Here is a 57,671-nt window from a genome sequence, read left to right on the forward strand (position 1 = left end):
ATACACGAAAATCAATGGGTCCTGACCCTAAATCGAAATCCACGCGGTGACATGCTGCCCCCGCTGTCCGACGACATCTCACGCGCGCGGCGAGATCGCCCCGCTATGGCCCACCACTTCGGCGGCGCAGGCATGTGCGGCGGTGAGCCGCTCGGGCTCGGGCGCGCCGCGCAGGAAGGCTGCGAGATAGGCCCCGTTGAAGCTGTCACCCGCGGCGGTCGTGTCCACGACATGGGTTGCAGGCGCGAAGCTCACGCCCGGGTCAACCGGCGCGCCAAGCGGGCAGGGACCCCCGCTGCCGCGTTTGAGCGCGCCTGCATGCCACTCCCGCGCGCCAAAGCGGGCCAGCACACTCGCCTCGTCCGGGTCGCCGAAAATCGCCATTTCGTCATCGACGCTCGGCAAGGCGATATCTGCGATCTCCCATGCGGCGGCAATTGCTGTGCGTGCGGCCTCGTGGCTTTCCCAGAGTAGCGGGCGGAAATTGGAATCAAACGCGATGTGGCAGCCGGTCTCTGCGCGGCGCGCGGCCAGCACTTTGAGCAACTGATCGCGCCCCTGCGGGCTCAGGATCGCAAGCGTGATCGCCGAGAACAGGTAGATCCGCGCGGCGGGCAGCGTTTCGGAATCGAGCATCAATCCGCGCGCGGCGGATTGATCGCGCCAATAGTGAAAACTGCGCTCGCCCTGCGGATCGGTGCTGACGGAATAAAGCCCGATATTGCGATCCGCGATGCGCGCGACATGGGCGGTGTCCACACCCTGCGCCTGCGCGAAATCCGCGAAATCCGCCGAAAGCGGATCGCGCCCGATGCGCGAGTGAAAGGCGACCCGCCCCGGCGGCAGGTTCCGCGCGGCGTAGACGGCGGAGTTGAACATGTCGCCCGCAAAGCCGATCTGCCAATCGGGCGATTTGCGCGTGTCGCGGCGCAGTTCGGCCATCACCTCGCCAATCGTAACGAGATCAAACATCACTCTGCCTCCTTGCGGATCGCGGCCTCGACCCCGTCTTGCAAGAGTGTCGTGAGCTTTTGCTCGACCGCACCGCGCCATTTCGGGCTGTCGCTCAGGGAGTTCGGGACGAGGCCGGGCAGCGCATGCAGCGCGCGGCTGATCGCGGCGGCCTCGGTCTTGTCCTTGAGCGCGGCTGTGATTTCCTCGCCGCGCGGATCGTTGAGCGTATAGCTCGTGCCGTCCTCATGACGCCCCAAAGCGTAGCGCATCCAGACCGCAGTGGCGAAGGCAAAGGCCGACAGATCGCCCCCGGCGCGCAGCGTATCGACCGCGGGCGCGAAAATCCGCTGCGGCAGTTTCTGCGTTCCGTCCATCGCGATCTGGGCCGTGCGATGCGCGATGGCCCGATTGGCAAACCGCGCCAGAAGCTGGTCGCGGTACGCCTGCAAATCAATCGCGTCAAGCGGTGGCAAGGTGGCGGCGGCAGCATCCATCTGGCGCGCAATCAGACGCGCCAGATCGGGCCGCGCCATCACATCGCGGACATAGTCGCAGCCCGCCAGAAATCCGGCATAGGCCAGCATCGAATGCGCGCCGTTGAGCAGACGCAGCTTCATCAGCTCATAGGGCCGGACATCTTCGACAAAGAGCGCGCCGCCCGCCTCCCACGCCGGGCGGCCCGTCGGGAAATGATCCTCAATGACCCATTGCGAGAACGGCTCTGTCTCAATCGCGGCGTGATCTTCGCAGCCGGTCAGCGCCAGCGCATCGGCCAGCGTCTCGTCGGTCGCAGCCGGGGTGATCCGGTCAACCATCGTGGACGGGAAGGCGACCGTGTCTGCGATCCACTGGGCCAGCTCGGGATCGTGGTGTTCGGTGAAAGAGATCACCCCGCCGCGCAGCATCGCGCCATTATCGGGCAGGTTGTCACAGCACAAAACGGTAAAGGGATCATGGCCCGCCGCGCGCCGCGCACGCAGCGCCGCACTGAGCAGCCCCAGCACGCCCGAGGGCGTCTCGGGATGGGCGAGATCGGCTGCGACCGCCGGGTGGCTCGGATCGGCCTGATAGGCGTCGCGACTAATTCCATAGGCCTTTTCAGTCACACTGAGCGAGACGATCCGGGTGCTCGGATCGCTGAGCGCGCGCAGGATCTCCGCGCCACCCCCGGCGCCCGAGAGCGCCTTTGAGATCGCGCCGATGACCCGTCCGGTGCTTGCGGCATCGTCGCGCTCAATCACGGTATAGAGCCCGTTCTGCGCGCTGAGCGCCTCGACGATCTCGACGCTGCGCAAGCTGACGCCGATGATCCGCCAGTCGCCCCCCTCTGCGGCCAAAGCCGCATCGGTATAGACGGCCTGATGGGCGCGGTGAAACGCCCCAAGCCCGAGATGGACGATCCCCGTCCCATGCGCGGAAGGGTCATAGCCGGGAAGATCGGCCGGGCCGTTGATATCCGCGAGGTGCTTGAGACGGGTCATGCGGTGGCTCCGTGTTTGGGGTGGGAGAGGGCGGTGATCACACCGCGCAACTCGGCCAGACCCTTGAGCCTGCCGATCAGTGGATAGCCCGGTTGGGCCTGCCGCGTGAGGTCATCGAGAATGTCCTGCCCATGATCTGGACGCATCGGGATCGAGACATCGGAGCGGCCCTCCGCGCGGCGACGGGCCTCTTCGCGTAGCACGGCGGCGATCACCGCCACAAGATCCACATCGCCGTCCAGATGGCGGGATTCATAGAACGAGCCCGGCGCGTTTGGGCTTTCGCGCGTGACATTGCGCAGATGCAGGAAATGGACCTTCGGCCCAAGCCGCTCCATCATACCGGCAAGATCATTGTCGCCGCGCGCGCCAAGCGATCCGGTGCACAGGGTGATGCCATTGGCGGGGCTGTCCACGGCACCGGTCAGCTGGCGAAAATCGGCTTCGGTCGACATGACGCGCGGCAGACCCAGCAGATCGAAGGGCGGATCGTCGGGGTGGCAGCACAGCCGCAGGCCAAGGCGCTCTGCGGTGGGTATGACCTCGGTCAGGAAATCCACGAAATTCGTGCGAAGCCGGTCGGGGGTAACAGTGCGATACGCATCAAGATTGGCCTGCACATCCCTCAGCGAGAAGCTCTCTGCAGCGCCGGGCAGACCGAACACCACATTGCGCGCAATCGCCTTCTTGGCGGCGTCATCCATTTTGGCAAAGCGGGCGCGGGCTTGCTCGATAATCTCGGGGGGGAAGGACTCTTTCGCGCCCGGGCGTTCCAGAATGAACAGATCGAAGGCAGCGAAATCCACGAAGTCGAAACGCATGCAGGTGGCGCCGTCCGGGCGGGGCCAGTGCAGATCCGTGCGCGTCCAGTCGAGCACGGGCATGAAATTGTAGCAGATGACCTCAAGCCCTGCGCGGGCGAGGTTCTCAAGGCTGGTCTTATAGGCGTCGATATGCGCGCGCCATTCCCCGCTTTGTCGCTTGATATCTTCCGAGACGGGCAGGCTTTCGACAACCTCCCACGCCAGACCGGAGGGCGTGCCATCGGGCAGGCGCGCAATCTCGGACTGGCGCTGCGTGATGGCATCGGGCTGCCAGACCTGACCTGTGGGGATGTGATGCAGCGCGCTGACGACGCCTTCCACCCCCGCTTGCAGCATTTCCGATGTTGAAACCGTATCCGACGGCCCAAACCAGCGCCAAGTCTGCCTCATTCTTATCCTCCCGAGCGGTTCTATCCGTGCCTGCGCATGGAACTTGGGCACCCTAGCACGGCGCAGTTCGGTTGACTAGTATGGTGGTATGGTTTAGTGTCTCGGCTCAGGAGGATTTCACGATGAGCGCTCAGCATCCGAGAGAAATGCTAAATCTTAGCGCCGCGGTCTCGCCGCAGGTGTTTCGCTTGCTGCGTAACCGGATCATTCGCGGCGATCTGGAACCGGGCACGCGCCTGTCGGAGGCCGAGATCGGCGCCGAATATGAGGTGAGTCGTCAGCCGGTGCGCGAGGCGTTCATCAAGCTCGCCGATGAGGGGCTCTTGGAGATCCGGCCGCAGCGCGGAACCTTCGTGCGCAAGATCGCCGTCTCGGCGGTGATGGATGCGCGTTTCGTGCGCGAGGCGATTGAGGCCGATGTCGTCAAACTGTTGGCCATGACGGGCAACCCGGCGCTGCATCGCGAGCTGCGCACTCAGATCGCAGCACAGCGTGAGCGCGTTGAGGCAGGCGACAATCTTGGCTTCATGGAGCTGGATGAGCGCTTTCACCGTACCCTCGCAGAGGCCGCCGACAAGCACCACGCCTGGTCGATGGTCGAGACCATCAAGTCGCAGATGGACCGGGTGCGCTATCTCAGCACGAAGCGCTTTCCCATGGAAAACCTTGTGCATCAGCACGCTGAGGTGGTCGCAGCGCTTGAGCGGGAAAACCCCGCCGAGGCCGAGGCTGCGATGCGTCAGCACCTGCAGGCGATCCTGAGTGATCTGCCCGACATCGTGGAAGACAAACCAACATATTTCGACGCATCCGAGAGGATCTGAACGGCACCTAGGAGCGTCGCTTACGGCAATGAAACTCTAGGGAGGAGAAGAAGATGACACGGAAAACCATGAGCCGCCGCGCCGCCTTGCAAGGCATCGTCGGCACGGTCGCAGCCACCGGGGTGTTCTCGATCGGGCGGCGCGCCTCTGCCGCAGGGCAGGCGCTTTCGATCAACACGGCGCTCGCCACGACAGACCCGCTCTATAAGGGTCTTGAGGCGATGCAGGCGAATGTGGCGAAAGCCTCGGATGGCCGCCTTGAGATCAAACTGTTCCCGCAATCCCAGCTCGGGCCTGATGAAGACGTGCTCGAGCAGGCCCGCGCCGGCGCTCCGGTCGCGGTGGTCGTGGATGGCGGACGCCTTGCGGTCTATCAAGAAGAGTTCGGCGTGCTCGGCGCGCCCTATCTCGCGCCCGGTTATGACGGGATGCGCAAGGTCGTGACCTCGCCGATGTTCGAAGAGTGGGTCGGCAAGCTCAATACCGGCTCGCAGCTTCAGGTGCTCTCGTTCAACTGGTGGCAGGGTCTGCGCCACGTGCTGACCCAGAAGGAAGTGAACACCCCCGACGATCTGCACGGCGTTCGGATGCGCACGCCCGGCGCGCCGGTCTGGATCAAGACGATTGCCGCAATGGGAGCCACACCCACGCCGATGCCTTGGGGCGATGTCTATTCGGCCCTGTCGAGCAATGTGCTCGACGGCGCCGAAGCGCAGCTCCCCGCGGTGGTTGGGGCCAAGCTCGACGAGGTGATTACCCATATCACCAAGACCGGCCATATCAACCTGATCACCGGGGTCGTCACCTCGGGGCCGTGGTTCGACGGGCTCGACGATGATCTCAAGAAGATCCTGCGCGACGAGTCGGTCAAGGCAGGCGATATCGCCTCGAACGGCACGAGCGACTCGCTGGCTTCGATCGAACAGAGCCTGAAGGACAAGGGACTTTCGGTGCGCGACATCGACACCTCGCCCTTCGTCAAGGCGACGGCGCCGGTCTATGACGAGCTGGGCTATGGTGCGCTGCGCGACAAATTGCAGGGCATCGCAAACGCCTGACACTGACAGCCGGAGCGCAGCAATCGCGCTCCGGCCTTTCGCGATCTACGCGCCTGTCGCATGATGCCCTTGCCGGGCGCATAGCATAGCCGGGTGCGTCAAACGGGGGCCTCCATGACGCGCATCTTGAACACGGTCGAACTTGCCGTGGGTATCATCCTTCTTGCGACAATCACCTTTCTTGTCTTCATCGCCGCAGTCATGCGGTTTTTCGGCCATCCGCTGATCTGGTCGGTCGATCTCGCGCAGCTTTTGTTCATCTGGCTGTGCTTCGTCGGGGCCACGCGTGCGATGCGACAGCGGGTTCATCTGGGCGTCGATTTCCTCGTGCGGCTGCTGCCGCATCGTGCGCGGTTGTGGCTTGAGAGCGCGCTCTATCTGGTCTTTTGCGCCTTTTTGCTGGCGCTGACGGTCGAGGGCTACAAGCTCACGATGATGAATATGCAGCGCAAGTTTGGGGATTCCGGGCTGCCCTATGCCTGGGTCACCATCGCGGTGCCCGTCGGATCGGTTCTACTGATCATTGCGATGACCCAGAATCTCATTTCTGCGTGGCGCGGGCGCGACCGCGAAGGGACACTCGTCTTCACCTCGCATAGCTCGGAAGGGGAGATCTGAGATGCTCCTGATCGCCATCGTTTTCTTTGCCCTGCTGATCCTCGGGGCGCCGGTCGCCTTTGCCATTGGCATCTCGGGCTTCACCTTCTTTCTGACCTCTGACGTGATGCCCGTGGCAATCGGGGTGCAGAAAATCGCCACCGTGTCGCAAAGCTTCCCGCTTCTGGCGGTGCCGTTCTTCGTGCTGGCCGGACATCTGATGAATGAGAGCGGCATCACAGAGCGGCTGTTCAAGTTCTCGCATGTGGCCGTGGCCTGGATGGCAGGCGGGCTGGCGCAGGTGTCGATCATCCTGTCGACGCTGATGGGCGGCGTGTCGGGCTCGGCCGTGGCCGATGCCGCGATGGAGGCCCGGATTCTCGGGCCGCAAATGATTGGCGCGGGCTATTCCAAGGGCTATGCCTCCTCGGTCATCGCGCTCTCTTCGCTCATCACCTCGACCATCCCGCCCTCGATCGGGCTGATCCTTTATGGCTATGTAGGGCAGGTCTCGATCGGGCGGCTGTTCATGGCCGGGATCATCCCGGGCGTCCTGATGATGATCTTCCTGATGGTCGCGGCGTGGCTGGTGGCCAAGCGGCGCAACTATGTCGTGGCCGACAGCGTCAAGCCCACCTGGGGCGAGCTGGGCCGCGCGGCATGGCAGGCAAAATTCGCGCTGCTCTTCCCGGTGCTCCTGATCTTCTCGATCCGCGGCGGGATCTTCACCCCTTCCGAGGTCGGTGCCTTCGCCGTGGTTTACGCAATCATCGTGGGCTTCTTTCTTCATGGCGATCTGACTGTCGCGCGAATGAAAACCGCCTTCACCGATGCGATCACCGATATCGGCCTGATCATGTTGATCATCCTGATGAGCGGCATGATCGGCTTTGCGATCATCTTCCTGCAGGCGCCGCAAAGCATCGCAAGCGCGCTGCTATCAACCCTCTCGGATCCGCGCGCTATCGTGGCGGTGATCCTGATCAGCCTGTTCATCGCGGGGCTGTTCTTCGAGAGCACGATCCTTGTCCTGCTGCTCACGCCGATCTTTGTGCCGGTGATCGAAAAGGCGGGCGTCGACCCGGTGCATTTCGGTATCCTGATGATGACGATCGTGACGCTTGGCTCGATGACGCCGCCTGTTGGGGTTGCGATGTATACCGTCTGCGGCATTCTCAAGACACCGCTTGAGGACTACATCCGCGAGTCGCTGCCCTTCTTCCTCGCCATCTTCGTGCTGTTGCTGTTGCTCTTGTTCGTTCCGCAGCTCACGCTCTTTCTGCCCAATCTGATGTTTGGATAACCCATGGCTCAATTTCTCGATCCCGACCGTTTGTTTCCGGCCGATCCGGCTCAGCGGAACATTGCGCGTGACCTCTACGAGTCGGTGCAAGGCCTGCCCATCGTGTCCCCGCACGGCCATACCGATCCGGGCTGGTTTGCACATAACCCCGCCTTCAGCGATGCGACGAGCCTGTTTCTGACGCCCGATCACTACGTCTTGCGAATGCTCAAATCGCAGGGGCTGAGCTATGACGATCTGGGCGTGCCCCGGCGCGACGGCGCGCAGGTGGCCGAGCCGCGTGCGGCGTGGCGTCACTTCGCGGCGCATTACCATCTCTTTGCGGGCACGCCCTCGCAGCTTTGGATCGATCACGCGATGTCTTGGGGCTTTGGCATCTCCGAGCGTCTGAGCGCGGGGAATGCCGATGCGATCTTTGACACGATTGGCCAGCAATTGCCGCGCGATGAGATGCGGCCGCTGGCCATTTTGGACCGCGCCAATGTCGAGGTGATCGCGACGACGGAATTCGCGCTCGATCCGCTGGAGGCGCAGGGGGAGCTGGCCGCAAAAGGGCTCACGAAACGGGTGCGCACCACCTATCGCCCCGATGACGTGACCGATCCCGACCATCCCGATTTCGCGGCCAATCTGGCGCGTCTTGGCGCGCTGACCGATTGCGACACCGCCCGCTGGGAGGGGTTGATCGAGGCCCATCGCAGGCGGCGCGCAACCTTCCGCAGCTTTGGCGCCTGTGCCACCGATCATGGCGTGCCCACCGCGCGCACCGCCGATCTGGCCGAGGGCGAGAAACAACCGCTCTTGGACCGCGTGCTCAGCGGCGATTTCGATCCGCAGGAGGCCGAGCTGTTTCGCGCCCAGATGCTGAGCGAAATGGCGGCGCTGTCGGTCGAGGATGGCATGGTGATGCAGATCCATGCCGGGGTGATGCGCAACACTGATCCCGAGTTGATGCGCACGCGCGGCCCCAATCTGGGCGCCGATATTCCGCAGCCCGTCTCGCCCGCGCAAGATCTCGGCCCGCTCTTGCGCCGGTTTGGCAACGCGCCCGGCTTCCGCTTGATCTTCTTCTGCCTCGACGAAAGCGTGCTGAGCCGGGAGCTGGCGCCGATGGCGGGCTACTGGCCCGCGCTGCGGCTGGGGCCGCCATGGTGGTTCCATGACAGCCCGCGCGGCATCGCCCGCTATCTCGACGGGGTGGTGGAATCCGCGGGCTTCCTCAATCTCGCGGGCTTCAACGACGATACCCGCGCCCTGCTGTCGATACCCGCACGTCACGATGTCTGGCGCAGATGCTGCGCGACGTTCCTCGCCGATATGGTGGCGCGTCATCTGATCGATCCATCCCATGCGCGCGAGCTGGCGGGATGGCTCTCGTATGATGCGGCCCGCGAGGCTTACCGCCTCGACTGAGGCACCGCCCTTAGCGGGGCGTCGCAATGTAGCGCGACGCCCCGCTAAGGGCTGAGCTATTCGATCCCGCCGGGGCAGATATTCTTGATTTACAGAAAATCCTAAATTCCGAGTTTCAAGCCCACAACGTCCACGGGCCGCTTGAGCATTTTGATCCGCTTGGACTCTCGCGAGAACCATTCAATGAAGGACGCACCGTAGAGGATCGTACAGCGCGCCTCAGCCCAGGGTTTTCCCGTCTCGGCGATCATGGTTCCGGTGGCCGGATCATGCACCGCAAACCGCGCAGCCCGGTCTTCCCAGATGCCATTCACATAGGCGCGCGTTTCCAGCAGCGAGGGGTCGTTCAGGTTGAGCGGCGTCGTCTCAAAGCCCCTTCGCCGCAAGGATCGACGCCTCTAGAATATCGAGCGCCTCGGCGAAGATTTCTTGCGGGATGGTGAGCGGGGCGAGGAAGCGGATGACATTACCATAGACGCCGCAGGTCAAAAGAACGAGGCCGCGCTCCAGCGCTTCGGCCCGGATCTTATGGGTGAATTCGGGGTTCGGTGCGCGCCCGTCGGCGGTGTTGAATTCCGCCGCGATCATGAAGCCCGGACCGCGCACATCCACCATTTCCGGCACCCGGCTACGGATTTCCTCGAGCCGTTGTTTCAGCCGCGATCCCAGCATGTTGGCCCGCGCGCAGAGCTGTTCTTCCTCGATCACGTCGAGCACCGCATGGGCCGCTGCGATCCCCAGCGGATTGCCGCCATAGGTGCCGCCCAAGCCGCCGGGTTGCACAGCCTCCATGATCTCGGCCCGCCCGGTCACAGCCGCAAGCGGCAGCCCGCCTGCCAAGCCCTTTGCCATCGTGGTGAGATCGGCGGTGACGTCATAGCCCTCCATCGCCAGCAGATGCCCGGTGCGTGCAAATCCCGTCTGGATCTCATCGGCAATCAGCAAGATCCCATGGGTGTCGCAAAGCGCGCGCAGTGCCTTCATGAACTCGCGCGGGGCGGGATAGAAGCCGCCCTCACCCTGGACCGGCTCAATGATGATCGCTGCGACCCGGTTGGGATCGAGATCGGATTTGAAGAGCGCCTGCAGCCCGCGCATCGCGTCGTCCGAGGTCGTGCCATGCAGCGCGACCGGGAAAGGCGCGTGATAGATATCGGGCATCATCGCGCCGAAATTCTGCTTATAGGGCGCGACCTTGCCGGTCAGCGACATGCCCATGAACGTGCGTCCGTGAAAGGCGCCGCCAAAGGCGATAACGGCGGAACGCCCGGTTGCGGCGCGCGCGATCTTGATAGCGTTTTCGACGGCTTCCGCCCCGGTCGTGACAAAAACCGTCTTCTTCTCGAAGTCGCCCGGCACTTTCTGATTGAGCCGTTCGGCGAGGCGCACATAATTCTCGTAGGGCAGCACCTGATGGCAGGTATGGGTGAAGGCCGCTGTCTGGGCCTGCACAGCCGCCATCACGCGCGGATGGCAATGGCCGGTGTTCACCACCGCGATCCCGGCTGCGAAATCGATATAGCGCCGCCCTTCGACATCCCAGACCTCCGAACCTGAGGCGCGCTCGACATAGATCTGGGTCTGCATCCCGACGCCTTTAGGGATCGCAGCCTCACGGCGCGCGGAAATCTCTGCGTTCTTCATGTCTTGGTCCCTTTCAAGGCGGCGCATGCGCCGAATATCTCTAGATTCCGCGAGCATAAGGCGTTATTTTTTCCAAAATAGTCTGTTTCTGTGTGGCCCTAACACATTGAAATAAAACGGTCTGACGAAAGATGTTTGCGGATAATGAACGACACTAACAGCGCGCATGAAGATATGGAGCTGGGGCGGCGCCTGCGCTACGTCCGCGAGCGCGCGGGCCTGTCGCAACGGCTGCTCGCGAAAAAGTCGGGCGTGCCCAATTCGACGATCTCGCTGATCGAATCCGGCAAGACAAACCCGTCGGTGAGCGCGCTGCGGCGCGTGCTCGATGGCATCCCGATCAGCATGTCCGAGTTTTTCGCGTTTCAGCCCGAACCCGAGAAGACGAGCTTCTACGCGGCCTCCGAGCTGACCGAGATCGGCAAGGGGAAGCTCTCGCTCAAACAGGTTGGCGCGAACCTTTTCGGGCGCTCACTGATGATCCTCTATGAGACCTACGAGATCGGCGCCGATACCGGTCGGGTGATGTATGGCCATGAGGGCGAAGAGGGTGGGATCGTGCTGTCAGGGCGCGTCGAGATCACCGTGGGCTCGCACCGCAAGATCCTTGGCGCGGGCGATGCGTATTACTTCGACAGCCGCGCCCCGCACCGGTTTCGGCAGGTGGGCGCGGAGACATGCGTGATCGTGAGCGCCTGCACACCCCCGACGTTTTGACCCGTCAAACCGGGCGGCGCCCAGCCACCGCTTAGGGTGCGAGCAAAGTCTTGCCCACCCCGTCAGGCGCTGTGGCTGCGGTGCGCGGCGGCGCGGTCCGATAGGGCCCCGTGGCTTCGAACGCCGCCGCATAGGCGAGCAGTTGCGCATCCGACCAGCCCCGTCCGGCGAAGGTAAGGCCTGCAGGCATGCCGATATCCTCGGCCATGCCCATCGGCGCCGTGACCGTGGGCACCCCCATGTGACGGATCGCAAGGTTGCCATTGGCGACCCATGTCCCGTTCTGCCACGCCAGATCCGCAGAGCGCGGGTTCACATCGGCATCCGCAGGGCCGATATCGGCCATCGCGGGAAAGATCACCGCATCGACACCCAGCCCATCCATCCAGTCTTCAAGATCCGCGCGCCGCGTGGCCTCCAGCCCTTGCACGCCTTCTGCAATTTCGGGAATCTCGCGAAAATCGCCGACCGGGTTTCTGCGCGCGAAGGCCGGGTATTGTGCAATATCGTCGTCGAACCCGGTATAGCGGTCGGGTAGGGCGCCTTCAGGTTTGGGAAAGATCATCGCCCCGTCGACATCGGCCACGCGGTTGAGCTTGGGATCGTCGTTCAGGCGCAAGAAAGTATCCCAAGACCAGACCGACAAATCCCAGATCTCGCGGGTCAGAAAGTCCGGAGACACCAGACCCCGCGTATGAATGCTGGGCGCGCCGGGTCGGTCGCTTTCGTAATTGGTGACCAGCGGGAAATCGGTGACGATGACCTGCGCGCCCGCGGCCTCGATCGCTTCTCGCGCGCGCGCCATCAGCGCCACGAATGAGGGCCGCGTCTTGATCGGCTGGCCGGTCGAGCCGCCGATGCCGCCATCCGGATTGGTCCCGGCTTCGGGATCGGCGTTGATATACATCGCGGGCAGCGCAAAGCGTTTGCCGCGCAGCGAGGCACTGTCCGCCAAGGCACGATACGAGGCAGGCCGGGTCTCGGAGGGTTTCGGGATCGCGACCCAAGGTTGGCTGCGCCAGAAATCGCCCTCCGTCTCAGGATCATCCGCGACGATCACATCGAGCAGCGCCAGCATATCACCCATGCTGCGGGTATGGGGCACCACGACATCCATCGTCGGCACAAGCGGCCAGTTGCCGCGCACCGAGATCACGCCCCGGCTGGGCGTATAGGCACAGAGCGCGTTATTGGCCGCAGGGGCACGCCCGCTCGACCATGTCTCCTCGCCCAGACCGAAGGCCGCAAAGCTGGCAGCCGTCGCGGTCCCCGACCCGTTGGAGGAGCCAGAGGCAAAAGCCGAGGTCAGATAGGCCGCATTATAGGGCGATTCCGCGCGGCCATAGACCCCGCGCTGCATGCCGCCATTGGCCATCGGTGGCATATTGGTCAGCCCCAGCAAGATCGCGCCCGCCGCCCGCAGCCGCGAAATCACGAACGCATCGTCCGATGCGATGAGATCCTTGAACGCGGGCGAGCCGCTGGCCACCGTAAGCCCGCGCACCTTGTCGCTGTCTTTGGCGGTGTAGGGGATGCCGTCGAGCGGCGAGAGCGGCGCGCCCTGAGCGCGCCTTGCATCCGAGGCCCGCGCCTCGGCCAGTGCCTCCGGGTTGAGCACCGGCACGGAATTGAGCGCGATCCCGGCGTGATCGTAATGCGCGATCCGGTCGAGATAGGCCATCACCAGCGCCTCTGCCGTCGTCTCGCCCTGCGCCAGCGCCGCTTGCAGATCGGCAATCGAGCTCTCGATGACGTTCATCTCACGCTCCGGCTTTCGGCTGTTGCTGGGTGATGCAGTGAATGCCGCCGCCCCGCGCGAACAATTCCCGCGCATCGAGCGTGACGATCTCGCGGTCACCGTAAACCCCGGCCAAAGATTGCGCGGCCCGGGCATCGGCGCGGTGCTCGCCAAATCCGCAGGCGATGACGGCATCGTTGATCACGAGGTGATTGACGTAGGAATAATCCACGAACCCATGCGCGTCGCGCAGGACCTCTGGCGCGGGCAGCTCGATGATCTCAAAAGGCTTGCCATTCGCATCCACCGCCTCGGACAGCTCCCGGCGCAGGGTTGCGCTCACCTCGAAATCGGGATGCTCGGGATTGGTCTGCGCATGCATCAGCAGCTTGCCCGGCGCGGGGCTCGTGGCCACGATATCGACATGGCCCGAGGTGCCAAACTCATCGTAATCGCGCGACAGCCCGCGCGACAGCCAGACCGCGTTGTGCGTGCCAAGCACGCGTGCCATTTCCGCCTCGACCCGCTGCCGGTCGGCATGCGGATTGCGGTTCGGATCAAGCTGGACCGTCTCGGTCAGTAACACCGTGCCCGCACCGTCGACATGAATCCCGCCGCCCTCATTGACCAGAAGCGAGGGGATGACCGGCGCGCCCACGAGATCCGCGATGAAACGCGCCGTGTCGCGGTCGGGCCCGGCATTGGCCCACGCATGGCCGCCCCAGCCGTTGAAGATCCAGTCCACTGCCGCCAGTTGGCCCTGCGCGTCATGCACGAAAGTCGGCCCGCTGTCGCGCATCCAGAACTCTCCGACGGAGCGCTCCACCAGCTCAATCTGCGAGTCGAGCCGCCGACGGGCCTGTGCCATCGCGGACGGATCGACGATCATCGTCACCGGCTGGAATCGCGCAATCGTATTGGCGACCTCGGCCCAGACCGCATAGCCCGCCTCGCGCTGTTCTGAGGTCTCGCCAAGCGTCTCTCCCTCGCAGGGAAACGCCATCCAGATCCGCTCTTGCGGCGCAGTCTCGGGGGGCATGGTCCAGGTCATGGGCGTCTCTTTCACAATCTGAAGTCGGGGGGAGGGGCCTTGCGTTAAATTTGCGCGCGCCCTGCTCACAAGATCAAGCGCTCAACGCAGACCGGGTCTCGAAAAACGCCCGGCTGTCTGCGATAGGCCGCCATCACCCGTGCCATCTGATCCTTCGAGGGGCCTCCCAAACCTTGTGTTGCAACGTCTTTCTGTCAGGCGCGGCGCGCGCTCACAGACCCAGCCGGTCGCGCAGCGCATACCACCACGCGCCCATCACGGTGTAGGGCACGCGGAAGGTGCGACCGCCCGGAAAGGGGATCCATGGAACCTTGGCAAACGTGTCAAAGCGCGACAGATCGGCGTCCACCGCCTCAGACAGGATCCGGCCAAACAGATGCGACCCGGTCACGCCATGGCCCGAATAGCCATGGGCGAAATAGGTGTTGCTCCCGATCCGGCCCATCTGCGGCACCCGGCTGAACGAGAGCGCGAAATTGCCCGACCAGCGAAAATCGATCTTCACATCCGAGAGCTGCGGGAACACCTTTTTGAGGTTCGGCACGATCTTGGCCTCGATATCGGCCGGATCGGTGCCGCCATAAACCAGACCGCCGCCAAAGATCAGGCGCTTATCGGCAGAGAGCCGGAAGTAATCGAGGATGTAGCGGATATCTTCGACGCATTCATCGCCCGGCAGGATTTCATGGGCGAGCGCATCGCCCAGAGGGGCGGTGGCGATCATCTGCGTCGAGACCGGCATCACCCGCCGCTCCAAAGTCGGCACGACATGGCCAAGATAGGCGTTGCCGCACAAGATCAGCGTCTTGCAGGTGATCGCGCCCTTGGCAGTGCGCACGACCGGGCGCGCGGCTTCGGTATCGGCGGAGAGCACGGGCGAGTGCTCGTAGATGACACCGCCGTTTTTCTCAAAGGCCTCGGCCTCGCCCAGCACCAGATTGAGCGGATGCAGATGGGCGCCGCTGTGATCGATCATACCGCCCGAAAACACATCCGAGCCGACCTTTTCGCGCAGCTGCGCGCGCGAGAGCATCTCTTGATTGTGGTGGCCGTAGCTCTCCCACAGCGCCTTGCGCGCTTCGAGCTCGCGCAGATGGGCGTCGGTATAGCCCGCAAAGATATTGCCGTTCTTGAGGTCGCATTTGATGTCATAGGTCGCGATCTTCTCGCGGATGATCTCCTGGCCTTCCTGCACGACGCTGGCCACGAAATTCGCAGTGTCCCGGCTGTAGCGCTTCTCGATGGTTTGCAGCGAAGCGTTGAGCCCGTTCACCACCTGCCCGCCATTGCGCCCGGACGCCCCCCAGCCGACCTGAGCGCCCTCGACGATCGCGACCTTATGGCCCTTTTCGGCCAGATGCAGCCCGGCGGAGGCGCCGCTATAGCCCGCGCCCACGATGCAGATATCGATCTCCTGATCGCCGATCAGTTCGGGGCGGACGGGCGCGGGATTGGCCGAGGCCGCATAATAGCTTGCGGTATGTTGGCCGTCTCCGGCGTAGGAGGTCGCGGCTTTGCTCATCAGACGGTCTCCAGATAGGTGTGAAACTCAAAATCGGTCACATGGCGTTTGAACACGCTGAGTTCCTGCTTCTTGCAGTCGATCAGCATGCGCTGGAGTTGCGGGTCGTAGATCTTTCGCACGTTTGGGCCAAGCCGATAGGCCTCGATCGCCGAGGCCCAGTCGAGCGGCAGGCGCGGCAGATCCTGATTATAGGCGTTGCCCTTGACCGGGGCGACCGGCTCCCACTGGTTTTCAATGCCCAAAAGCGCGCCGCCCAGAATGCTGGTCAGCACCAGATAGGGGTTGGCGTCAGCGCCCGCGACCCGGTGCTCGATCCGCCGCGCGCTGGGATTTCCGCCGGGCACGCGCACCGCCACCGTGCGGTTCTCATAGCCCCAGGCGATGGCCGAGGGCGCATGCGCACCGGGGGCGAGCCGCCGGTAGGAATTCTCATGCGGGGCAAAGGTCAGCGTGTTCTCGGCCATCGTCTGCAACAGCCCGGCCACCGCGTGACGCAGCACATCCGTGCCCGCATCCGTGCCATCGTCGAACACGTTGCGCCCCTCGGAATCGATCAGCGAGAAATGCACATGGAAGCCATTGCCCGAGAGGTTGCCATAGGGCTTGGCCATGAAGGTGGCCGCCATCCCGTGCTTGCGTGCAATCCCGCGCACGGTCCGCTTGAACAAAACCGCGTCATCCGCGGCGCGCAGCGGATCGGCGACATGCATCATATTGATCTCGAACTGGCCCGCGCCGTTCTCCGAGATTACGGAATCGGCGGGAATGCCCTGCTCGCGGCAGGCATCGAACACATCGCTCAGGAAATCGTCGAAATGCTGCAACTCGTCGATGGAATAGACGTCATCGGAATCGAGTTGTTTGCCCGAGACCGGCGATTTCGGCGGCTCGGGGCGGTCGGTATCGGGATCGACAAGGTAGAATTCCAGCTCGGTCGCGACCACGGGCGTCAGCCCGAGCGCCTTGTAGCGGTTGGTCACCAGCTCAAGCGCGCGGCGCGGGTCGCCAAGGAACGGCGCGCCGCCCTCCCATGACAGCCACATCGGGACCATGACCGTCGGGTGATTGGCCCAGGACATCGGCAAGATCCCCCGCCCCGTATAGTCACACAGCCCATCCGCATCGCCGGTGTGGAACACCAGATCGCTGCCCTCGATATCCTCGCCCCAGACATCGACACCGATGGCCGAAAGCGGCATCCGCACGCCACCGCCCAGAACCTTGTCGATCTGATCGATGGGAATGCGCTTGCCGCGCATCATACCGTTGAGATCGCAGATCGCGGTGATGGCCGTTTTGACCTCGGGATTGTTGCGGAGCCATGTCTCGGGGTCGTGTTCCTGCATGTTCTTTCTCCTAATGCGATATCAAAGAAAAAAATGTGATATCATTTTTGCGACTTGTATCTTGATTTGAGATTCTGTCAACTGTGCTGCGCGATTGAGACGGCGCCACATGCAGCAAAAGGCAGCGCATTTTATGACGAAGAAGGATGCATTCAACATCCCCGAGTTGCCAACGGGCGACACGGAAACCGTCCAGGAATATGCCTATCTTCGTCTGCGCAACGCGATCATGCTGGGCTCGATCGAGCCGGGCACCAATCTGACCATTCGCGGGCTTGCGAGCTATCTCAACCTCAGCCCGACGCCCGTGCGCGAGGCGATCCGCAGGCTCAGCTCGGAGCACGCGCTGGAAGTTCTCGGCAATCGCAGGCTGCGGATTCCGGTGATGGAGGCGGGCCGGTTCGAAGAGCTGATCCAGCTGCGAATCGCTCTGGAGACCCACTCGGCTGAGCGCGCGATGCCCTATATTTCAGACGTCATCGTGCAGGAATTGACCGAGATCGATGATGCGATGGATCTCGCCATCGCCGAATATCGGATGGAAGATCTGACCCAGCTCAACCATAAATTCCACCGCAGGCTTTACGGGGCCAACCCCTATCCACAGTCCATTCCGCTGATTGAAAGCATCTGGCTTCAGCTTGGCCCGTTCCAGCGTCAGGTCGTGCGCGAAGTCAAAGCCTATTACCATATCGACCGCCACAAGGAGGTCCTAGCGGCCCTGCGCGAGCGCAATGCCACAGCGCTGATCGTGGCGATCGAAAATGACATCCGTGACGGGATCGTGCGCACCGGGCGCGAGAAGCTCAAGCAAGAGGCGCGCGCGGCGCAGACCGGCCAGAGCTAGGCGCCCACCCCCTTTTTTGCGATGGGCCCGCCATGCGATCTGGCCGCGATCTGGGAATGCGCGCGCCATTTCGGGCAGCATATCTCAGCGCAAAGACATAAAATGCGATTGCATTTATTTATTTGTGATACCTTTATGGGGAAAAGTCGACTCGTCCGGTCCCTGCCATGTCAGGACGCACCACCAACGGGTCGCTTCATCTTCAGGATAGGAGACTTCCATGGCGCACCTTCAGTCCGACAAATTCTATATCGGCGGCAAATGGGTTGTCCCGAGCACCGACCGCACAGCCGATGTCATCGACCCGGCGACCGAAACCCCATTTGCGAGTGTCGCCATGGGGGCGCAGGCGGATGTCGATGCCGCGGTGGCCGCCGCCCATGCAGCCTTCCCGAGCTTTGCGCAGACGACAAAGGCCGAGCGCCTCGATCTGCTGGCTGCGATCCGGGAGGTCTATGAAAAGCGCTTTGGCGAGATGGCCGCGACAATCACGCAGGAAATGGGCGCGCCGATCACTCTGTCCGAACGCGCGCAGGCCGCCGTCGGTATCGGGCATCTCGATGGTGTTGTCGCAGCCCTCAAGGCATTCGATTTTGAGCATAAGAATGCCAGCGGCGATCTGATCGTACATGAGCCCATCGGCGTGTGCGGTCTGATCACGCCGTGGAACTGGCCGATCAACCAGATCGCGCTCAAGGTCATCCCGGCGCTGGCGGCTGGCTGCTCCATGGTGCTCAAACCCTCGGAACTCACGCCGATGAACGCGCTGCTCTATGCCGAGATCCTGCATGAGGCGGGGGTGCCTGCGGGCGTGTTCAATCTGGTGAATGGCGACGGCCCCACGGTGGGTGCGCCGCTCGTCGCGCATCCCGATGTGGCGATGGTGTCCTTCACGGGCTCCACCCGCGCGGGCGTCGAGATCTCGAAAGCCGCCGCACCGTCGGTCAAGCGCGTGACGCTCGAGCTGGGCGGGAAAAGCCCCAATATCTTGCTGGACGATTGCGATCTGGAGGCTGCCGTGACGCGCGGTGTCCAGCATTGCTTCCAAAACACCGGGCAGTCGTGCAACGCGCCGACCCGCATGCTCGTCCCCGCCAGCCAGTATCAAGAGTCTGTTCGGATCGCGCGCTCTGTGGCCGAGGGAACGCAGGTCGATCTGCCCGCCAAACCGGGCAAACATATCGGGCCGCTGGCCTCCTCGGTGCAGTTCGACAAGGTTCAAAAGCTGATCCAGACCGGGATCGACGAGGGGGCGACACTGGTCGCGGGCGGTCCCGGTCGCCCCGACGGGTTCGAGCGCGGCTATTTCGTGCGCCCGACGGTGTTTGGCGATGTGACAACCGAGATGACGATTGCGCAGGAAGAGATCTTCGGGCCGGTCCTCGTGCTGATCGCCTATGACGATGTCGATGACGCGGTGCGCATCGCCAATGACACGCCCTATGGTCTGGCCGGGTTCGTGCAATCGGGCACGACCGAAAGCGGACTTGCCGTGGCACGCCGCATCCGGGCCGGGATGATCCATGTGAACGGATCGGACATCGCCTTCGGTTCGCCCTTTGGCGGCTACAAGCTCTCGGGCAATGGGCGCGAGGGCGGGGCGCACGGCATCGCCGATTTCTGCGAGATCAAAGCGATCTCGATCTAGAGGGGTCGCGCCTGTTGCTCTTCGGGTGACCCGCTGGGGCCACCCGAAGACATTCAACCGATCTGAAGCAGCGGCTTGAAGGCAGCTCCCGTGAAGCTGTCAGGATGCGAGGCCGATATGCCGGTCCCGCGCCGCGGGCGCGCCCTGTCTCCGTGCGATCAGGGCACCGGCTCGGCGACAGGGGCGGGCACCTGTCCGATCCGCGCCCCGGTGGCCGTGTCAAACAGATGCAGAGCCTGCGGGCGGACAGTCAGGTAGATCTGCTCGGGAATGGCGATCTCGGGCGATTGCACGAAGGCCAGATATTGCCCGCCCGCCGCGACATGCAAGATCCGGCTCGCGCCCAACTCTTCGACATAATCGAGCTTGACCGGCAAGCCGCGCGGCGCGCTTTGCAGCTCTTCGGCGCGGATGCCGAGCGTGACCGGCCCATCGGGCGCCTGCGCAGGCCCCATATCGTGCCCCTCCAGAATGACCCGCCCGCCCACAACATGTGCATCGAGCAAGTTCATCGCCGGCGAGCCGATGAAGGCTGCGACAAAGGTCGTGGCGGGCCGGTGATAGACTTCGAGCGGCGTTCCGACCTGCTCGACCCGTCCGCCATTGAGCACGACCAGCCGGTCGGCCAGCGTCATCGCCTCAAGCTGATCATGGGTCACGTAAAGCGCCGTGGTGCCAAGGCGCCGTTGCAATTTGCGGATCTCGCCGCGCATGCTGACGCGCAGCTTGGCGTCAAGGTTCGAGAGCGGCTCATCGAAGAGAAACGCCTCCGGCTGGCGCACGATGGCGCGCCCCATGGCGACGCGCTGACGCTGGCCGCCCGAAAGCGCGCGCGGTTTGCGATCCAGATAGGCGTTCAGCTCCAGCATCCGCGCGGCCTCGGCCACCCGGGCCTCGATCTCGCCCTTCGGCGTTTTGCGGTTTTTCAGCCCATAGGCCATGTTCTCGCGCACCGTCATATGCGGATAGAGCGCGTAATTCTGGAACACCATCGCGATATCGCGCTCGGAGGGCTCGATCTTGTTGACGACACGCGCCCCGATCGCGACCTCGCCGGTCGAAATCTCTTCCAGCCCCGCAACCATGCGCAACAGCGTGGATTTGCCACAGCCCGACGGCCCGACCAGCACGATAAATTCGCCATCGCGGATCTCGAGATTGACCTCACTGACCGCAGTGACCCCACCGGCATAGGTTTTGCCGACGTTTTTCAATGTTATTTCAGCCATTTACTTGTCGCTTTCCGTAAGACCCTTGATGAACATGCGCTGGAAGACGACCACCACGAAAACCGGCGGGATCATCGCCAGAACCGCAAGGGCAAAGGCTTCGTTGTAATCGGGGATCTGGCTGCCGACCCAGACCTGCAGGATCGACTTGATGCCGCGCATCAGGGTGTAGAAGTGCTCATCCGTGGTCATCAGGATCGGCCAGAGATACTGGTTCCAACCATAGACGAACATGATGATGAAGATCGCGGCCATCATCGTGCGCGAGAGCGGCACCAGAATGTCGAAGAAGAACTTCACCGGGCCCGCCCCGTCGATCCGCGCGGCTTCGAGCAACTCATCTGGCACCGATTTGAAGAACTGCCGGAAATAGAACGTGCCCGTGGCCGAGGCCAGAAGCGGTACGATCAGCCCGGTATAGGTGTTGAGCAGATGCAGCTCGCTCATCACCTGATAGGACGGCATGATCCGCACTTCGAGCGGCAGCAGGAGCGTCGTGAAGATCATCCAGAAGAACAGCGTGGCCAGCCGGAAGCGGAAATAGACCAGCGCATAGGCGGCCATCATCGACAGCACGATCTTGCCCACGGCAAAGCCGATGCCCATGATCATCGAGTTCAAGATCATGCGCGCGCCGGTGACGTCTCCGGTGAACCCGCCGCGCGCGGTCAGCACCTTTTTATAGGTCGCATAGGCGTCGGTTCCGGGCAGAAGGGCGATCCCATTGGTGTGAATCCAGACCGCCGAATGGGTCGAGGACATCACCGCCAGCACCACCGGCGCGATCAGAAACAGCGCGCCGAGGATCAGGATCAGGTGGTCGAGAGGTTTGATCTTTTGCATCATGTCACCCGTAATGCACGCGGCGTTCGAGGAAGCGGAACTGCACCACGGTGAGCGCGGCCACGATAACCATCAAGATCACCGATTGCGCCGAAGAGCCGCCGATATCGTTGCCTTTGAACCCGTCGAGATAGATCTTGTAGACCAAGGTCATCGGGTTGTTGGCGGGCTTGTCTTTGACGATCACATCGATGATCGCGAATGTGTCGAACAGCGCATAGGTGATGTTGATGATCAGCAGAAAGAATGCGGTCGGGGCCAGCAGCGGCAAGATCACATCCTTGAACCGCGCCCATCCCGTGCGCGCATCGATCAAGGCCGCCTCGCGCACGCTGACGGGCACCGATTGCAACCCCGACAGGAAGAAGATGAAGTTATAGGGGATCTGCTTCCAGACCGCGATCAGCGTCATCGCAAAAGCCGTATCCCAGTAATTCACGCCGACCTTCAGATCGTAGCCAAAAAGCCCCGCAAGCTGGGTGAACGGCCCGATATGCATGTCAAACAGCATCATGCCGATCAGCGCTGCGACCGGCGGCGCGATGGCATAGACCGAGATCAGCACCGTCTTGTAGATCGAGGCGCCGCGGATCACCTTATCCGCCTTCACTGCCAGCAGCAGCCCGAGCCCCAGCGACAGCGCCGTGACGACCAGCGCAAACCCGGCGGTGAATGTTGCGGTCGAGAGATATTCACCGCTGCTCAGCGCATCGGTGTAGTTATCGAGCCCGACGAAAGTGGCGCTGAAGCCGAACGGGTCTTCGAGATAGAACGACGATGTCACCGCCTGCACGGATGGCCAGTAGAAAAAGATCACGACCACGGCCAGTTGCGGGAGCAAGAACACCCACGGCGTCAGCGGGCGGTCGAATTGCACCCGCTTGGCGGGCGCGGTGGCCTCACCGCGCCACCATTTCGCAAGGCGTGCACGCGCCGAGAGCGGAGGGGGAACCGGCAAGGGGCGTGAGATCGAAGACGGGGAATGTGTCACGGGCGAACCTGTCTGTCTGGCGCAGCGTATGCAGCGGGAAACGGGACCGGCCCCGAGCGCGACGCCCGGAGCCGGCAGAGGCGCGGACGCGGCCTCAGCTGGAAGTCTTGGCGAACCGTGCCAGCAAGGCGTTGCCTTCGGTCTCGATGGTCTCAAACGCCGCCTTCGGCGTGGTCTCACCCGAGAAGATCTTGTTGAACTCGCGCTCTTCGATCGTGCGGATCTGCGGGTAGAAGCCCAGACGGTAGCCCTTGGTCCACTCACCGCCCGGCAGCATCAGTTGCTTGATGCCAACCTCGGCGACCGGGTTTTTCTCGTAATAGCCTTGCTTTTTCGCAAGCTCATAGGCGGCGGTGGTGACCGGAACATAGCCGGTATTCTCGTGCCAATAGACCTGGATCTCGGGCGAGGTCAGGAAGGAGAAGAACTGCGCGGTGCATTTGTTCTGATCATCGGGCTTGCCGGCCATCGCAAAGAGCGCAGCCCCCCCGATGAAGCTTTGCATCTGGTGATCGGCAAGGCTCGCCCAATAGGGCATGAACACCGCCGAGAACGGGGCCGTAGCCGATTTCTGCAAGCCGCCGAAGCTGCCCGACGAGCCGATCCACATTGCGACCTTGCCCTCCTCGAAGGGCTTGAGGTTGTCCGACCAGCCAGCGCCGTAAAACCCGTACCAACCCTTGTCGGCCCAGTCTTTCAGCTTGTCGAACATCATGATCTGCTCGGGCGTGTTCACCGTCAGTTCGGTGCCCTTGATCGCGTCATAGCCGTTATTGTTGGTCGCGAATTGCTGGTTGTTACGCGAGTGGAAATTCTCGACCATCATCCAGGTCAGCTGCGAGGCGGTCATCGGCAGATAGCCCGCCGCTTTAAGCTTGGGCGCGATGGTTTCGAACTCTTCCCAAGTCTTCGGCGGCTCAACCCCGGCTTTCTCGAAAGCCTCGGTATTGAAATACATGATCGGCGCCGAGGAGTTGAACGGCATGCCGACGAACTTGCCATCCGAGTCGGCGTAGAAATGGCTCACACCGTCGATGAAGTCCTTGCGGTCAAAGCGCTCGCCTTGTCCCTTGATCAGATCCTCAGCGGCGATCGTCGCGCCTTTGGCTGCCATGATCGTGGCGGCGCCTGCATCGAAGACCTGCAAGATATTGGGCTGCTCGCCCGAGCGGAAAGCTGCGATCCCCGAGGCCAGAGCCTCTTCATAGGTGCCCTTCGAGACCGGCGTCAGATGGCAGGCTTGCTGGCTTTCGTTGAATTTTTGCGAGATCTCATTGATCACCTCGCCATTGCGCCCGCCCATACCGTGCCACCATGTGATATCGGTCTGTGCCAGCACGGGTGCTGCCATGAAGCTCAGCGCCAAAGCGGCAAGTGTTGTGGATTTGAACATGTCTGTCTCCCAGGTTTGTCCTGAGCGAGTGCTGATTGCATTTTGCAACATTGTCGTGACATGCGCGTGAAGGCTCTGTGATATGGCGCGATAAGGCCAACCCGGTGCATACGTCGCATTTGGCGCGAAGCCTGCTGGCGCGCGGATGAAAAGGTCGGCACGATAGCGATGACGCGCGACTGAGGAGGGGATTTGCATGGAACCGTTTGACATCGATTGGATCGACCGCTTTGAGGGTCTCAAGCGGCTTCCCCCCGATATCCGCGCAGATCTCACCCAAGGCAGCCAGATCCTGTCCGCGCCAGCGGGCACCCAGATTTTCGCGCCCGGCCAATCCGCCGATAACCTGCTTTTGCTGTTGGAGGGCTCGGTCCGGGTTCAACAGAAATCCGACACGGGCCGCGAGGTCTTTCTCTACCGGGTCCATGCGGGCGAAAGCTGCGTGCTGACGACGGCCTGCATGCTGTCCTTCGAGGATTACGCAGCCGATGGCATCGCCGAGACCGATGTGCGGGCCGTGGCGATCCCGCGCAAGACCTTTGACGCATTGGTCGCGCGCTCGGCGGTGTTTCGCACCTTCGTCTTCACCGCCTATTCGCGCCGGATCACCGATCTTTTCACGCTGATCGATGACATCGTGTTCCAGCGTATGGATGTCCGTCTGGCCACCCGCCTGCTCGAACTTGCGGATGAAACCGGCACCGTGGTCGCCACCCATGCGATCCTTGCAAGCGAGTTGGGCACCGCGCGCGAGGTGATCTCGCGCACGCTGGCCGAGTTCCAGCGGCGCGGCTGGATCGAGCAATCGCGCGGCAAGCTGTCGCTGATCGGACGGGCGGGGCTGGAGCGCATGGTGCGGCTGGCCTGAGCCGCGCGTCACGGCTTGCGCCTTTGGTGACCAAGTCACCGAGGCTTTGGCCCAAGTCATGCGAGAAGGTGTCTCAATCGACGCCACCTAGGGAGCATGACATGACACCGAATATGGGACTTTATGATCGCGCAGGGCGCATCTTGGCCGCGGTCGCGTTGATTTGGGCGGCCTTTGGTTCGGCCTTGGCTGCAAGTGGCGCGCTGCATTGGCTCGCACTCGGGGTGGCCGCGATTTTCCTCGTGACCGCGCTGGCCGGGCGCTGCCCGCTCTACAGCCTGTTCGGCCTCAAGACCTGCCGCAGCTGCTAAGCCCCGGCGCGTCCAAGCGCAGCAAACCCGGTTCAGTGATATTGTCACCGTCGCGGCCGGGCGCGCGGTATAATGTCGAGGAGACGACGCGCGCGACGGGACCAAACCGCGCCGCACCAACGGATGAATACAGGAAAGGAGCCCGCCATGCGCGAGACCTACGCCACCGACCACAGCCAGAAACCCGAGGTCACGGGGTTCTTCGATCCGGCGACCAATACGATTTCCTATGTCGTGAAAGATCCGGCCTCCACGGCCTGCGCCATTGTCGACAGCGTGATGGATATCGATTACGCGGCCGGGCGTATCTCCTATGACCATGCAGATGATCTGATTGCCTTCGTCAAGGATCATGGCCTCACGCTTGAATGGTTGATCGAGACCCATGTGCATGCCGATCACCTCTCCGCCGCGCCCTATATTCAGGCAGCGCTCGGCGGCAAGCTGGGTATCGGGCGCCATATCACCACGGTGCAGGAGACCTTCGGCAAGGTCTTCAATGAAGGCACCGAATTTCAGCGCGACGGCTCGCAATTCGACCGTCTTTTCGAAGATGGCGACCGCTACAAGGTCGGCACGCTCGATTGTGTCGCGATCCACACGCCCGGCCACACCCCCGCCTGCATGACCCATGTGATGGGCGATGCGGGATTTGTGGGCGATACGCTTTTCATGCCCGATGGCGGCTCGGCGCGGGCCGACTTCCCGGGCGGCGATGCCGGTGTGCTTTACGACTCGATCCAGAAAGTGCTGGCGCTGCCCGACGATACACGGCTGTTCATGTGCCACGACTACGCGCCCAATGGCCGCGACATCCGCTGGGAGACCTCGGTGCGCGAGCAGAAAGAGCACAACATCCATGTCGGCGCCGGGAAGACCAAAGAGGATTTCGTCAAGTTCCGCACCGAGCGCGATGCGCAGCTGGACATGCCGCGCCTCATCATCCCGTCGCTTCAGGTGAATATGCGCGGCGGCGATCTGCCCCCCGCCGATGACAGCGGCAAGCGCTTTTTGAAAGTCCCGTTGAACAGCCTTTGAAGGAGCGCGCAGATGGATATCAAACGCATTGACGCAAGGCTGAGTGTCAGCCCGCAGATTGCTCCGGCGGATCTCGAAGCCATCGCGCAGGCGGGGTATCGATCTGTGATCTGCAACCGGCCCGATGGCGAGGGGGCCGACCAGCCTAGTTTCGCGGAGATCGAAGAGGCCGCCCGCGCGGCGGGGGTCGAACCCGCCTATCAGCCGATCACCGCAGGCATGGTGAGCGATGCCGATGCAGAGGCGTTTTCCGATTTGCTGATGCGGCTGCCCGGGCCAGTGCTGGCCTATTGCCGCACGGGCACCCGCTCGGCCACGCTCTGGTCGCTCTCGGAGGCGGGCACCCGGCCCGTTACCGAGATCCTCGCCGCCACCAAAGCGGCGGGCAAGGACATGAGCGGGGTCGCGCGCCGGATCGCCAATGGCGGGCATACGCCGACCGATATCGCGGATGCCACATTCGCGGTGGTGATCGTGGGGGCTGGTGCGGCCGGGATCGCGGTCGCGGCAAGCCTCAAGGCGCGCCAGTCGGATCTGGAAATCGCGATCATCGACCCGGCGGATGTGCATTACTATCAGCCCGGCTGGACGCTGGTGGGGGGCGGTGTGTTTCGCCCGGAGCAGACCGCGAAAACCATGGGCAGCCTGATCCCCAGAGGCGTGCATTGGATCAAGGGCGCGGTGGCTGCCTTTGAGCCTGCGCAAAATGCGATCATCCTCGATGGTTGCCGGGTGGTAAAATACAAGCGCCTGATCGTGTGCCCGGGGCTCAAGCTTGATTGGGGCCAGATCGAAGGGCTGGAGCAGACGCTGGGCCGCAATGGAGTCACCTCGAATTACCGCTATGACCTTGCGCCCTATACATGGCAGCTCGTGCGCGAGATGACCGGGGGACGGGCGATTTTTACCCAGCCCGCAATGCCGATCAAATGCGCGGGCGCGCCGCAAAAGGCGATGTATCTGTCGGGCGATGCGTGGGGCCGCCGCGGCGTGCTCAAGGACATCAATATCGAGTTCATGAACGCGGGCGGTGTGCTCTTCGGCGTCAAGGATTACGTCCCCGCCTTGATGGAATATGTGCGCAAATACGATGCTACGCTGAATTTCTTCCATAACCTCGTGGCCATTGACGGCCCGGCCAAGACGGCAACCTTCGAGGTGAAACAGCCCGAAACCGAGACCCGGCGCGTCACCGTGGAGTTCGACATGATCCATGTCTGCCCCCCGCAATGCGCGCCCGACTTCATCCGGGTCTCGCCGCTGGCGGACGCGGCAGGTTGGGTCGATGTCGATCAGGCCACGCTGCGCCACAAGAGCTATGACAATATCTGGTCGCTGGGCGATGTGATGAATGCACCCAACGCCAAGACCGCCGCCGCCGCGCGCAAACAGGCCCCGACCGTTGCCGATAACGTCATCGCCGATATCAAGGGCCGGGGGCCGGTGTCGCAATATAACGGCTATGGCTCCTGTCCGCTGACCGTCGAGCGCGGCAAGATCGTGCTGGCAGAGTTCGGCTATGGCGGCACGCTTCAGCCCTCTTTCCCGAAAGCCCTGATCGACGGCACGAAACCCACACGGGCGGCGTGGTTTCTCAAAGAGACCCTGCTGCCGCCGATCTACTGGAAAGCGATGCTGCGGGGCCGCGAGTGGCTGGCCCATCCCGAACCGCTGAGCCCGAAATAAACCCGTCGCGGCCCGATCTTTTAAAGGAACCGATTGTTCTATGTATGACACCTTGCACTATGGTCTGGGCGCGCTTTCGGGCGGGCTTGTTGGGCTTACTCTGGGGCTGGTGGGCGGCGGCGGATCGATCCTCGCCGTGCCGCTGATGGTCTATGTCGTGGGCGTCGCCAACCCGCATGTGGCGATTGGCACCTCCGCGCTCGCGGTCGCGGTCAGTGCCGCCACAAGCCTGAGCCATCACGCCCGCGCCCATACCGTGAAATGGCGCTGCGGCGCGATCTATGCCGGGGCGGGGATTCTGGGCGCGCTTCTTGGCTCAACGCTGGGCAAGGCGATCGATGGCAACAAGCTGTTGTTTCTCTTTGCGCTGGTGATGCTGGTCGTGGGGGGGCTCATGCTGAAAAACCGCAAGGCCGTAGGCATTCCGGGCGCGCAATGTTCGCGCGAGAACGCGGTTCAGGTCGTGGGCTACGGGCTTGGCACCGGCACGTTTTCCGGCTTCTTCGGGATCGGCGGCGGCTTTCTGATCGTGCCGGGGCTGATGGCCTCGACCCATATGCCGATGATCAACGCGGTGGGCACGAGCCTTGTGGCCGTCACGGCCTTCGGGCTGACGACCGCGCTGAATTACGCTGTCTCGGGGCTGGTCGCTTGGGGGATCGCCGTGGTCTTCATCGCAGGCGGTATCGTGGGCGGGTTGGCCGGGACACGGCTGGCGGGGCGGCTGGCAGGGCAAGGAACGCTCACCACGGTCTTCGCCGTCCTGATCTTCGTCGTGGCCGCCTATATGCTGTGGCAAAGCTGGGCGGCCTTCTAGGCCGAGCCAGCCGGGGGGAGGGGGCGCGCGCCGCGGATCGCGATGCGTGCCCCTGCCGCGTTACATAGCCCAGGGGCCGTGGAAATCCTTGCCCTCGCGGTCGGTGCGCTCAAACCCGTGCGCGCCGAAGAAATCGCGTTGGCCTTGGATCATATTGGCGGTGCCGCGCGCGGTGCGCATCGTGTCGAAATAGCTCAACGCCATCGACAGTGCGGGCACGGCCAGCCCATGCGCGACCGCCGTGCTCACCACCTTGCGCAGCGCGCCGTGATGGGCCTTGAGCAGATCGGCAAAGAAGGGCGCGAACATCAGGTTGCGGTCCGGCGCATCCGACAGCGCGCTTGCCATGTCATCCAGCATCGCCGAGCGAATGATGCAGCCGTCGCGCCAGACCAGCGCGATCTCGGGGAGCGGCAGCGCCCAGTCGAAAGGCGCATTGGCCGCGCGCAGCAGCTCAAACCCCTGCGCGTAGCACAAGATCTTGCCCGCGATCATCGCATGTTCCAGATCCTCGGCGCTCAGCGCGCCGTCGGGCAGTGCCTCGGGGCCGGTGCCGAACAGATCCTCACCCTCGGCGCGCGCCTCCAGCCGTGACGAGAGGTTGCGCGCCATCACAGCCGCTTCGATCACCGGGATCGGGGCGGCCAGATGCTGCGCCTCGATGGCGGTCCAGCGGCCCGTGCCCTTCTGGCCCGCGCGGTCCAGAATGATGTCGAGCATCGGCGCGCCGGTTTCGGGATCGGCGGTGCGCGCGACCTTGCCGGAAATCTCGATGAGGTAGGATTTCAGCACCCCCTCATCCCATTTCGCAAAGATCTCGCCGCATTCCGTAGCGCCCAGCTTCATGCCGTCGCGCATCACGCCATAGGTCTCGGCGATCATCTGCATATCGGCATATTCGATGCCGTTATGGACCGCTTTGACGAAATGGCCAGAACCGCCCTTGCCCATGAAACCCGCGCAGGGCGTGCCTTCGAACTGCGCCGCAATCGCGTTGAGGATCGGGGCCACGCGGTCCCAATCCGACCGCGCGCCGCCGCCCATGATGGCAGGCCCGTGGCGCGCCCCCTCTTCGCCGCCCGACACGCCGCTGCCCAGAAAACGCGGGCCTTGCTTTTCCGCCTCTGCGGCGCGGCGCTCGGTGTCGTGGAAATTCGCGTTGCCCGCATCGATGATCAGATCATCGGCATCGAGATAGGGCCGCAGCGCTGCAATCTGCTCATCCACCGGCTCACCCGCGGGCACCATCAGGATGATCGCGCGGGGCTTGGCAATCGCCTGCACCAGCGCCTCCAGGCTTTCGCAGGGTGTGATTTTTGGGGCAAGCGCGCCTGCAGTTTCGTGGAAGCTGCGTGTCACCTTGGTGGTGCGGTTGAACACCGCGATGTCAAAGCCTTTTTCCGCGATGTTGAGCGCGAGCATGCCGCCCATGGTTCCAAGGCCGATCAGGCCGATTTGCGCGTGTGACACGAAGCAGTTCTCCCGGATGTAAGACGCAGGCCTGAAGCAGCCCGCGTGATCGTCTAATTTGATCGAGGGGGATCTTGCCCGCGCCCCGCCCGTCTCGATTGCCCCAAAACGACGGGATTTGCAAATGCTCGGAGGGACCGCCCTGTTGCTCAGGGCCAGTCGGAAAACGTCTTGAGGCGGCTTTGGGTCTGCAACGCTGCCTCAAGCCGGGTGCTCTTGCGATACTGGCTGGGCGACATGCCCGTCGCCCGCTTGAAGAAATGCGAGAACTTGGAGGGGTCGTCAAATCCCAGCCGCTCCGCGATGGACTGGATGCTCTCATCGGTTCGGCTGAGCCAGGTCGAGGCGTCCAGCAGAACCCTTTGATGGATCAGCTCCAAGGGCGGCCGGTTAAGGCTGCGCTGGCAGATATCGTGCAACCGGTCATAGGTGAGGCTCAACGCGTCGCAATACTCCGCGACGCTTTTGCGCGTGTGATAGCCCAACTCCACGAGTTGCCGAAAGCGCAGCAGGATCTGGTTGTCGCTCGCGCTGTCCTCGATCTCTTGGCGGTGCAGCATCCGACCGATGGCGATCAGCATCAGCCGCAAGATCGCCGTGCCCGCCATCTGCGAGCGTTTTTCCGGATCGGTGATCTCATCGACCAAAAGCGGCAATAGGGGCAGGATGCTTGCCTCGACCTGCGCCCGGTTCGGCGGGGTCAGCGACACCCGGTTCAGCAATTGATCAAGCGGCAGGCTTTCCGGCCCCGCCCCGGTCACCAGCGGCTGCAACCGGCGCGCAAAGCCAATCAGCCACAGATCGGTGCCCGCCGGCACCTCGAGGCGCGCAGGCGTGGTGTGCGGCAGCAGCAGGACCGAATGCGCCCCGACAGTCATATCGCTCTCGCTCAGCACCAGCCGGGCCTGACCCCGGCGCAGCACGGCAATGAGGCCGAACCTTTCGAACGCGCCTTTGCCGATCTCGTAGATGCGCGTTCGAATGCTGGGCTCGATCCGCTCGACGCGCAGCATCGATGTCACCGTTTCCTGGCCCATTGAACCCAAAAATTCCCATAAATCGTCAAAACTAACCCATATACCGACATTTTTATTCGAGAGAAAAGCGGTGATAGTGGGCCCGGGCTGCCGAGAGGGCAGGGGAGGACCACGTGGCCAAGACCGTTCAGGCGACCGTATCAGGCGCCCAGACCACTCACGATCCGTGCAATGACCGGCTTGATGTCGGCATGTTCGTCAACGGCACGCAAGTCGCGGCCGAGAGCGGGGCAACCTTCACGCGGCTTGATCCCTCAAGCGAGCAAGTGGCCTCCGTCGCCCCTGCAGGTCGCGCGGCGGATGCCGAGGCGATGGCGGCCATCGCGGCCGCCAGCTTCGAGGCCTGGGCGCGCCTGTCGGGCCGGGCCCGCGCACAGGTGCTGCGCCGGGCCGCCGCGCTCGCACCCCGCTACGCGGACCGGTTTTTGGCGAGCATGACGAAAGAGGTCGGCGCCACACCCGAATGGATCACCTTCAACCTGCGCATCGCCACCGACATGCTACGCGCCACGGCGGATCTGGCAGAGGCTTTCGACACGCGCGCACAGGCCGGGACGCGAGCGGGCTCCGAGGCCGTGCGCGTGCCCGCGGGGGTCTGTCTGGCCATCGCCCCGTGGAACGCTCCGGTGGCACTTGGGCTGCGCGCGATTGCGTTCCCGCTGGCCTTTGGCAATACGGTGATCTTCAAGGCCTCCGAGCTGTGCCCGGTGACCCATGTGCTGATCGGCGAGCTGCTGCACGAGGCGGGTCTGCCGCCCGGCGTGCTGAGCATTCTGACCAACGCGCCCGAGCATTCCGAAGAGGTCGTCGAAACCCTGATCGCGCATCCCACGATCCGCCGGGTCAATTTCACCGGATCGACCCGCGTGGGCCGGATCGTGGCGGGGATCGCCGCGCGCCATCTCAAACGCTGCCTGCTGGAGTTGGGCGGCAAATCCCCGTTCATCGTCCTGCCCGACGCCAATATCGATCACGCGGTCGAGGCGGCCCTGCTGGGCGGGTTTCTCAACTCCGGCCAAATCTGCATGGCGACCGACCGGATCATCATCGATCACGCCATCGCGGATCGGTTCGTGTCTGCCCTTGCCGCCCGCGCGCAGGGGCTTGTCGCGGGCGATCCGCGCAGCGAGGGCGTGCGCGTCGGGCCTTTGGCCACACCCTCCATCGCCGTCCGTCTCTCTGCCCTGATCGAGGACGCTCTGGGCAAGGGCGCGGTGCTGCGCTCGGGCGGGCCTGCGCGGGCCCAGTTCATGGATGCGACCATCGTGGATCACGTCTCACCAATGATGCGGATCGCCTCGGAAGAGTGCTTCGGGCCGCTTTTGGGGATCTACCGGGTCGGGTCGGTGGAAGAGGCCGTGACCATCGCCAATGATTGCGAATACGGGCTGTCTTCGGCGGTGTTCAGCGCGGATGAGGTGGCGGCCCGGGCGGTCGCGGACCAGCTGGAAACCGGTATTTGCCATATCAACGGGGCAACGGTGGCCGATGACCCCGCGATGCCCTTCGGCGGTTTGAAATCCAGCGGCTACGGACGCTTCGGCGGCGAGAGCTGCATCGATGAGTTCACCGAGCTGCGCTGGATCACGACCCGCAAAGCCGCCGACGCCCCGCATAGTTTCTCACAACCAATGGCGGGCTCAAAGCCTTGAGCGCCGCCGATCGTCACCAACTCTGAGGAGAGAAAGCCATGACCGTTCAGTTCGTCGTCAACAATAAGGACACCGCCGCCGCAGGGGGGCAAACCTTCGACCGTCTCGATCCGGTGACAGGGGATGTCGCCTCGACCGCCGCTGCAGCCCAGGTCGCAGATATCGCCAATATCGTGAAAGCGGCCTCCGATGCATTCCCCGCATGGGCCGCAATGGGGCCCGGCGCACGCCGCGCGCTGCTCAACAAAGCCGCCGATGTGATGGACTCGAAAGCCGATGCGTTCATCGCAACGATGATCGCAGAGACCGGCTCGACGGGCCCCTGGGCCGGGTTCAACGTCATGCTGGCCGCCGGTGTCATCCGTGAAGCCGCCGCGCTGACCACGCAGATCGGCGGCGAGGTGATCCCCTCGAACAAGCCCGGCACGCTGGCCATGGGTGTGGCACGCCCCAAAGGCGTCTGCCTTGGCATCGCACCGTGGAACGCCCCGGTGATCCTTGGCACGCGCGCCTTGGCGATGCCGCTGGCCTGCGGCAATACCGTGATCTTCAAAGGCGCAGAGGCCTGCCCGAAAACCCACCGGATAATCGTGGATTGCTTTGTCGAGGCTGGTCTGCCCGAAGGCGTGGTCAATTATGTCTCCAACGCGCCGAAAGATGCCCCCGATGTCGTCAAGGCCCTGATCGAGGCCCCCGAAGTGCGCCATGTCAACTTCACAGGCTCGTCGGCGGTGGGGCGGATCATCGGGCGTCTGGCGGGCGAAAACCTCAAGCCCGTACTGCTGGAACTGGGCGGCAAGGCTCCGCTGGTTGTGCTCTCGGATGCCGATATCGACGGCGCGGTCAATGCCGCGATCTTCGGGGCCTTCATGAACCAAGGCCAGATCTGCATGTCGACCGAGCGGCTGATCGTCGACGAGTCCATCGCTGACACCTTTGTCGAGAAACTCGCGGCCCGCGCGTCGGCACTGCCCTATGGCAACCCGCGCGGTCAGGTGGTTCTGGGCGCGATGGTCAGCGTCGAGGCTGGCGAGAAGATGGACGCGCTGATTGCCGATGCCACCGGAAAAGGCGCCAAGCTGGTCGCGGGCGGCGAGCGCGACGGGGCGATCCATTCCGCCACGCTGCTCGACGGCGTGACGCCCGAGATGCGCATCTATCGCGAGGAAAGCTTCGGCCCGGTAAAATCCATCATCCGCGTGAAAGGGGATGCCGAGGCCATCGCCACCGCCAATGACACCGAATATGGCCTGTCCGCAGCGGTGTTCAGCCAAGACATCCAACGTGCGATTGCGGCGGCCAACCAGATCAACAGCGGCATCTGCCATATCAACGGCCCGACCGTTGGCGACGAGCCGCAGATGCCGTTCGGGGGTGTGGGCGATTCCGGCTTTGGCCGCTTCGGCGGCAAGGCGGCGATTGCGGAATTCACCGATCTGCGCTGGATCACCATCGAAGATCCGAACCAGCATTACCCGTTCTGATCTGAGATCAGGCCTGTGCAATGCGACGCGAGCGCGCCCTTCGGGGCGCGCTTTTTGACAAGGCATGTCCGTTCATATTTAGGGGCGGTTTTGTGGAAATTCTGTAGAGAAAAGCGCCGCGACGGGTTAGCCTTCAGACATGACATCGCCCCGTCTCACCATCACCGAACCCGCCCCGAGCCTGCCGCCGCCGCCCGCATGGGTCACGCGCAGGCGGGCCGAGAGCCTTGAGGAGGCCGCGTTCTTGTCGGGCGCGGCGCTGAGCCATCTGCATGTGCTGACGACCCACGCGGCCGTGCCGCAGGCCCTGTTGCGCGAACGCCTCGCGTTGCGCGCCGCGGAGGCTTGCGTGACCCATTCGGGGCGGCCCGAGCGCGCCCCCGATCTGCGCGACGCGGTGAACCTGTTGCGGGCAGGCGATCTGCCGGGCCCTGCGGGCGAAATTTATCTGGCATGGCGGCAAGCGGTTGAGCGACCCGTGTCGGTTGCAGCGCTGCATCGGGCGATGCCGGATCACGCGCCAGAGGGGCTCGCGCAGTGGTTGGAGGCAGGGCAAGGGGCGCCGGTGGCGCGGGTTGCCTGCGTGATCGAGACCGTGCGCGCGCAGGCGCCACGGGCAACGGTGACAGCGTTGATCCTTGCCGATGCCGCGCTCGCTCAAGCGCTTGGCTGGGCGCATCTCACGCCACTGCTCGCCCTTGGCCTGACGCGCGCCGATCTGCGGCTGACCGGAGCCGAGCTGCATCTGGCCTGCCACCGCGCGCTGAGTGCAGCCGCGCTGGATGCGGCCCGACAGGCCACGGATCTGACCCGGCGGGTCTCGCATCTGCAGGCCGTCGCGCCGAAGCTGCGCGCGAAAGGGGCGGCGCAGGCGGTGGCGCTGTTTCTCAGCCGGGACGCGCTTGCACCCGCAGCACTGCCTTTGCCGGATCGCGCCGCGCGCAGACTGTGCGACCGGCTCGTGCAACTCGGTGCGATCCGCGAGCTGACGGGGCGCGACACGTTCCGCCTTTACGGGGTGTGAGCATGGCTTTGGACCGCGAGTTGGACGATCTCCCGCCCGAGCTGCGCTGGCGCACGTGGATGCGGCGGATTGAGGCGGTGCTGTTCGCCTCGGCCACGCCGGTGCCGCGCGAGGATCTGGCGCGGGTGGTGGGGCACGCGGCCTCGGTCGATCTGCTGATTGCCGATCTCGCAGCCGATCTGGAGGGCCGCGCCTTCGAGGTCGCGCGGGTGGCCGGGGGCTGGATGCTGCGCACTCGACCCGCCTATGCCGAAGCGATCCGCGCCGCGGCGGATATCGACGATCAGCTTCTGGATCTGAGCGAATTCGACATCGCCGTGCTCGCCGCCATCGCCTATCACCAGCCGATCACCCGCGAGGAGCTCAAGGATATTTTCGGCAAGGAGATCAGCCGCGACCTCACGGGCCGCCTTCATGCGCGCGGCGTGATCGCCACCGGTCCAAGATCGCCCCGGCGCGGCGCGCCCTTTACCTTTGTCACCACCGACCTGTTCCTTGCGGCCTTCGACTTGGAGAGCTTGCAGGATCTGCCGGACCGCGAAGGTCTGGAAGATGCGGGGGTTATCTGAGCCGACGCAATCCGATCCCTTGGTTGATGGTTTTGTGGCCGAGCACAGGGTGTAATGCCGGTGCCGTCAAAGGTGTAGCCCCGGGCGGCAAACGATGGGGAGTTTTGACACTTCAACCCAGAAACTTGCGATGACCCAAATGCCCACGACCAACATGGCGCGATCTGCGCTTCAGCCGTGCGGTGTCATTCTCGAGCTGCTTCCGCCGAAGCATCTCATCGGGCAACAACTACCTTATTTCTTTTTCCATGACAAAAAGGCCGACCGGCCTCCTTCACATTGCTTCGACATGAACGCCTGTCTCGCGCTTGCGGGAACGACGATGCCTGCTTGCGTGTCCGCGTCTCTCCAGCCAGGGAAGACGGAATTGAAAACCTCAGTTTCGAGCGGTCCGGTTTTCAAGACGCAGATATCAGAGCGATGCTGCGCCATCCGCTGGAGGCTTGATTTCGAGACTGCCGAACGCGGCAAGGCGCGCGCTACTGCGCCGGGGCGAAGGCTTTTGACGGCAGGCGCAGCACGAAGGCGATTGCGATGAGTTTGAGCGCGCAGGGCACGAGCGCGTAGCTGATATTGAGCGCCTCCAACGCGCGGGGCGTGTTTTCGGCCCCCGGCTGGAAGCCCGCATATTGCAACAGGGGCAGCATCACGCCGGCTGCGATGGCCAATGTCGCCTTCGCGCTGAAATTCCAAAATCCGAACGCCTGCCCCGCCTGCAGCCCCGCGCGTTCGAGCGCTGCGGCGAAGAGCGCCGAGAGGATCACCATATCGGCGCCCAGTGCGATCCCGGAACCGATGCAGATCGCCGCGAAGGGCAGGGCGGCTCCGGGGGGTGTGGCGAAGGCGCCGATGAAGCTTACAATGGCGAGGCTCATCGAGAGGGTGAGCACGGGGCGCGCCCCGAACCGCCGCGCGAGCCGCCCCCAAAGCGGCGCGCCGATCCCGGCGGATAGGAAAAACAGGATCAGGAAAGGACCGGCGAGATCGGGCAGGCCCAACCGGTCACCCACGAAGAACAAAAACAGCGTCGAGGTCACAGCGACCGGCAGACTGTTGACAAAAGCCAGCAGCAACAGCCACCCGGCACCCGAGCCGATCAGACCCGACCAGTTCAGCCGCAGCGCCGCCGTCTGCGGCTTGTGCCAAAGCGGGCGGGCAAACAGCAGCGCCGCCACGGCCAACACGGCGATGAGGATGCCAAACGGGGCATAGCCCTCGGGCTGTCCTTCAAGCTTTCCAAGCGCCGTGGGTGCGATTGCGCCAAGCAAGACGCCGATCAGCACGCCCGTCTCGCGCCAGCTTGCCAGCCGCAATTGCGCAGAGGTTTGGCCCGAGCCCGCGAAGGCCGCGCTTTGCCCGTAAAGCAGGATCGTGCCCAAGCTATAGCCGGAGAAGGTCACGATCAGCCCGAGCGCGAGCCAAAGCGCCGTGCTCCCCACGGGCGGCACGGTGAACACGGCGAGGCATCCCAGCCCCAGCGTGATCATCGCAACCGCTGCAAATACCGCGCGCAGGCGCGACCACCTGTCGGTCATCCACCCCAAAAGCGGGTCTTGCAGGAAGTCGATGATGCGGATCAGCAGCAGGATCGCGCCGATCTCGCTGAGCGACAGGCCAAGGCGGGTGGCGGCAAAGCTGGGCAGGTGGATGTAAATCGGGATGCTCGCGGTGGCGAGGACCATCGCAAGCCCGCCCACGCGCCAGTAATCGTGGCTGCCTTCCGCGCTCATTTCGCGCGCCGCCGCTGGAGTGCCACGAAGATCCGCACGATCAGCGGGCGGAGCTTCAGAAAGACCCGGTATGCCAGTTCCAGTAGGGAGCGAAGGACGGGCCAGCGCGCGATGCGCCCAAGATATCGCCAGCGGGGAAGCTGCGACCAGAGCGCTGCAAAGGCCGCACCGCCCGAGACAAGCCGACCATCCGCGCTGTGCAGATGAAAGCGGCCAAGCGCCGCGTCGTGGCTCAAACCCTCGGGCAGTTTGACGTCAGGCTGCGAGACATCCACGAAATCGAGCGCCTCCGCCCCTTCGGCCTTTCGGTAAAGCCCGATCTCGGCACGACAAAGCGGGCAGGCCCCGTCGTAATAGACCGAGCACTGCGCAGCGGGCTGCGTGGTCGCATTCGGCTCGCTCATCGTCACCCATCCTTGTTCGGGACTGGTACGCGTGACGCGCGCGCGCGGATCTTTCGCGGGCGAGCGGGCTCAGTCGGTCAGCACCAGAAGGTCACGCTCGGCGAGGCTCAGTTCGACCGCATCCCCGATCCGCGGCGGCGGGGTGTCGGGCGTGTTGAACGTGTCGAGCGAGATCAGCGCGCCATCCACATCGACCCGCATCCGGATCGTGGAGCCAAGGAAATGCACCTCTGCCAGCCGCCCCTTGAGGATCGTGTCGCGCCCCGGCTTGCGCCCAAGCGAGACCACTTCCGGGCGCAGCGCGAGATTGATCGTGCTGCCTGCGAGCGCCCCCGGCAATTCGCGATTGAGCCCGATCTGCGTCTCACCCACGCGCACTTGCCCGGTCTTTGCGTCGATCACCGTTGCATCGAGCGTGTTGAGCGTGCCCACGAATTGCGCCACGAACCGGCTTTTCGGATGGTTGTAGATCTCGAAGGGCTCGCCCGTCTGCTCGGCCACGCCGCCATTCATCACGACGACCCGGTCGGACATCGAGAGCGCCTCTTCCTGATCATGGGTCACGAAGATCGTGGTGATCCCCAGCTCGCGCTGGATCTCACGGATTTCTTCGCGCAAAGACACCCGGATCTTGGCGTCGAGCGCCGAGAGCGGCTCATCGAGCAAAAGCACGCGCGGCTGCACGGCCAAGGCACGGGCAAGTGCGACACGTTGCTGTTGTCCGCCCGACAGCTGGAACGGGTAGCGCCCGCCCAGACCGGGCAGGCCGATCAGCTGCAGCATCTCTTCGACGCGGCTCTTGATCTGGGCTTTGGGCTTTTTGCCCACCCGCATCCCGAAGCCCACGTTTTCCGCCACGGTCAGGTTGGGAAACAGCGCATAGGCCTGAAACACCATCCCGATATTGCGCTGGTTTGGACGCAGGTTCGTCACGTCCTGCCCGTCGATGCGGATCGCGCCCGATGAGGTGCTCTCAAACCCCGCCACCATGCGCAGCACGGTGGTCTTGCCGCAGCCTGATGGCCCCAGCAGCGAGATGAACTCTCCCTGCTCAATCTCAAGGTTGAAATCCTTCACCACGCGGTTGGTGCCAAAGGATTTTTCCAGATGCTCGATGTCGAGAAAGGCCATGGATTACCGTTTTGCTTTCGTGTGTTTCGAAAATCGGGTGACAAGCTGGATCAGCCCCATGCAGATCCAAGTGATCGAGAAGGCGATCACCGCCAGCGCCGCGGGCTCATAGGCCTTGTTGGCGCCGACAAGCTGCATATAGGGCCCAAAGGCGGGCCGGTTGAGCAGCGAGGCCAGAACAAATTCGCCGATCACGATGGCGAAGGTGATGAAGGCACCCGACAGCACGGCGATCAGCACATTGGGCAGGATCAGCCGTGCAAGAATCGTGGTCCAGCCCGCGCCAAGGCTTTGGGCGGCTTCGGTCAGTGTCGCCACATCCAGCGTGCGCAGCCCGGTATCCACCGCGCGGTACATATAGGGCAGCGCCAGCGTGGTGTAGCCCAGCAGCAAAAGCACGTTGGTGCCCATGATCGAGCCGGTGAGCGGCAGGAAGGACGACGTGTTGTAAAGCCGGATATAGCCAAAGACGATGACGATCGGCGGGATGACCAGCGGCAGCAGGGTGACGAACTCCACCACCGGGCGCAGCCGCGGCAGTTTAAGCCGCACCCAATAGGCGGTCGGCACCACGATCAGCGCGCCCACGAGGATCGTGAAGATTGCCATGACGATGGAATAGCCGAAGGTCTCGCGGAATTGCGGATCGCTCAGAACCGAGCGGTAGGCGTCAAGCGAATAGACCCCGCGCCGTGCGCGCAGCGAGAATTCGAGCGTCCCGATCAGCGGCAGCGCGAAATAGAGCAGGCCGAAAAGCAGGGCGATGATGGACCAAATGCGTTGCGTTCTCATTTCACCCACCTCTCCGACCGGGCCCGCAGGAAGACGTAGATAAAGTTCGCAATGCCAGTGATCACGATCATCCCGAAGGCCAGGGCATAGCCCAGATGGGGATCTTGCAGCACATCCCCGCGGATCTGCGCATACAACATGATCGGAACGATCGACAGGGACGATCCGGTCAGCGCATAGGCCGTGGCGACCGCTCCGAAACTATTGGCAAAGAGAAGCGCCAGCGTGCCCAGCAGCGAGGGCCACAGGATCGGCAGCGCCACGATGCGCCAATATTGAAAGCCGGTTGCCCCGAGGATAGAGGCGGCCTCTTTCCACTCGCGCTTGAGCCCGTCGAGCGCGGGCGTGATGATCAGGATCATCAGCGGAATCTGGAAGAACAGATAGGTGATGGTCAGCCCGAAGAAGCTCAGCAGGTTGAAGCCATGGGCGTAGATATTGACGCCAAACCACTCCTTCAGCACAACCGTCACAAGCCCCAGCCGACCCAGCGTCGCGAGAAAGGCGAAGGCCAGCGGCACGCCCGCGAAATTCGACGCCACGCCCGAGAAGGTCATGATCGGCCCGCGCAGCCATTTGGGTAGACCGCCCAGCGTCACGGCTGCGGCCAGCGCAAAGCCGATCAGGCAGCCAAAGAATGCAGTCGCGAGGCTAATCCTGATCGAGATCCAGTAAGAGGCGAGGATCGAGGGTTGGAACAGATTGGCGAGATTGGTGAGGGTGAAGCCGCCATCTGCCGTCCTGAAGGCGCCCACCACGATATACATCGTGGGCAGGATCAGAAACAGCGCGGCGAAGACGGTGAAGGGCACCATTCCGACCCATGTCAAAGGGACTTGGCGTCGGGAAACGGGGGCGTCAGCCATATCGGGGATCTTTCCGGATAGTCAAACCCGCGCCCCGTACCTTGTGGCACGGGACGCAGGGGCTTCATTCAGGCGATATCAGTTGACGTTCGCGCCCACGACGCTGTCCCAACCAGAGGTGACAGCCGCTTTGTTGGCAGCTTGCTCATCAAGCGTCGGGAAGATCGCCTTGGCATAGCCCTCGGCGGGCGGCATCGCGTCCAGCATCTCCTGCGGAACCTTGCCGTTCTTGGCGAGGTCGTTGAAGCGGATCGGGTGGCAATAGCCTTTCAGCCAGCCCAGCTGACCCTCGTCGGAGTAAAGATACTCCATCCAGAGTTTTGCGGCATTCGGGTGCGGGGCATAGGCCGAGATCGCCTGCACATAGACACCAGCGACAACGCCCGATTTCGGCACGACAACATCCACAGGCGGGTTGCCTTTGAGCGTGTCACGCCCGGCCAGCGCGTTATAGTCCCACTCGATCACGATCGGGGTGGCCCCCTGCGCAAGCGTCCCGGTCTTGCCGATGACGGGCACGAAATTGCCGTTCTTATTCATCTCGGCGAAGTATTTCAGGCCAGCTTCACCCGACTCTTTGCCAGGCTTGCCGCCGGCTGCAACGCCTGCCGCCAGAACACCCAGGATCGCCTGGTTGGAGGCGCGCGGGTCACCCGCAAGTGCGACCGAGTTGGCATATTCCGGCTTGAGCAGGTCCGACCAGTCGGTGGGCACGTTGTCCACGAGATCCTTGTTCACCGCGAAAGACAGCACGCCGTAATAATCGCCATACCAGTAGCCGTCGGCATCCTTGGCGCTATCGGGGATCGTGTCCCAGGTCGCGACCTTATAGGGCTGGATCAGCCCGTCTTTCTTGGCGGCGGGGCCGAAGGAGAGGCCCACATCGATCACGTCGGGCGCCTGCGGGCCCTTGTTGTCTTTGTTGGCGCGGATCGCCTCGATCTCATCGGCAGAACCCGCATCGGGGTTCAGCTCGTTCACGGTGATGCCCGGATACTTGGCCTTGAAGCCCTCGATCACGCCCGAATAGTTGCACCACGAATGGGGCAGGGCGATCGTGGTCAGCGTGCCCTCTTTCTTTGCAGCCGCATAAAGATCGTCGAGATTGTCGGCCGAAGCGACGCTCACGCTGGCAGCAAACGCCACCACGCTTGCGCCCAAGGCAAGTCGGAGTTTGGACGTCATATCAAGTTCTCTCCCTGGTTATGTGTTGGACACAAAGTCAGCTCTGCCGCCGAGTGAGTGCCCAAAGATGCTTTTCGCACCCTTAGCGTTGATCGATCTTGCTTCGGGTCAGGCCAAATTCCGTCCGAGACGGATTTCAAGCAACCGATCCGTTACTGTTAAACTATGTAAGTCGTGTGACAGAGGATTCGCTTTTAGCAAATGCAAAGCAACTGAAAACTTTCGAGACTTGTGGAAAAATTGAATTCCGAGATGCGGCTTTAGTACCGCCCGGGCCGCCTCGATCTGCCATCATTGGAAGGGTCGCACTACCTCGCGGGGCGCAGTTTGGGTAGCACTCAGCCAATCGGTCAAGGCTGCGTGATCTCTCGTTGATCGGGGTCGCTTCGGTTTACACGGCGCGGGCAGGGCTGCGATACCATCGATGGCTAGATCGTTGCGCAAGACGCCGGAGCGTCAAACGAGCCCGTCGGCCTCTTCGGTCACCACGAGCTGCACGTTAAACTCAGGCGGCAACGGATCGGGACGGATGATGCTCAACGCCTCAGTCTTCAGGTCGCGCACGCCACGGATATATAGCCCAGGCATGCCGCCGGGATAGTCGATCAATCCTATAATCCGCCCCTGCGCATCATAGCACCAGCCGCCCACCCGTCCGGCATTGCCATCGCCCAGCGGAAAGCGGTCGAAGCGGTCGGCCTCTGTCGGGCGAAGGTCATATTTCGCAGCGGTTCCCAATACCCCGCGGACCTGCTCGAGCGTCACTCGGCGAAGGGTTAGATCGGAAATTCCGTCGGCGCGCGCGGAAACGAAGCACAACGCGCCCTCCATTTTTCCGTGGACATCCTCGATCACAACGCCGCGCACAGATCCGGCCGGGCCTTCCTCCGGGCGACGGTCGATCACCGTGATGGTCACCGCTTCGCCCGATCCCCAGAAGCCTTCGGGCGTCTCGTGGCAGTCCAGCGTGATCTGGGCAAAGCGAATATCTTCGACCACGCCACCATCGCGCGACAGGATTCCCAACCCGCGGTTCGACTTCTCGATATCCACCCGCTCGCAGGTGATGCGCCGAAAGGCCGAAAAGCTCTCGGTGCCCAGCTTTATGGCGCAGGATCGGCTTTCGATCACGCAGTCGCGGATAATCACATCCTCGCACGGCCCAGTCAGCGTACCATCTTCGCGCCGGGTCGTCTTGAGTACGATCCCGTCATCGGCCGTGCGGAACACGCTGTTGGTGATCTCCACGTCACGGCATCCATCGATGACAATACCATCGGTATTCGGCATGCGCCGGTCGTTATCGACGGAAAGGCCGTGCACCCGGATCCTAGTGCAGGCCGCAAAATGCATTGTCCACATCGGGGCGTCTTCGATATGAAGCCCCTCGATACGAATGTTTTCGCACGCATCGAACACCACGACGCGCGGTCGATAGCGCACGGCGCGACGCGTGCCCATCTGGACATCTTCTCCCTGCACGTACTGGGTGCTACCCGCGCCGAAAATCTGCCCTCCCCCGACCAGCGCAATGTTGCGCGCATCGGCGGCGCACAGCATGGCCCGGTCGCTTTCCTCGGCTACGATTGCAACTTTGGTGCCGGCATATTGATCATAGCCCGGCAGAAAATGCAGTTCCGCACCGGCCAAGATCTCCAGCGTCACATCCGAGCGCAGCCGCAGCCCGGCGGCGCGGTGGAGGCCCGGCTCCAGCACCAGATGCAGTGGCGCATCATCGTGGTCGAGCAACGCCTGAACCCGCTCTGTAATGGGCGCATCATCTGCGGCGATCCGGACCTGTCGGACAACGTCCCTTTCCATCGCGCCTACCATCAGCGTGTCTGCAGCAAAGCGGCGATATAGCCATAGCAATAGGAGAAGGCCACCTGTTGCTGGTTCTCGCCCGAAAGGGTGGGCATGTGATCAGGCATCACCATGTATTTATACGCGGTTTCGCGAAGCACATCTATCACTGCCGGCATGTCGACATCGCCCTCTTCGGGAAAACTCTCGCGGAAACTATAACGCTTGCCGACGATATTGCGGAAATGGATGTTCATCAGCTTGCCGCGTTCGCCAAACCAACGCGTGACGTCGGGCACCTCCCGAACGTCCTCCAGCATCTCGGCCAACGTCCCGATGCAGAAGTTAAGCCCGTGTATCGGACTTTCATGCAGGCTCACAAAGCGCTTCATGCCTTCAACAGTACCCAGAACCCGCGTCACTCCCATGTAGCCGGGCGGGGTCGCCGGGTCATGAGGATGACAGGCCAGCCGGACCTGAGCCGTCTCGGCAACCGGCACAACACGGGCGAGGAAATAGCCGATGCGCTCCCAGATCTCGTCTTCCTCCAGAACGCCCACGCCCTCGGGAGCAGGGGCCTGAAGATCGGCCAGATCGGTGCGCCAGGCTTCAGAGCTATAGCCTCCCCGGCCCGGTTCCATCGGCGTGCGTGGAATGCCGATGTAATTGAAGTTGTAACGTACTGCCGGAATCCCCGCCGCGCCGCAATTTTCAATCAGGCGGCAAATGCCGTCGATCTGCTTGTCGCGATCCGGCCCGGCCAGCAGGATTTCGGGGCAGGGGACATCGTGATCGACCCGGCGTGAAGGCATCGGCAGTTGGGTCATGTCCAGCACCAACCCGAAACTTTCAATCTTTTCGCGGAAAGCTTCGAGCAGAGGGCGATCCCAGCCGCGCCAATCACCCTCGGGCGTGGCCGAAACATGGGTGACCCCCAACTGACGCATAACCCGGTAGTCGTCGTCGTGGCGCGCGGGCAGTTGTGTCCCAAGATACATCGGCGATTCTCCTATGCGGGCGGGCCTGCGACCCTCGTGTATAACTTCTTGTTCTACGTTGTATGATAAATTGTCAAGGCGGCGCACGAATTTGCCGTCAAAACGGCGGCAACTGGTCATTCTGCTTTTTCTCTTCAAAACAAACGTGCAACTGAGGCAGGGTCAGTAAAAAGCGGACATTGCAACCGAAATTTGTATGATATATAAGTCAACGGACCCGCAGCCGCCTCAATCCGGAACACCAGATAAGGCCAGACAGGAAAGCGCATGACGACCACAGCCAAACTGCCCGCAACTGCGCCATTCTGGGGCACAGACGCTCATCGGGCCTATCTGACGCAGGATGCAAAGCGGCAATTCGACTTCTTTGCGCGCGGTCTTGATTCACGTGGGGGGTTTGCCCCTCAGTCCATGAATGGAGCGCCGATCAAGGATGCGCCGCGTGAACTGCACGCCACCACGCGCATGGTGCATTCCTTCGCCTTGGGGCAGCTGGCGGGGCGGGGCGACGGGGCGACCATGGTCGATCACGGCATGGCTGCGCTTCGCGATTGTCATCGCGATGCACGTCATGGCGGCTATGCTTGGTCTTTCGATGAAGATGGCAGGGTACAGGACGGACAGAAGTTGGCCTATGGGCATGCCTTCGTGCTTTTGGCCGGGGCCAGCGCCAAGATGGCAGGGCACCCGGAGGCGGATGCCCTGATTGCCGATGTGATGGAAGTAATCGACCGCCATTTTTGGGATTCTGGTCTTGGCCGCATGCGCGAGGAATATGCACAGGATTGGGACCCGATCTCGCAATATCGCGGCATGAACGCCAATATGCATTCGATCGAGGCCTTCCTGACTGCATTCGAGGCCACCGGCGAGCGCGAATTTCTCGACCGTGCATTGTCGATTGTCGACTTCTTCGTCGCCAAGATCGGAGCCAGCCATGGCTGGCGTCTGCCCGAGCATTTCACCGAAGACTGGAAGGTCGATCCCACTTACGAGGGCAATCCGATGTTCCGCCCTGCCGGGACCACGCCGGGCCATTCGCTCGAATTATCTCGGCTGCTTCTACAGGCATGGGACCTGTCAGGGCGCAGCCGATCCGACCTGCTGCTATGGTCGGAGGCTCTCTACACCCGTGCTCTGAGCGATGCGTGGGACGCGGATCTGGGCGGTTTCATCTACACGGTCGCCGCCGATGGAACGCCACTTCGTCGGTCGCGCTACTGGTGGCCATTGACAGAGGCTATCGGGGCCGCCGCCGCGCGCCTCAAATGCGATCCGCAAGAGATCACGGAGGCGCAATATCTTCAATTCTGGCAGACAGCAGACGCCTTATTCATTGATCGGATGCAGGGAGGTTGGATCCCTGAGGTCGGACCTGACAATCTTCCCGATGATCGCCAATTCACCGGCAAGCCGGACATCTACCACTCGATTCAGGCGACACTGTTCCCGCTGGTACCGCAGCTTTCGTATCAGGCCCGTGCTCTGGCCGAACTGGGGCTCGATCTGAACTGAAGGCGTTCCGGGCCCCCGAATGTTTCCCGTTCAAGAGCGTCATTTCGGAAAGGTCAGAGCCGATAGCACGGCTCGGCCAGCCCCTGCATCGGCAGCTCGACGACATAGAGGTCTCCGCCCGGTCCTCGCCCATCAGCCTTGAGCGTGGTGATCACCGCGCTGCGAAGTTCTGGTCCAACAAAGCACAGATTGGTCGGGTTGGGCACATCGAGCCGGATCTCGGCATCGAGCTTTCCCTCGGGCGTCAGGCGCAGCACCCGTCCGCTGTCGCTCGCGGCGATCCAATAGCATCCAGCCGTGTCGATCGCAGCGCCGTCCGGCCGTCCTCCCAGAAACCTGTGATCCGCAAAGGGCCGTTCATTCGTGATCTCGCCGCTGTCAGAATCCAGATCCCAAATTGCGACATGTGCGCAAAGCGGGTTGGAATCCGACACATAAAGCCGGGTGCCCTCTGGGCTGAAGGCCAGTCCGTTCTGGGTACGAAACTGTCCCGCGCGAGCGGTGACTGCGCCGCCTTGACCCAGTGTATACAGCCTGCCGAAAGCACCAGGTGCCGATGTATCGGGCGCAATGCTGCCCGACCAGAACCGGCCCTGCCGGTCGCAGGCCCCATCGTTCATCCGCCAGCCGGTCGCCAGTCCTGGCCCGCCGACCGGGTGCATCTCCACCCCGGTCTCGGTCAGATCCAGCATGGCAAAGCCGCGCGCGGTCGACGCCGCAAGCCGCCCGTCCTCGGCCAAGGCAATAGCGCCTACCCGCACTGGCAAGGCATGCGCCGTGACCCTGCGATCCTCCCAGCGCAGACGCAACAACTCATTTGCGGCCAGATCGATCCATATCACCTCGCCCCGCGCCGGATCCCACACTGGGGTCTCGTTCAGCCCGCGCCCAACCGGAGCAAGGCATTGCGCCTCGAACACGGCCATCGGCTCAGACCCGCGGCAGAATGCGGCGTTCGGTGGCGCAGTCGAAGATCAGAGCCTTATCCTCGCGCACCCGCAGCGCCACTTGATCGCCGTCGCGCAACGCACTGCGCGCCTTGGACGCGACTAGGATCTGCCCCATATCCGAGTGGCAGATCACCGTAGTATCCGATCCTGTGCTCTCCACCGCATGTACCGTTGCGGGTAGGGTACCGACATCGGGGGCATCGGCGACGTCAATATATTCCGGGCGAATGCCGATCACCACCTCCTGGCCAGATTGCAGATCGTAGCCCTCGGGCAAGGGCAGCTCGTGCGCAGTGCCCGCAAGGCTCAGGGCCCGGCCCTGATCCCCGACGCGCGCCTCGATCATGTTGATCGCCGGAGATCCGATAAAGCCCGCAACGAAAAGGCTCTCGGGAAAATCGTAGAGCTCCAACGGGCTGCCCACTTGCTCCACCCGTCCATCACGCAGAACCACGATCTTTTCACCCATGGTCATCGCCTCGACCTGATCGTGGGTCACATAGATCGAGGTCGTCTTCCAGCGCTGATGAAGATCACGAATCTCGCCACGCACCTGACTGCGGAGCTTGGCGTCGAGGTTCGACAGCGGCTCGTCGAACAGGAAGACCGAAGGGTTGCGTACAATGGCCCGACCCATCGCGACGCGCTGACGCTGGCCGCCCGACAACTCTTTGGGCAGCCGGTCCAGCAGCTCTTCAAGACCAAGCATCACTGCGACTTCCTGAACCTTTGCCTCGATCTCGGCTTTGGGGCGACGGGCCAGTCGCAGAGCAAAGTTCATATTCTCGCGCACCGACATCTGCGGGTAGAGCGCATAGGATTGGAACACCATGGCGATGTCGCGCTCCTTTGCAGGCAGGTCGGTCACGTCGTTTTCGGCGATGAAGACATTTCCCTGCGTGGCCTCCTCGAGCCCGGCAATGATCCGGAGCAAGGTGGATTTGCCCGAGCCGCTGGGTCCGATCAGAACACAGAATTCTCCCTCGGCGATTTCAATCGAGACATCTCGGATGACCTTGACTGCTCCGAAGGACTTGGAGACGTTGCTGAGGGTTACCGCACCCATTTGATACCTCTTTGTTGATTGTCGGCGAGGCAAGGAACACTCCCGCCACCGACTCTTACCCTTTGACCGCGCCGGCCATCAGGCCACGGTTGAAGTGCTTTTGAAGGAGAAGATAGATGATTACGCTGGGTGCCATCGCGATCAGTGTCGCGGCGACAATGATATTTGGCGTGATCGTGGGATCCACGCGCAGCGACGCCAGTGCGACCGGCAACGTCATCAGGCTATGATCCTGTACCACGATCAAAGGCAGCAGATACTGGTCCCAGATCATGATGAAGCCAAAGATAATAACCGTTCCAAGTGCTGGCCGTATCAGCGGTAGAATTACATGGCCGAACACCTGCCAGTCGTTGGCCCCGTCGATGCGCGCAGCCTCCTCTAGTTCTTTCGGCACGGCGCGCATGAATTCGGTCAACATGAAAATAGAGAAGGCCCAGCCCACCACTGGCAAGATCATCGCGGCGTAGTGGTTATAGATCGGCTCGTTGATGATTGGCAGCGGCTTGAGCGTCACCAAATAGAGCGGGATCGCGATCACTTCTTCAGGCAACATAAGCGTCGTCAAAATCAAAAGGGTGACGACCGCCGCGCCACGGAACTTTTTGCGCGCAAGTGCATAGGCGGCGAGCGCGCTGACCAGAACCTGTGCGATGGTGCCGAAACCCACCACGATCAGCGAGTTCAACAGGTAGCGCCACACCTTCATGTCGAAAAAGGCGATGCGGAAGTTCTCCAGCGTGAAGCTTTGTGGAATCAGCGTCAATTGGCCCGGCTTCAGACTCGTGCCGCTGAAGGCGGTGACCAACACGCTCCAGAACGGTCCGACGAAAATCAGCAAGATGAGACCGTAGACAATAACCTGGAGGGTTTTGAGGGTAGGTGACTTCTTCATCTCTTTCCCCCCTCAACCGAAGAAACGATTCTTGAGCACGGTGTGCAGAATCGTCATCAAAACGGTGAACAGAAGCAGCAAGAATGAGACGGCTGCCGCATAACCGTAGTTCAACTGCTCGAACCCGACCTTGTAGATCTGCGTCATGATCGTCGAGGTCGAGCCTGCCGGACCGCCACCGGTGGTGGCATAGACCTCGGTGAAGACACGGAAACCGCGAATGAAGGACAGCATTACCACCACCGAGATCGCCGGAACAATTCCCGGCAGGGTCACGTGCCAGATCTTGCGCAGCCGACTGGCGCCATCGACATCAGCGGCGTCATACAGCTCGCGATTTATGCTGACGAGGCCGGCCAGAAAGATCACCATGTCATATGGGGCGCTTTTCCAGATGCTCATCAGGATCAGAACCCACAGCGCCTGCGACGGATCGGTCAGGAAACCCTGCGGCGGAATACCGAACAAACCGATGAACGAGTTCACCAGCCCATAACTGGCCGAGTTGAACAGAATTCGCCAGAGCTCGGCGATAATCGCCACGCTGGTGATCGCCGGTACGAAGATTGCGGTGCGAATGATGCGCACGTGACGCGCCGGCCCTTCAAGCGCCAATGCCAGAAAGAAGGCCAGAACCGCTGCGCCGATCGTTTCCGCAATCACATAGATGATGGTGTGCCAAGTCGCGACGAGCAGGGCGCTGTCGTGCAAAATCGCACGATAGTTATCTAAGCCGACCCAGACGCTGGGATCGTAAAACTTAACCTCATAGAACGACATGAGGAAGCCTGAGATCATCGGGTAGAACTTGAACCAGGTGAACACAATCAGCGCCGGCATAAGATAGAGCCATGGCATCACGCCCCTGCCCAGCCGACGCAAGGCCGGAGACCGGGTACTGCGTTTGCGGGGAGCGGGACCGTTGGAATGCGCGGACGGCTGCGTCTCGGTCATAATTGTCCTCTTGGGAACAGGTAAGGGGCAGGTGATGCGCCGCAAAACCCGGCGACGCATCGAAGCGGCATCAACCCACGCTCATTCCTTGTACGACGGGTCGAGCACGCCCTGCTTCTTCAGCTCGGCTGCAACTTTCGTATTCAGGTCGGCCAGTTGCGCGGGAATGTCGGACTGACACTGCGACAGGATCGCGTTGAAACCATCGCCGGTCAGCAGACGGATCGACGTCCAGTCAGGCACAGCCGGCATGTAGTGACCGTAGTTCAAGAACGTATCCTGATAGACTTTCCAGCGCGGATCTTTGCGGATCTTCAGCACATCCATTGTCGTGTTCACCGGCAGGCGCACCAAAGGTGTGACATCCGAACCGACGTTCATCCCGATCTTCTGCCCCTCGGGCGAGATCAGGAAATCGAGGAACTTCATGACAGCGGCCTTGTCCGTGGTGCCTTTCAGCATGTAGGCGCTGGTGCCCTCTGCCAAGGCGGCAACACCGCTCGGTCCGGCCGGCAGCATATCGACCTCGGTCTTATCCAAACCAGGCTCCTTGGCAATCTGGCCCAGATCGTATGGTCCGTCGATCAGCATCCCGGTTTGCCCCGAACGGAATGTCGGAAGCGTGTCGCCGGTCGTGGCGTTCACCGCGCCCGGCTGTGCCAGCCCATCGCAGATCAACCCGCGCACGAAGCTCAGCGCCTTGGCGTCTTCGGGAGTGTTCAGAATTGGCAGAAAGCCGTCCTTGGTCTTCTTCAGGTAGCCGCCACCAGCCTGCCAGAGAAAATGGCTCATATACCAGCTCGCGTAGCCACGCGTGGTCGAGGCCGGGATCGCCAGCCCGAAGGTGTCGGCCTTGCCGTTGCCGTCGGGGTCATCATGGGTGAAGGCTTCGGCCAATTTGCGCATGTCGTCCCAGGTCTTCGGGACCGGCAGGCCGAGCTTCTCGCGCCAGTCCTTGCGTACGAACAGCGCAAAGGCCTGTGCCGAAATCGGCACAGCGTAATATTTGCCTTGACCATCCTGCGCGCTCTGCCAAGCGATGTCCGAGACGTCCTTCCAACCGGCCAGTTTGGTGCGATCGATCGGATCTAGGATCCCCATCTGCCGCATGCTGCCAACCTGTGACGAGTCGTTGATAACGACATCGGGGAGTTGGCGCGCCGCGGCAGCGCGCGCCAAGCGCTGTTCGAAGTCGATACCGCTGTTGAAGGTCTCCACCTTGATACCTGTCTCCTTTGTAAAGGCATCGGTGATAGCTTTTAGAACGCTGATCGACTGATCGGTCTGGCGACTCCAGACGGTGATGGTCTCGGCTGAGGCCGGCAGCGCCACGGCAACCGCAAGGCAGCCACCCAGCAACAGTTGTCCGAATTTGGATTTCATCTGATCCTCCCTTGAAAGTCTCTTCCTGCGGTCGAAAAACCCGAAGCCTCCCGGCATTATCGCACGACGCTAGCCTGACGGAGCGTTCGGTTCAACTTATTTATAGGATAAAAACGCAATTTGTATGATTTCTTTGGTCGTTTGCCGTAAATTTCCCCGCTGGAGCAACGGAAATTCGCCAAGTTTTTCTCCAAGATCGAGTCTTTTTAGTGGTTTGTTCGATGGAGTTTGCCTGTGACGACTCGCATTTGGTGCCTGGCTAACGGCTCGACGCAGGAAAACTAGACGTGATCGCGCGCGTGGGCATGCAGATAACGAAGCGCCTATCCAGCGCCCCTGCAGATACGAACACCTGCTGATCGGACCAACAAAGACGCACGGGAGCAACTTGCAAGCGGGACAAGAGCCGATCAGGCTGTTTCAGATCCGAGACATTGCTGGCGTCTGGCAGGGCAGACTGCGAGCAGGTTTCCATAAGCGACATCCCCAGCGACGCAACTTGCGCGACCAACAACATCGCCTGAACCCGAAAATCGCGAGAGAAATAAGAGTGATGCATCATATCAAACGGCTGCCCTCGCGACCGGTCAAATCGGAACTGAGGGCGCCGCACCAGTGACCGTCGGCGCAAATCGATCAGAAGTGGCGTGCAGCCTCCGAGATCAGTCAACAGCCTCGATACTTAGAGAAAACCCTTAAAATCAACACGCTAAGTTTCTGTTTTCGACAGAAAGCCCCGCGAACTTGGTGCGTCGCGAAATTTCTCTCTGGCTGGTTGATCTGTCTAGAGGAGGCCCATCCCGGGCCGCCGAAAACGCTTGGCACGGATCCTGTTGGCAAAGGGTGCCATTCCAAAGCGTCCCTCTACATTCGGTTTCGGCGGAGCCAGAAGCTCCCGCCGATCTCCGTCGCGCGCCCACATGGCCGCCGTCAGTATCCGCATACCGGCATTGAGGGCGAGGCAGGAGCTCTTCGCGGCAACCACCTCACCGCCCAGTAATCGAAACCTGTATGACACTAAGTCAACAACCCGTTGACGCCGTGCACAAACCCGCGCAGGGCGGGCTGCGTCACGCCCAAACACATATAGCAAAACCAAGCAAACGCCTTTCCAGACCTAAAGCTGCATGATAGGTTCCGAGAAAGGGATGCGATATCTCGCGCCTCATTCGCACCGGCCCTTACTCTCACAGGAGATCACGCATGACCGAAGCGCCACCTAAAGGCCGCACGTTGGTGCAAGACGTTTTGGAAAAGCTACGTGACCAAATCGCCATGAAACAATATACGCCCGGCGATCGGTTGCCGAGCGAGGCGAGGCTGACCGAGGAGTTCGGAGTGTCGCGTACGGTTGTGCGCGAAGCGATTGCGGCGCTTCGCTCCGATGGCCTAGTGGATCCCCAACGCGGGGCTGGTGTGTTCGTGGTGGAGCCGAAGCCACGACCTGTCAGCGGTTTCCGTGTGATTGATCCCGCGCGGCTGTCGTCGGTGATCGAGTTGCTGGAATTGCGCGCCGCAGTAGAAGTAGAGGCCGCAGGCCTGGCTGCTCAACGTCGTTCGCCGGTTCAGGAAGAAGCGATCCTCAGCGCGTTGCATGCATTCAACGCAGCGGTCGAGACTGGTGGGCTCGACCATCAAATCGATTTCGAACTGCATCTAAGCATCGCCGAGGCTACAAATAATCCGCGCTTCGCGGAGATTCTGCACATGTTCGGCGCCAGCATGATCCCACGCCACGGGCTCAAGACCACCCGCAAGGACGCTCCGCCGGAGTATCTGCAAATGCTGCGCAAGGAGCACGAGGCGATTGTTCATGCTATTTTGGACCGCGATGAGGACAAGGCGCGGGCGGCCATGCGCGCGCATCTGAAGGGCAGTCAGGCCCGGTATCGAATGCTGCAACGCGGCTAAGGTTCGCGATCGCGCACGAACCGCTGCGTCGCACTCCAAACCGCGATCATATCGTCATCTTCGGTGCAAATGCGCTCAGCGCAGCACGGTCAATCTCTATGCCCAGACCGGGACCGTCGGGCACGCGCACCCAGCCATTCTCATGCTCGATGGACTGGGTGACCACGGCCTGCCTAAACGGATTCTCGGTCCGATCGAATTCCATGATCGGGGCTACGGAAGCTCTGCGCATAGGATCTGGAACCATCGCCGCCATGAACTGCAGAGCTGCCGCGAGTTGCACCGCCGTGCCCCAGATATGCGGGACGACGCGAATGCCGTAGAGAGAGGCCATGTCTGCGACCCGTCTGGCCTCGGTGAAGCCGCCCATGCCGCAAAGATCGGGCTGCACGATCTCCACACAACGTCGCTGCATCGGCGCGTGAAATCCCCAGCGGGTGTGCCAGGTTTCTCCCGCCGCCAACGGGATCGGCTGTTGAGCTTTAACCGCCAGATAGGCGTCCAACTGCTCGGGCACCACGGGCTCTTCGAACCAGTCGATATCGTAGCGTTCGGCCTGCTGCCCAAGGCGAATGGCCTCGCCGACAGTGTAGCCATGATTGGCGTCGATCATAAGCATTCGATCGGGACCGATTGCCTCGCGCACAGCGGCGATCACCCGCAGATCCTCAGCCAGATCAAAGCCGATCTTGAGCTTCATTCGCCTGAACCCTGCGGCCGCGTGTCCGGCCATCTCCGCCTCATTGTCCCGCACCCGGTCGACCCCGTCGCGCCGGAAGCTACCGGTCGCATAGGCCTCGACGCGATCCCGAAACCGCCCGCCCAGAAGGGTGGAGACTGGCACGCCAAAATGCTTGCCCTTGATATCCCATAGAGCGATATCGATGCCCGAAAGCGCCGTGATCGTCAGTCCGCGCTGCCCTTGATCACGGAGCGCATTGTAGCAAAGAGCCCAAGCTCTCTCGGTTTCGAGCGGATCGGAGCCCAGAAGGAGATCGCGATACGCTTCCACAACCGCCGCGTTTGGGAGCGGCGGGCCAAGGCACTCCCCCCAACCGACCGTACCATCGTCACAAATCACCTCCACCAACAGATGCAGCCGCCGATCGAAACGCATAGAAGCGCTCTCAAAGGCCGTCTCTAGCCGGTGTTCCAGAAAATGCGTGCGGATATCGGCAATCTTCAACGCTCTCTCGCTCCTCAAAAGGCCGAGTACACTCGGATCAGGCGGACTTCTCGATGAGCGCATGCAAAATTGCGTCTTCTTCCGGTGTCAGGTCCTGAAGTGGCGAACGCACCGCACCAGCGTCGAACCCCACCAGACGTACCCCGGCCTTGATCGCCGACACGGCGTAGCCCTTGCGGCGTGAGCGAAGCTCCATGAACGGAAAGAAAAATTCATTCAGGATCGTCTCGCAAGTTGCCCGATCACCGCTGCGCAATGCCGTGTAGAACCGCGTAGCGAGCGCCGGCACGAAATTAAACACGGCCGAGGAATAGGTGGTGAACCCCACGCTCAAATATGCCTCGGCAAACAGTTCCGCCGTTGGCATGCCACCCAGATACACCAACCGGTCGCCAATTTTGGCCGAGATCTGGCGCATCTTGCCAATATCGCCTGAACCGTCTTTAAACCCTATGAGGTTGGGGCAGTCATCACACAACCTTGCGACAGTATCGACGTCGAACTGACAATTGTCGCGATTGTAGATCATCACGCCAAAATCGACAGCCTCACAGATCGCCTTGATATGCGCATACAAGCCCTCCTGCGGCGCGTCGATCAGATAGTGCGGCAGGATCAGGATGCCGTCAGCGCCGATCTTTTCTGTTTCGCGAGCGATCGAGATGGCGATTTCTGTGCCATAACCACAACCCGACACAATAGCCGTATCACCAGCGCTTTCCTTCGCGGCACGCACGATCTCAGGCACTTCATTCGGCAGAAGCGAGAAAAACTCGCCCGTTCCACCTGCCGCAAACAACGCCGGCGCCTTGTAGCCCGCCAGCCAGTCGATATGGCGGCGATAGCTATCCTGCGCGAATTTACCTTCGGTATCGAAATGCGTCACAGGGAAGGACAGAAGGCCCGAGCCGAGCTTTGCCTTGAGATGGTCTGGCGTCATGATTGCGTCTCCTGAGTAATGGCAGTTTTGTCTGACTATTTGTACGACATGTCAAGACAGCGCAGCTCCCCCGGACGTGAAGCCCCGCAACACGGACAATCCGGCCCATTTCCGCAAAGCTCGATTATTCAGTTAAAAATACATAGATACAGGCATTCAACACTGCGGTTGGTGACGAAAAGTGAGAATTTGGATCACGACAAAACATTGACAGCGACGAAAATAAGTATGACAGGATTCTGTAAAGAGGAGATCCACTATGACACTGAACCGATTGCTGATCACCGGGGCCGCAGGGGCGCTAGGGCGTGCACTGCGTCCGCGCTTGTGCGGCTTGGCGAATGAAGTGCGACTTAGTGATCTCGCCGATGTCATTGATCTCACCGAACACGAACACTTCGTTCCTTGCGATCTCGCCGATCACGCGGCGGTGGTTGATCTGGTTCAAGGCTGCGATGGAATTCTGCATCTCGGGGGTATTTCGGTCGAGAAAAGCTTCGACGCTATCCTCGAGGCGAATATCCGTGGGGTCTTCAATATATATGACGCTGCACACAAGGCTGGTCAGCCGCGCATCCTGTTTGCCAGCTCCAATCACACGATCGGCTTTTACCCGCCGGGCCAGACCCTTCAGCCCGATGTCCCCTTGCGTCCCGACAGCCTGTACGGCGTGTCGAAATGCTACGGCGAGGCACTGGCGCGAATGTATTATGATAAATACAATCAAGAGACTGCGATTGTTCGGATTGGCTCATGTTTCCCGGAGCCTGACAGTCGCCGCATGCTGTCCACATGGCTTTCTTATGATGACTTGGCGTCCCTCGTGCGACGGGTGTTCGCCGTCCGGGATCTGGGCTGCCCGGTGATCTGGGGCGTTTCGAACAATGACGGCGTGTGGTGGGACAACACGCCGTCCGAGGCGTTGGGCTGGAAGCCGCGCGACAACGCAGCGCGCTTTCGTGCCAAGGTCGAAGCGCGACTGCCGCATCCCGACCCGGAGGCTCCCGATACGCGCTTTCAAGGTGGCGGCCATGCCGTCAAACCGGTCCGTGCCCACGACTGAACCGACACGCGCATCGCAGGCGCGTCGCTACACTTTCATTCGAGAATGGGCGGCGTCCGATCCTAGGCTCAATTGCCCCGAGACGCCGACAGGACGCTGTCCAGAATATGGATGACGTCTTGGTAGGGAGTGCGGGCACGATGTTCAGGCTTTCGCGCGTCGGCTCACGTAGTGATCGCTTTCAGCGCCGCGAGGAACTGCGGCCAGCGGTTTTCGAGACGCTGTTCCAATGAGTCTTCGGGATGCGCGGACCAGTCCTCGATCAGAATCTTTATGAAACCAATCAGTACCTGAGCTAGGAATTGGCCCGTCAGCACCCCGGGCGACGGAAGCCGGCTTTCGATGATCCGCGCCAGATCCTTGCGCAGCCCGTCGAGACCGATGTCATGCAGGTCGCGCACCTTCGGCTCCTGCCGCAGAAGCTGGGTGAATTTGTCCATCATCGCGGGATGGAAGGTGACCTGACGCAGGTGTGCGCTCAGGAAGATCTTCAGATCTTCGGTGAGCGGCCCGGCGCCAGACAGGAATATCTCGACATAATCGCCCTCGAAGCGCGGCGGATCGCCCGCGATCGCGGCAATCTTGTTCGGGTAGTAGTTGAAGAAAGTACGTGCGCTTATCCCCGCGCGCTGACTGATCATGTCCGTCGTCACCTCGTCCAGCCCAAGGTCCAGTGCCAGTTCGATCGCAGTTTTTTGGATTTCTCGGCTGGTTTCGCGCCGACGGCGCTCACGCAGCGAACACGTCGCCATTTTCATTTTTCTCCTCCTTGGATCGATCATGCATGAGGCCCGCACGTCGGCAAGGCAAGAGTTGGCCCGTGCCGTATAAGTTTGCACACAGAAGATCACAATAACTTGCATGGTGTGCAATCTTTACGTTCTGTGCAATTTCATTCAAGTTCCCGCGTAGTCAAGGCGCAGCTCTATGGTCCAGACCATGAGGCCGGGCCGTCACAATCGCGCTTATAAGGAAGAGGCCAACATGGTGATGGAGACTCGCGCAAAAAGAGTGTTTGGCTTAGCCTGCGCCATTCTTGGAGCGGCTTTGCTGACGGACGGCGCAAGCGCGCAACAGGCGAGCCAGAAAGGCGGGCCGCCACCGGCCGTGCCCGTGGGTGTGATCAC

50 protein-coding genes and 2 pseudogenes (1 of these 52 running past the window's edge) are annotated in these 57,671 nt (G+C 62.2%); 21 read left to right on the forward strand and 31 right to left on the reverse strand.

Annotation, left to right across the window (positions count from 1 at the left end; genetic code table 11):
* Positions 1-78: 78 nt before the first annotated feature.
* The 3 genes from DL1_RS14300 to uxuA are packed head-to-tail and all read right to left on the reverse strand — an operon-like array spanning position 79 to position 3,649.
* Positions 79-972 (reverse strand): sugar kinase, encoded by an 894-nt coding sequence (locus tag DL1_RS14300; protein WP_038067669.1) that lies wholly within the window; start codon positions 970-972, stop codon positions 79-81.
* A complete protein-coding gene (locus DL1_RS14305) occupies positions 972-2,435 on the reverse strand; it encodes a mannitol dehydrogenase family protein (RefSeq protein ID WP_038067672.1) in 1,464 nt (487 codons plus the stop codon). The genes DL1_RS14300 and DL1_RS14305 overlap by 1 nt, the downstream gene beginning before the upstream one ends.
* Entirely contained in the window at positions 2,432-3,649 is a 1,218-nt protein-coding gene (gene uxuA / locus DL1_RS14310; protein WP_038067675.1) for a mannonate dehydratase, read from the reverse strand. The genes DL1_RS14305 and uxuA overlap by 4 nt, the downstream gene beginning before the upstream one ends.
* Positions 3,650-3,795: 146 nt before the next feature.
* On the opposite strand from uxuA, the gene DL1_RS14315 reads away from it, so the two are divergent.
* The 5 genes from DL1_RS14315 (at position 3,796) to uxaC (ending at position 8,844) form a co-directional block, all read left to right on the forward strand.
* On the forward strand, positions 3,796-4,473 hold the full coding sequence (locus DL1_RS14315) for a GntR family transcriptional regulator (RefSeq protein ID WP_081856351.1): 678 nt from the start codon (positions 3,796-3,798) through the stop codon (positions 4,471-4,473).
* 53 nt (positions 4,474-4,526) lie between these two features.
* Positions 4,527-5,531, forward strand: coding sequence for a C4-dicarboxylate TRAP transporter substrate-binding protein (locus DL1_RS14320; RefSeq protein ID WP_051693578.1), 1,005 nt, complete (start codon positions 4,527-4,529; stop codon positions 5,529-5,531).
* Positions 5,532-5,645: 114 nt separating this feature from the next.
* Positions 5,646-6,149: a TRAP transporter small permease gene (locus tag DL1_RS14325; protein ID WP_038067679.1), complete on the forward strand. Its 504-nt coding sequence runs from the start codon at positions 5,646-5,648 to the stop codon at positions 6,147-6,149.
* 1 nt (position 6,150) lies between these two features.
* Positions 6,151-7,431 carry a TRAP transporter large permease gene (locus DL1_RS14330; RefSeq protein ID WP_038067681.1) on the forward strand — a complete coding sequence of 427 codons (1,281 nt, stop codon included), beginning with the start codon at positions 6,151-6,153 and terminating at the stop codon, positions 7,429-7,431.
* A 3-nt stretch (positions 7,432-7,434) separates the two neighbouring features.
* Positions 7,435-8,844: a glucuronate isomerase gene (gene uxaC, locus DL1_RS14335; protein ID WP_038067682.1), complete on the forward strand. Its 1,410-nt coding sequence runs from the start codon at positions 7,435-7,437 to the stop codon at positions 8,842-8,844.
* 119 nt (positions 8,845-8,963) lie between these two features.
* Here the strand turns inward: uxaC and DL1_RS14340 are convergent.
* Both DL1_RS14340 and DL1_RS14345 read right to left on the reverse strand, forming a co-directional pair.
* A pseudogene (locus DL1_RS14340) lies at positions 8,964-9,230 on the reverse strand (hypothetical protein); the annotation flags it as partial.
* Entirely contained in the window at positions 9,211-10,488 is a 1,278-nt protein-coding gene (locus tag DL1_RS14345; RefSeq protein ID WP_038067685.1) for a 4-aminobutyrate--2-oxoglutarate transaminase, read from the reverse strand. The pseudogene DL1_RS14340 and the gene DL1_RS14345, both read right to left, overlap by 20 nt.
* Positions 10,489-10,632: 144 nt before the next feature.
* On the opposite strand from DL1_RS14345, the gene DL1_RS14350 reads away from it, so the two are divergent.
* A complete protein-coding gene (locus DL1_RS14350; protein WP_038067688.1) occupies positions 10,633-11,205 on the forward strand; it encodes a cupin domain-containing protein in 573 nt (190 codons plus the stop codon).
* 31 nt (positions 11,206-11,236) lie between these two features.
* On the opposite strand, the gene DL1_RS14355 is transcribed toward DL1_RS14350, so the two are convergent.
* From DL1_RS14355 to DL1_RS14370, 4 genes are all read right to left on the reverse strand, one after another.
* Positions 11,237-12,964, reverse strand: coding sequence for an amidase (locus DL1_RS14355; protein WP_038067690.1), 1,728 nt, complete (start codon positions 12,962-12,964; stop codon positions 11,237-11,239).
* 1 nt (position 12,965) lies between these two features.
* Entirely contained in the window at positions 12,966-13,994 is a 1,029-nt protein-coding gene (locus DL1_RS14360; protein WP_038067692.1) for an agmatine deiminase family protein, read from the reverse strand.
* Positions 13,995-14,205: 211 nt separating this feature from the next.
* Positions 14,206-15,516: an NAD(P)/FAD-dependent oxidoreductase gene (locus DL1_RS14365; RefSeq protein WP_038067693.1), complete on the reverse strand. Its 1,311-nt coding sequence runs from the start codon at positions 15,514-15,516 to the stop codon at positions 14,206-14,208.
* The gene (locus DL1_RS14370; RefSeq protein WP_038067695.1) at positions 15,516-16,865 is read right to left on the reverse strand and encodes a glutamine synthetase family protein; all 1,350 of its coding nucleotides are present in this window, start codon (positions 16,863-16,865) and stop codon (positions 15,516-15,518) included. The genes DL1_RS14365 and DL1_RS14370 overlap by 1 nt, the downstream gene beginning before the upstream one ends.
* 133 nt (positions 16,866-16,998) lie before the next feature.
* Here DL1_RS14370 and DL1_RS14375 point away from each other — a divergent pair, with 133 nt between their 5' ends.
* On the forward strand, positions 16,999-17,712 hold the full coding sequence (locus tag DL1_RS14375; RefSeq protein WP_038067761.1) for a GntR family transcriptional regulator: 714 nt from the start codon (positions 16,999-17,001) through the stop codon (positions 17,710-17,712).
* Between the two features lie 220 nt (positions 17,713-17,932).
* Positions 17,933-19,360, forward strand: coding sequence for an aldehyde dehydrogenase family protein (locus DL1_RS14380; RefSeq protein WP_038067698.1), 1,428 nt, complete (start codon positions 17,933-17,935; stop codon positions 19,358-19,360).
* 158 nt (positions 19,361-19,518) lie between these two features.
* On the opposite strand, the gene ugpC is transcribed toward DL1_RS14380, so the two are convergent.
* The 4 genes from ugpC to DL1_RS14400 all read right to left on the reverse strand — a co-directional run bounded on the left by ugpC (position 19,519) and on the right by DL1_RS14400 (position 23,816).
* The gene (gene ugpC, locus DL1_RS14385; protein ID WP_038067701.1) at positions 19,519-20,589 is read right to left on the reverse strand and encodes a sn-glycerol-3-phosphate ABC transporter ATP-binding protein UgpC; all 1,071 of its coding nucleotides are present in this window, start codon (positions 20,587-20,589) and stop codon (positions 19,519-19,521) included.
* Positions 20,590-21,432, reverse strand: a complete 843-nt coding sequence (gene ugpE, locus DL1_RS14390) for a sn-glycerol-3-phosphate ABC transporter permease UgpE (RefSeq protein WP_038067762.1) — start codon at positions 21,430-21,432, stop codon at positions 20,590-20,592.
* A gap of 4 nt (positions 21,433-21,436) precedes the next feature.
* Complete coding sequence (locus tag DL1_RS14395) at positions 21,437-22,309, reverse strand: ABC transporter permease subunit (protein WP_143081753.1); 873 nt, start codon at positions 22,307-22,309, stop codon at positions 21,437-21,439.
* Positions 22,310-22,517: 208 nt separating this feature from the next.
* A complete protein-coding gene (locus DL1_RS14400) occupies positions 22,518-23,816 on the reverse strand; it encodes an extracellular solute-binding protein (protein ID WP_038067704.1) in 1,299 nt (432 codons plus the stop codon).
* Between the two features lie 196 nt (positions 23,817-24,012).
* Here DL1_RS14400 and DL1_RS14405 point away from each other — a divergent pair, with 196 nt between their 5' ends.
* From DL1_RS14405 to DL1_RS14425, 5 genes are all read left to right on the forward strand, one after another.
* Positions 24,013-24,684 (forward strand): Crp/Fnr family transcriptional regulator, encoded by a 672-nt coding sequence (locus DL1_RS14405; RefSeq protein ID WP_038067707.1) that lies wholly within the window; start codon positions 24,013-24,015, stop codon positions 24,682-24,684.
* 101 nt (positions 24,685-24,785) lie between these two features.
* Positions 24,786-24,995 (forward strand): YgaP family membrane protein, encoded by a 210-nt coding sequence (locus tag DL1_RS14410; RefSeq protein WP_038067708.1) that lies wholly within the window; start codon positions 24,786-24,788, stop codon positions 24,993-24,995.
* Positions 24,996-25,142: 147 nt separating this feature from the next.
* A complete protein-coding gene (locus DL1_RS14415; RefSeq protein WP_038067711.1) occupies positions 25,143-26,033 on the forward strand; it encodes an MBL fold metallo-hydrolase in 891 nt (296 codons plus the stop codon).
* 12 nt (positions 26,034-26,045) lie between these two features.
* Positions 26,046-27,719, forward strand: coding sequence for a bifunctional protein tyrosine phosphatase family protein/NAD(P)/FAD-dependent oxidoreductase (locus tag DL1_RS14420; protein ID WP_038067713.1), 1,674 nt, complete (start codon positions 26,046-26,048; stop codon positions 27,717-27,719).
* Between the two features lie 40 nt (positions 27,720-27,759).
* On the forward strand, positions 27,760-28,536 hold the full coding sequence (locus DL1_RS14425) for a sulfite exporter TauE/SafE family protein (protein WP_038067715.1): 777 nt from the start codon (positions 27,760-27,762) through the stop codon (positions 28,534-28,536).
* Positions 28,537-28,596: 60 nt separating this feature from the next.
* Here the strand turns inward: DL1_RS14425 and gndA are convergent, their stop codons facing one another.
* The gene (gene gndA, locus DL1_RS14430) at positions 28,597-30,006 is read right to left on the reverse strand and encodes an NADP-dependent phosphogluconate dehydrogenase (RefSeq protein WP_038067718.1); all 1,410 of its coding nucleotides are present in this window, start codon (positions 30,004-30,006) and stop codon (positions 28,597-28,599) included.
* Between the two features lie 149 nt (positions 30,007-30,155).
* Positions 30,156-31,043 (reverse strand): helix-turn-helix transcriptional regulator, encoded by an 888-nt coding sequence (locus DL1_RS20945; protein WP_081856353.1) that lies wholly within the window; start codon positions 31,041-31,043, stop codon positions 30,156-30,158.
* Positions 31,044-31,156: 113 nt separating this feature from the next.
* On the opposite strand from DL1_RS20945, the gene DL1_RS14440 reads away from it, so the two are divergent.
* The 4 genes from DL1_RS14440 (at position 31,157) to scpB (ending at position 35,772) form a co-directional block, all read left to right on the forward strand.
* Positions 31,157-32,695: an aldehyde dehydrogenase gene (locus tag DL1_RS14440; RefSeq protein ID WP_245739658.1), complete on the forward strand. Its 1,539-nt coding sequence runs from the start codon at positions 31,157-31,159 to the stop codon at positions 32,693-32,695.
* A 38-nt stretch (positions 32,696-32,733) separates the two neighbouring features.
* The gene (locus DL1_RS14445; protein WP_038067720.1) at positions 32,734-34,179 is read left to right on the forward strand and encodes an aldehyde dehydrogenase; all 1,446 of its coding nucleotides are present in this window, start codon (positions 32,734-32,736) and stop codon (positions 34,177-34,179) included.
* A gap of 139 nt (positions 34,180-34,318) precedes the next feature.
* Entirely contained in the window at positions 34,319-35,203 is an 885-nt protein-coding gene (locus DL1_RS14450) for a DUF1403 family protein (protein WP_051693580.1), read from the forward strand.
* Between the two features lie 2 nt (positions 35,204-35,205).
* On the forward strand, positions 35,206-35,772 hold the full coding sequence (scpB, locus tag DL1_RS14455; RefSeq protein WP_038067722.1) for an SMC-Scp complex subunit ScpB: 567 nt from the start codon (positions 35,206-35,208) through the stop codon (positions 35,770-35,772).
* Between the two features lie 479 nt (positions 35,773-36,251).
* Here the strand turns inward: scpB and DL1_RS14460 are convergent, their stop codons facing one another.
* From DL1_RS14460 to DL1_RS14495, 8 genes are all read right to left on the reverse strand, one after another.
* Positions 36,252-37,502, reverse strand: a complete 1,251-nt coding sequence (locus DL1_RS14460) for an MFS transporter (RefSeq protein ID WP_245739657.1) — start codon at positions 37,500-37,502, stop codon at positions 36,252-36,254.
* Positions 37,499-37,906: a thiol-disulfide oxidoreductase DCC family protein gene (locus DL1_RS14465; protein WP_038067724.1), complete on the reverse strand. Its 408-nt coding sequence runs from the start codon at positions 37,904-37,906 to the stop codon at positions 37,499-37,501. Before DL1_RS14465 ends, DL1_RS14460 begins: the two co-directional genes overlap by 4 nt.
* 69 nt (positions 37,907-37,975) lie before the next feature.
* A complete protein-coding gene (locus DL1_RS14470; protein WP_038067728.1) occupies positions 37,976-39,037 on the reverse strand; it encodes an ABC transporter ATP-binding protein in 1,062 nt (353 codons plus the stop codon).
* 3 nt (positions 39,038-39,040) lie between these two features.
* On the reverse strand, positions 39,041-39,829 hold the full coding sequence (locus DL1_RS14475) for an ABC transporter permease (RefSeq protein ID WP_038067732.1): 789 nt from the start codon (positions 39,827-39,829) through the stop codon (positions 39,041-39,043).
* On the reverse strand, positions 39,826-40,695 hold the full coding sequence (locus DL1_RS14480; RefSeq protein WP_038067735.1) for an ABC transporter permease: 870 nt from the start codon (positions 40,693-40,695) through the stop codon (positions 39,826-39,828). The genes DL1_RS14475 and DL1_RS14480 overlap by 4 nt, the downstream gene beginning before the upstream one ends.
* 78 nt (positions 40,696-40,773) lie before the next feature.
* Positions 40,774-41,880, reverse strand: a complete 1,107-nt coding sequence (locus DL1_RS14485; RefSeq protein ID WP_038067739.1) for an ABC transporter substrate-binding protein — start codon at positions 41,878-41,880, stop codon at positions 40,774-40,776.
* 456 nt (positions 41,881-42,336) lie between these two features.
* Positions 42,337-43,701: a glycoside hydrolase family 28 protein gene (locus tag DL1_RS14490; protein ID WP_038067770.1), complete on the reverse strand. Its 1,365-nt coding sequence runs from the start codon at positions 43,699-43,701 to the stop codon at positions 42,337-42,339.
* 11 nt (positions 43,702-43,712) lie between these two features.
* Complete coding sequence (locus tag DL1_RS14495; protein ID WP_038067742.1) at positions 43,713-44,681, reverse strand: mannonate dehydratase; 969 nt, start codon at positions 44,679-44,681, stop codon at positions 43,713-43,715.
* Positions 44,682-44,948: 267 nt separating this feature from the next.
* Between DL1_RS14495 and DL1_RS14500 the strand changes: the two genes are divergently transcribed.
* A complete protein-coding gene (locus DL1_RS14500) occupies positions 44,949-46,196 on the forward strand; it encodes an AGE family epimerase/isomerase (RefSeq protein WP_038067744.1) in 1,248 nt (415 codons plus the stop codon).
* Positions 46,197-46,249: 53 nt separating this feature from the next.
* Here DL1_RS14500 and DL1_RS14505 read toward each other — a convergent pair whose 3' ends face one another.
* The 5 genes from DL1_RS14505 to DL1_RS14525 form a co-directional block, all read right to left on the reverse strand.
* Positions 46,250-47,122, reverse strand: coding sequence for an SMP-30/gluconolactonase/LRE family protein (locus DL1_RS14505; RefSeq protein WP_051693581.1), 873 nt, complete (start codon positions 47,120-47,122; stop codon positions 46,250-46,252).
* Positions 47,123-47,126: 4 nt separating this feature from the next.
* Positions 47,127-48,212, reverse strand: coding sequence for an ABC transporter ATP-binding protein (locus DL1_RS14510; RefSeq protein ID WP_038067746.1), 1,086 nt, complete (start codon positions 48,210-48,212; stop codon positions 47,127-47,129).
* 55 nt (positions 48,213-48,267) lie between these two features.
* Positions 48,268-49,107: a carbohydrate ABC transporter permease gene (locus DL1_RS14515; RefSeq protein WP_038067748.1), complete on the reverse strand. Its 840-nt coding sequence runs from the start codon at positions 49,105-49,107 to the stop codon at positions 48,268-48,270.
* Positions 49,108-49,119: 12 nt separating this feature from the next.
* Positions 49,120-50,061 (reverse strand): carbohydrate ABC transporter permease, encoded by a 942-nt coding sequence (locus DL1_RS14520; RefSeq protein WP_051693582.1) that lies wholly within the window; start codon positions 50,059-50,061, stop codon positions 49,120-49,122.
* A gap of 81 nt (positions 50,062-50,142) precedes the next feature.
* Positions 50,143-51,444: an ABC transporter substrate-binding protein gene (locus DL1_RS14525; RefSeq protein ID WP_038067750.1), complete on the reverse strand. Its 1,302-nt coding sequence runs from the start codon at positions 51,442-51,444 to the stop codon at positions 50,143-50,145.
* 1,203 nt (positions 51,445-52,647) lie between these two features.
* Here DL1_RS14525 and DL1_RS14530 point away from each other — a divergent pair.
* Positions 52,648-53,355: a FadR/GntR family transcriptional regulator gene (locus DL1_RS14530; RefSeq protein ID WP_038067752.1), complete on the forward strand. Its 708-nt coding sequence runs from the start codon at positions 52,648-52,650 to the stop codon at positions 53,353-53,355.
* Between the two features lie 46 nt (positions 53,356-53,401).
* Here DL1_RS14530 and DL1_RS14535 read toward each other — a convergent pair whose 3' ends face one another.
* Together DL1_RS14535 and kdgD are read right to left on the reverse strand one after the other, a co-directional pair.
* Positions 53,402-54,541, reverse strand: a complete 1,140-nt coding sequence (locus tag DL1_RS14535; protein ID WP_038067753.1) for a mandelate racemase/muconate lactonizing enzyme family protein — start codon at positions 54,539-54,541, stop codon at positions 53,402-53,404.
* A 37-nt stretch (positions 54,542-54,578) separates the two neighbouring features.
* A complete protein-coding gene (gene kdgD / locus DL1_RS14540) occupies positions 54,579-55,481 on the reverse strand; it encodes a 5-dehydro-4-deoxyglucarate dehydratase (protein WP_038067755.1) in 903 nt (300 codons plus the stop codon).
* 259 nt (positions 55,482-55,740) lie between these two features.
* Between kdgD and DL1_RS14545 the strand changes: the two genes are divergently transcribed.
* Positions 55,741-56,544 (forward strand): NAD-dependent epimerase/dehydratase family protein, encoded by an 804-nt coding sequence (locus tag DL1_RS14545; protein WP_038067756.1) that lies wholly within the window; start codon positions 55,741-55,743, stop codon positions 56,542-56,544.
* A 164-nt stretch (positions 56,545-56,708) separates the two neighbouring features.
* Here DL1_RS14545 and DL1_RS20950 read toward each other — a convergent pair whose 3' ends face one another.
* The gene (locus DL1_RS20950) at positions 56,709-57,302 is read right to left on the reverse strand and encodes a TetR/AcrR family transcriptional regulator (protein WP_051693583.1); all 594 of its coding nucleotides are present in this window, start codon (positions 57,300-57,302) and stop codon (positions 56,709-56,711) included.
* Positions 57,303-57,471: 169 nt separating this feature from the next.
* On the opposite strand from DL1_RS20950, the pseudogene DL1_RS14555 reads away from it, so the two are divergent.
* Positions 57,472-57,671: pseudogene (locus DL1_RS14555) on the forward strand (hypothetical protein) (its annotated part continues 133 nt past the right edge of the window); the annotation flags it as partial.

It is taken from the genome of Thioclava dalianensis (assembly GCF_000715505.1).
Taxonomy (GTDB): Bacteria; Pseudomonadota; Alphaproteobacteria; order Rhodobacterales; family Rhodobacteraceae; genus Thioclava; species Thioclava dalianensis.

Coding starts and splice junctions, on each gene's coding strand:
- DL1_RS14300 (WP_038067669.1), bottom strand. CDS start 972: ATGTTTGATCTCGTTACGATTGGCGAGGTGATGGCCGAACTGCGCCGC.
- DL1_RS14305 (WP_038067672.1), bottom strand. CDS start 2,435: ATGACCCGTCTCAAGCACCTCGCGGATATCAACGGCCCGGCCGATCTT.
- uxuA (WP_038067675.1), bottom strand. CDS start 3,649: ATGAGGCAGACTTGGCGCTGGTTTGGGCCGTCGGATACGGTTTCAACA.
- DL1_RS14315 (WP_081856351.1), top strand. CDS start 3,796: ATGCTAAATCTTAGCGCCGCGGTCTCGCCGCAGGTGTTTCGCTTGCTG.
- DL1_RS14320 (WP_051693578.1), top strand. CDS start 4,527: ATGACACGGAAAACCATGAGCCGCCGCGCCGCCTTGCAAGGCATCGTC.
- DL1_RS14325 (WP_038067679.1), top strand. CDS start 5,646: ATGACGCGCATCTTGAACACGGTCGAACTTGCCGTGGGTATCATCCTT.
- DL1_RS14330 (WP_038067681.1), top strand. CDS start 6,151: ATGCTCCTGATCGCCATCGTTTTCTTTGCCCTGCTGATCCTCGGGGCG.
- uxaC (WP_038067682.1), top strand. CDS start 7,435: ATGGCTCAATTTCTCGATCCCGACCGTTTGTTTCCGGCCGATCCGGCT.
- DL1_RS14345 (WP_038067685.1), bottom strand. CDS start 10,488: ATGAAGAACGCAGAGATTTCCGCGCGCCGTGAGGCTGCGATCCCTAAA.
- DL1_RS14350 (WP_038067688.1), top strand. CDS start 10,633: ATGAACGACACTAACAGCGCGCATGAAGATATGGAGCTGGGGCGGCGC.
- DL1_RS14355 (WP_038067690.1), bottom strand. CDS start 12,964: ATGAACGTCATCGAGAGCTCGATTGCCGATCTGCAAGCGGCGCTGGCG.
- DL1_RS14360 (WP_038067692.1), bottom strand. CDS start 13,994: ATGACCTGGACCATGCCCCCCGAGACTGCGCCGCAAGAGCGGATCTGG.
- DL1_RS14365 (WP_038067693.1), bottom strand. CDS start 15,516: ATGAGCAAAGCCGCGACCTCCTACGCCGGAGACGGCCAACATACCGCA.
- DL1_RS14370 (WP_038067695.1), bottom strand. CDS start 16,865: ATGCAGGAACACGACCCCGAGACATGGCTCCGCAACAATCCCGAGGTC.
- DL1_RS14375 (WP_038067761.1), top strand. CDS start 16,999: ATGACGAAGAAGGATGCATTCAACATCCCCGAGTTGCCAACGGGCGAC.
- DL1_RS14380 (WP_038067698.1), top strand. CDS start 17,933: ATGGCGCACCTTCAGTCCGACAAATTCTATATCGGCGGCAAATGGGTT.
- ugpC (WP_038067701.1), bottom strand. CDS start 20,589: ATGGCTGAAATAACATTGAAAAACGTCGGCAAAACCTATGCCGGTGGG.
- ugpE (WP_038067762.1), bottom strand. CDS start 21,432: ATGCAAAAGATCAAACCTCTCGACCACCTGATCCTGATCCTCGGCGCG.
- DL1_RS14400 (WP_038067704.1), bottom strand. CDS start 23,816: ATGTTCAAATCCACAACACTTGCCGCTTTGGCGCTGAGCTTCATGGCA.
- DL1_RS14405 (WP_038067707.1), top strand. CDS start 24,013: ATGGAACCGTTTGACATCGATTGGATCGACCGCTTTGAGGGTCTCAAG.
- DL1_RS14410 (WP_038067708.1), top strand. CDS start 24,786: ATGACACCGAATATGGGACTTTATGATCGCGCAGGGCGCATCTTGGCC.
- DL1_RS14415 (WP_038067711.1), top strand. CDS start 25,143: ATGCGCGAGACCTACGCCACCGACCACAGCCAGAAACCCGAGGTCACG.
- DL1_RS14420 (WP_038067713.1), top strand. CDS start 26,046: ATGGATATCAAACGCATTGACGCAAGGCTGAGTGTCAGCCCGCAGATT.
- DL1_RS14425 (WP_038067715.1), top strand. CDS start 27,760: ATGTATGACACCTTGCACTATGGTCTGGGCGCGCTTTCGGGCGGGCTT.
- DL1_RS20945 (WP_081856353.1), bottom strand. CDS start 31,043: ATGGGCCAGGAAACGGTGACATCGATGCTGCGCGTCGAGCGGATCGAG.
- DL1_RS14445 (WP_038067720.1), top strand. CDS start 32,734: ATGACCGTTCAGTTCGTCGTCAACAATAAGGACACCGCCGCCGCAGGG.
- DL1_RS14450 (WP_051693580.1), top strand. CDS start 34,319: ATGACATCGCCCCGTCTCACCATCACCGAACCCGCCCCGAGCCTGCCG.
- scpB (WP_038067722.1), top strand. CDS start 35,206: ATGGCTTTGGACCGCGAGTTGGACGATCTCCCGCCCGAGCTGCGCTGG.
- DL1_RS14460 (WP_245739657.1), bottom strand. CDS start 37,502: ATGAGCGCGGAAGGCAGCCACGATTACTGGCGCGTGGGCGGGCTTGCG.
- DL1_RS14465 (WP_038067724.1), bottom strand. CDS start 37,906: ATGAGCGAGCCGAATGCGACCACGCAGCCCGCTGCGCAGTGCTCGGTC.
- DL1_RS14470 (WP_038067728.1), bottom strand. CDS start 39,037: ATGGCCTTTCTCGACATCGAGCATCTGGAAAAATCCTTTGGCACCAAC.
- DL1_RS14475 (WP_038067732.1), bottom strand. CDS start 39,829: ATGAGAACGCAACGCATTTGGTCCATCATCGCCCTGCTTTTCGGCCTG.
- DL1_RS14480 (WP_038067735.1), bottom strand. CDS start 40,695: ATGGCTGACGCCCCCGTTTCCCGACGCCAAGTCCCTTTGACATGGGTC.
- DL1_RS14485 (WP_038067739.1), bottom strand. CDS start 41,880: ATGACGTCCAAACTCCGACTTGCCTTGGGCGCAAGCGTGGTGGCGTTT.
- DL1_RS14490 (WP_038067770.1), bottom strand. CDS start 43,701: ATGGAAAGGGACGTTGTCCGACAGGTCCGGATCGCCGCAGATGATGCG.
- DL1_RS14495 (WP_038067742.1), bottom strand. CDS start 44,681: ATGTATCTTGGGACACAACTGCCCGCGCGCCACGACGACGACTACCGG.
- DL1_RS14500 (WP_038067744.1), top strand. CDS start 44,949: ATGACGACCACAGCCAAACTGCCCGCAACTGCGCCATTCTGGGGCACA.
- DL1_RS14505 (WP_051693581.1), bottom strand. CDS start 47,122: ATGGCCGTGTTCGAGGCGCAATGCCTTGCTCCGGTTGGGCGCGGGCTG.
- DL1_RS14510 (WP_038067746.1), bottom strand. CDS start 48,212: ATGGGTGCGGTAACCCTCAGCAACGTCTCCAAGTCCTTCGGAGCAGTC.
- DL1_RS14515 (WP_038067748.1), bottom strand. CDS start 49,107: ATGAAGAAGTCACCTACCCTCAAAACCCTCCAGGTTATTGTCTACGGT.
- DL1_RS14520 (WP_051693582.1), bottom strand. CDS start 50,061: ATGACCGAGACGCAGCCGTCCGCGCATTCCAACGGTCCCGCTCCCCGC.
- DL1_RS14525 (WP_038067750.1), bottom strand. CDS start 51,444: ATGAAATCCAAATTCGGACAACTGTTGCTGGGTGGCTGCCTTGCGGTT.
- DL1_RS14530 (WP_038067752.1), top strand. CDS start 52,648: ATGACCGAAGCGCCACCTAAAGGCCGCACGTTGGTGCAAGACGTTTTG.
- kdgD (WP_038067755.1), bottom strand. CDS start 55,481: ATGACGCCAGACCATCTCAAGGCAAAGCTCGGCTCGGGCCTTCTGTCC.
- DL1_RS14545 (WP_038067756.1), top strand. CDS start 55,741: ATGACACTGAACCGATTGCTGATCACCGGGGCCGCAGGGGCGCTAGGG.
- DL1_RS20950 (WP_051693583.1), bottom strand. CDS start 57,302: ATGAAAATGGCGACGTGTTCGCTGCGTGAGCGCCGTCGGCGCGAAACC.